Here is a 57,671-nt window from a genome sequence, read left to right on the forward strand (position 1 = left end):
AAATTCCCACTAGTTTTTCTGAAATAACAGCTTGTACTTCTTTTGGATCTTGAATGTTACGACGTTGTACTTCTTCTTTCAATTGATCAATTAATTCCATTACCGTCGCAACGCCAACGTCTGCACCAATTAAGATTTCTTCTAACTCTTCGAAGAAATCTTCGTCCACTTTACGGTAACGATACACTAAATCATTCACTTTATCCGCAAATGAATTTCTAGTTTTTTCTAATCCGTGTTTAAATTTCTCTGTAACTGTATCCGTTTGTTTTGAAATTTTTTCTTTTAGTTTTTTAAAAAAACTCATACTTTCCCATCCTTCCTATTCACTTGCAATAAGTTCTTCTCCAGCATCTAAACGAACCGAAACAAGTTTAGATACCCCTGATTCTTGCATTGTTACACCGTACAACACATCAGACTCTTCCATTGTACCTTTTCTATGTGTAATTACAATAAACTGCGTCTCATCACTAAATTTCTTTAAATACTGTGCAAAACGAGCTACATTCGCTTCATCAAGGGCGGCCTCTACCTCATCTAGTACACAGAACGGTACTGGGCGCACTTTTAAAATACCAAATAAAAGCGCAATTGCCGTTAAAGCACGCTCTCCACCTGAAAGTAAACCTAAGTTCTGCAATTTCTTCCCTGGCGGTTGTGCTACAATATCAATACCCGTATTTAGTAAATCCTCTGGATTAGTCATTACTAAATCCGCTCTACCGCCTCCAAATAATTCAGAGAATACCGATTGAAATTCCATTCTAATGCCTTCAAACGTAGTAGAAAAGCGTTTTTTCATTTCTTCATCCATTTCGGTAATAAGCTGGTGCAATGTCGTTTTCGCTTCTTCTAGATCGTCTCTCTGCTCTAGTAAGAATGTATGACGCTCCGCTACACGTTCATATTCATCAATTGCCCCTAGGTTCACTGTACCTAACTCTTCTATGGATAATTTGATTAATTTTACTTTCTTACGCGCATCTTCTGCAGGCATTGTCATTGTATATTTTAGTTTCGCCGCTTCAAATGAAATCGTATATGTTTCACGTAAATGTTGTAATCTATTTTCCAACTCTACATCAAGTCGGTTTATTCTCACTTCTTGATCTTTCAACATTTCAAGAATATATTTATGTTTACCTGTCGTTTCTTTCAAATTGCGTTCTAAATGTTCTACTCTCTCTTGCAACGATACACGTTGTTCACGACGAGAGCGAATTAATTCTGAAGTTTGATTACGATCATACGCTTTCTTCTCAATCATATTCGTAATTTGCTCTTCACCACTTGAATTAGATGTCATTTCTTGTTTTAAGAATGCTAAATCCTCTTTCGTTTTTACAAGTGTCGCATCCGTTTCTTCTTTTTCCTTCGTCAATCGTTCAATTTTTTCTTTTTGATTAGATAAGCGTTGTTGCTTTTCAGCTGCCAGCACTTTTAATTCAGTCATTTCTTTTTGAACTTTTTCTTTCGAAGAATGTTGCTCACTTTTTTGTTTTGTTAAAGCTACAATTTTACTATCTAACTCAGTGATATCAGCTTGAAGATTCGCTAAAATCCCTTCTAACTCCTCTTTACGCCCTTGCATTTTTACTCGATCTTGTAAAAACCCTTCAATCTCTAAATCATAAATAGACAAGCGGTCATTAATACGATGTTCTTCTAATTCTAAACGATTAATCTCTTCTCTTAATTTCTGCTCTTCTACACGATCCACTTCTACAGTTTTCCTTAGTTCGCGTATTTTCACTTCTTTTTCTTGAATCTCTTGTTTTACTGCTTTAACAAAGTTTTCTAACTTCGTTGTTTTTTCTTCCATATCAGTTAACTTGCGAGTCCACTCTTCCAGTTCACGTTGGCGTCCTAATAAAGAAGATTTCGCTTGTTTTACCGCCCCACCAGTCATAGAACCGCCAGGATTCACTACGTCACCTTCAATTGTTACAATGCGATAACGGTATTGCAGTTGTTTCGCCAACTCATTTGCTCCGCGTAAATCTTTCGCAACAATAACAGTACCTAATAAATTTGAAACTACATTTTCATATTTATTGTTGTACTGCACAAGTTCTGCCGCCACACCTACAAACGATGGGTGTTGATTTACAATGCGTAATTGCTCAAATGATAACGATCTGCTTTTAATAACAGCTTGCGGTAAAAACGTTGCACGTCCATGTTTATTTTGCTTTAAAAATGCAATCGCATTACGAGCATGCTCCTCTGTTTGTACAACAATATGCTGCATCGCTGCACCTAGAGCGATTTCCATTGCAACTTCGTATTCTTTCGGAACCGTTAACAGTTCCGCAACAGCACCCTCGATACCTTGCAACCTATTTTCTCTAGCTTTCAATACTTCACGTACACCTTGATAGAAGCCAGAATAGTCTTCTTGCATCTCTTCAAGCATTTCTTTTCGAGAACGTGCCTGTTGCACAAATTGGTATGCTTGGTATAGTTTTGTTTCATTTTCACTATACTGCGTCTTACATTTCCCAAGTGCCGCCTCTGTCTTCTGTATGTTTGAGAGAATGCCAGCTACTTTTTCTTTCGCTTGTTCGTAACTTTCTACAAGTTTCGTCTTTTTCGCTGTAATTTCCATACGCATTTCTACATATTTCGCATTCTCTTCATCTAGACGCTCGTTTTTAGACGTTTGCTGTTTAGATTGTTCTTCAATCATAGATAATTCATTGCGATGACTAGCTTGTTGATTTAAAAGTTCAATATAGTCACCTTTTAAATTCTCAATCTGTTCCTCTAAATTGTCAGCAAAAGTAGCAAGCAATTGCTCATTATCATGCAATTTTTGCTCCAACTCTTTTACTTCATTCACAAATTGCATTAAAGCTTCTGTACTTGACTCAATCTCACCATCGTAAATTTTAGCTTTCTCTGTTAATTCAACAATTAACTGCTCAAGTTGCGCACAATGCGTCGTAGCATTTTGCTTTCTCTCTTTTAACAACTCGCGTTGCCCTTCTAGTTTTTCTAGCTCTTTACTAGAAAGAAGAAGTACCTCTTGCAACGAGTCTACAGACTCATCTACCGCTTGTAATTGTCCTCGTAATTCCTCAAGTTCTTCTTCACTTTTTTGTAAATTCGTTGACATTTTAGCTTCTTCGTTTTTATTATGCCCAAACTGATTTCGAAGTGCTTCCCATTTCTCATGTAATTCTTCAATTTCATGGACAATAAGCGCAGCTTCTACTTTCTCTAATTCTTCTTTATTCTCAAGATAATCTTTCGCAATAGAAGCTTGTCTTTCTAAAGGTTCTACTTGACTACTTAATTCATGAATTATATCTTGTACACGATTTAAGTTTTCTTGTGTTTCTTCTAATTTTCCTTCAGCTTTCTTTTTGCGAAGTTTGTATTTTAGTACGCCTGCCGCTTCTTCAAATACACCTCGACGCTCTTCTGACTTACTACTTAAAATCTCTTCCACTTTCCCCTGGCTAATAATTGAAAAAGCTTCTCTTCCCATACCAGAGTCCATAAATAAATCAATAATATCTTTCAATCTACATGATTGTTTATTAATATAAAAATCACTTTCACCTGAACGAGATACACGACGTGTTACACACACCTCATTGTATTCAATTGGTAAACGTTGATCTTCATTATTTAAAGTTATTGTTACTTCAGCAACATTAACCGCTCTCCTCGTATCACTGCCTGCAAAAATAATATCCTCCATCTTTGCACCACGTAATGATTTTGCAGATTGTTCACCAAGTACCCAGCGAATTGCATCAGTAATATTACTTTTCCCGCTTCCATTAGGTCCTACTACAGAAGTTACACCCGGGACAAAATCAACAGATACACGCTCAGCAAAAGACTTAAACCCTGCTATTTCTAATCTTTTTAAAAACACGAAAGGCCTTCCTCCTATTCTCCGTCGTTATAAATGTTCTCTATACAAAAACAAGCTATTATACGGATTTACCTTCTTTTTATTTACAAACAAAAAGAAAGTTTCATTCTATGCACAAGGAATCCCCCTCATTCAAAGGGGGATTCCTTATAGTTGTTCTTTTAATTTTTTCAATGCTTCTGCAGCAGCTTGTTGCTCTGCTTCTTTTTTCGACTTACCACTACCAAGACCTAAAGCTACGTTATTTAACGTAACACGTGACACAAATTCTCGATTGTGAGCTGGTCCTTTTTCTTGCAAAATTTGATACTCAACATTGCCACTACCATCACGCTGAATCAATTCTTGTAACTGACTCTTATAATCCATCACATGAGAAAAAGCACCCTCATTAATTTTCGGATATACAATTTCTTTTAAGAATTCCCAAACTGTTTCTAACCCTTGATCAAGATAAAGGGCACCAATAAACGCTTCAAAGACATCCGCTAATAAAGCTGGTCGTTCACGTCCACCTGTCATTTCTTCACCTTTTCCTAATAAAACAAGGCTACCAAATGACAATTCGTTCGCAAAACGAACAAGAGATGGCTCACATACAATAGCTGCACGTAGTTTTGTTAACTCTCCTTCGCTCATTGTCGGATATTTTTGAAACAGATACTGCGATACAGTAAGTTCCAATACTGCATCTCCAAGAAATTCAAGACGCTCATTATCTTCATGCGGTTTTTTTCGATGCTCATTCACATACGATGAATGCGTAAATGCTTGAATCAATAATTTTTCATCTGTAAACGTAATACCTATCTTTTCTTGAAACACTTTAAATGCTTCACGATATTTTGTTTCGTATTTTTTTTCTCTATATTTTCGGTACGGCATAGGTCCCTCCAGATATAAGCCAGAAAGCCCCGCTAAAAAACGGGACTTCACTTAAGCATTATAGATGACTCTCTATGTAAGTCACAGCATCGCCAACAGTAGCAATCTTTTCAGCATCTTCATCAGAAATTTCCATTTCGAATTCATCTTCTAATTGCATTACAAGTTCTACTACATCTAGGGAGTCTGCTCCTAAATCTTCCTTGAAGCTTGCAGCTGGTACTACCTCAGTCTCTTCTACTCCTAAACGATCAACGATGATTTTTGTTACGCGTTCTAAAACATCTGCCATTCCATTCACCTCCCCTCAAATATTATATTAAATATTGACCAAAAAAACTAGGTGAAATCGATTCTTTTATTACATTACCATACCGCCATCAACATTTAACGTTTGACCTGTAACATATTTGCTTTGATCAGAAGCAAAAAACGTTACAGCATTCGCGATATCTTGCGCTTCACCAAATTGAGCAGCTGGAATAACTTTTAACATTTCGGCTTTAATATTCTCATCTAGTACATCAGTCATATCAGTCGCAATAAAGCCTGGCGCAATTGCATTCACAGTAATATTTCGACTTGCTAACTCTTTTGCAGATGTTTTTGTTAATCCAATAACACCCGCTTTAGCAGCAACATAATTAGCTTGCCCTGGGTTTCCTATAACACCCACAACAGAAGCGATATTTATAATTCTACCGTGACGTTGACGCATCATATAACGAGATACTGCTTTTGTACATAAGAATACACCTTTTAAGTTTGTATTAATAACTGTATCCCATTCTTCTTCTTTCATACGCATTAATAAATTATCTTTTGTTACACCAGCATTATTTACAAGAATATCAACTTGTCCAAATGTATCTACTGTTTGTTTCACCATATTTGTAACATCATCAGCATTTGCAACATCTGCTTTTACCGCAATCGCATCAGAACCTAATTTTTTAATTTCATCTACTACTTCATTTGCTTTTTGTTCATTACCAGCATAATTTACTACTACATTTGCCCCTTGTTTCGCTAAATCGATCGCAATCGCGCGACCAATTCCACGTGAAGCGCCAGTTACTAATGCTACCTTCCCTTTTAACATCAGTTTTCTCCTCTCAAATTTGAAATGGTATCTTTTAATGTCTCTTCATCGTATATCGCATATGCTTTTACTGATGAATCAATTGACTTCATAAGTCCAGCAAGTACTTTTCCAGGTCCAATTTCAATAAATGTATCTACTCCCTGGTTCACCATATATTCAATAGACGGGTACCATAATACAGGCGAATAAAGCTGTTCGATTAACTTTTCTTGAATATCTGCACCACGTGTAATAACTTCCGCCGTAACATTTGCAATAACAGGAATATTCGTGTCATGAATTGTAATTTCATTTAAAACACTTTGGAACTTCTCAGCTGCCGGCTTCATAAGTGAAGAATGGAATGGCCCACTTACTTTTAGTGGAATCGCTCTCTTTGCACCATTTTCTTTCGCTCTTTGAGAAGCATCCTCTACGCCTTGCTTCGTTCCAGAAATCACAATTTGCTTCGTACTATTCATATTAGCGATTTGCACTGCATATCCTTCACTTGTTACTTCTTCTGTAACTTGTTTCAGCATATGTGGATCAGCACCTAATATAGCTGCCATTGCGCCTTCCCCACCTGGAACAGCTTCTTCCATATATTCACCACGTTTCCTTACAGCATATACAGCATCTTCAAAAGTTAATGCACCAGCTGCTACAAGAGCGCTATATTCACCTAAACTATGACCAGCGACAAAGTCAGGTGTAATGTCATACTCTTTCAAAGCTGTCAAAATAGCAAAACTCGTTGTTAATAATGCAGGCTGCGCATTTGTTGTTAATGTAAGCTTTTCCTGCGGTCCTTCAAAAATCACTTCTGAAAGTGAATCTTCCAACACCTCATCTGCTTTTGCAAACACTTTTGCAACCTCTTTATTATTCTCTGCTAATTGTTTACCCATTCCAACTGCCTGTGAACCTTGGCCCGGAAAAAGAAATGCTATTTTTCCCATTTCAAATCCTCCTCTTATTGGAGTGACTCTTTCTCCATTACGCTTGAAATCGTAGGAATTACTTCTTTCGCTACCATTTCTCTCGTTTGACGAATCGCACTAAATATCGACTGGTCATTAGAAGAACCGTGAGCCTTAATGACAGGTGCTTTCAATCCAAATAATGCAGCTCCTCCATACTCCGAATAATCCATTTTATCTTTTAATACCATAAGTTTTGGCTTTAATACCGCCGCTGCTAATTTGCTCGTAAATGAACTCATTAATTGTTCTTTCAACATAGAGAATAGCGCAAGTGCTGTTCCCTCTAATGATTTCAACGCTACATTCCCTGTAAAACCATCACATACAACAACATCTGCTACACCTTGCAATAAATCTCTTGATTCAACGTTCCCAACGAAATTAATTGGCGCATCTTTAAGCATTGCAAATACTTGCTTTGAAAGCTCGTTTCCTTTTCCATCCTCTGTTCCAACGTTTAATAGTCCAACGCGAGGATTTTCAATTCCTCTTACCTTCTCAGCATAAACAGATCCCATTACTGCATATTGATATAAATGAATTGGTTTTGCATCAACATTTGCTCCAACATCTAACATAACAAAACCTTTTCCATCTACAGTTGGCATTGTAGGCGATAAAGCTGGTCGCTCAATTCCTTCCATACGACCGACTACAAATAATCCAGCTGCCATTAAAGCTCCTGTACTACCTGCGGATATACAAGCGTCTGCTTCTCCATCCTTTACTTGTTGTGCCGCAAGCACCATTGAAGCTTGTTTTTTTCGACGAACCGCTCTTACTGGTTCCTCCGTTGATTCTATTTTTTCGTCTGTATGAAGAATAGTAATTCGTTCATCACTCGTTAAGTATTGACGAATTTTCTCTTCTTTCCCTACTAACGTAATATGTAAATCAGAATATTCCTTAATAGCTTTCATTGCCCCTAATACTACAGCCTTTGGAGCGTGATCTCCGCCCATTGCATCTATTGCGATTTTCATAAGTTGTTACCTTCCTCACTATAATTACTAGATCGATACATTTCAAAAGTGCCTGTAAAAACAAGTTCTTCTCCAACGAAGCTACGCACTTTGACAACCGTCCGTCCCTTATCATTCTCTACATCTTCAACGCGCGCTTTTGCAACAACACGCTCTCCTAATTTTACAGGGCGAATGTATCGAATGGTAGACTTTGCAGTTAAAGCTAATTCTTCATCAATAACCGCAACAGCTAGTGAGTTTGCTTGCGCAAACAGATGATGCCCACGGGCAATTTGATTTCTTTTAAATACATGTTCTACCTTTACTTCAAAGATAGAGATTGCATGTCTATCTAATTCAATATCAATAATTTCTCCGACAACCTCTTCTAACGGTAAAGATTTCACATCTTCTTCATGTTGCTTTGTAGCTACATGTTTAATTCTCTCTCTTAATTCAGGAATAGACAATTCCATACGATCCAGTCGTACTGTTTGTATACTCACTTGAAATTTTTCCGCTAAATCTTCATCCGTAATAAAAGGATTTGATTCGATTGTTTGTTGTAATAATTCTTGTCTTTCTTTTTTACTTCTTCTTTTCTTCATACCGCACCATCCATTTTTATGACTAGGTACTAACAGTAGTATATAATCATTAAAAGTAGAATGCAACAAAAATTTTTGTTGACTCCCTTTAATCGAGCTTCTCTCCTTGGAACACACCTGTCCCATCAAGATACGTACGCAAGGCAGCGTACTGATCATTGTGCCAAAATGCTTCTGAATCTACTAGTATCGCCGCATCTTGCCTTGCTGTTTCTAACGCTCGATAATCGTGTACCATGTCAGCAACCTTAAATTCTGGTAAGCCACTTTGCTTACTCCCAAAGAAATCTCCAGGACCTCGTAATTCTAAATCTTTTTCTGACAATACAAATCCATCATTTGTTTCAGTCATTATGCGCATTCTTTCTTTTCCTGTTTCTGATTTAGGGTCTGCTATTAATAAACAATATGATTGTTCACTACCACGCCCGACACGCCCTCTAAGCTGATGAAGCTGCGATAAACCGAAACGTTCTGCATCATAAATAACCATCACAGTCGCATTCGGTACGTTCACACCCACCTCAACAACTGTTGTCGATACAAGAATTTGCACTTTATTTTCACTAAACTGGCCCATTATCTCTTCTTTTTCCTGAGACGATAATCTCCCATGCATCAATCCAACTTGGCATTTCCCTTGGTAATGATGCGTCAGCATACTATGTAAGTCGATAGCATTTTGCACATCAAGTTTCTCAGATTCTTCAATTAGAGGACAAATAACGTATGCCTGTCTTCCTTTTTTTATTTCCTTCTCAACAAAACCGAGGACGCGATCTAACATATCATGTTTTGCCCAGTATGTTTCAATCACCTTTCTACCTGCTGGCATCTCATCGATTATCGAAACATCCATCTCTCCAAATGCAGTAATTGCAAGCGTACGCGGAATTGGTGTCGCTGTCATAAATAATACATCTGGACTTTCACCTTTCTCCCGTAAAACTCGGCGCTGCGCTACACCAAATCGATGCTGTTCATCTGTAATAACGAGACCCAACCTATGAAATATAACTTCATCTTGAATTAAAGCGTGCGTTCCAACAAGAATATCTATTTCTCCTTGCTCTAACTTCGCTAAAATTTCTCGGCGTCTTGCACCTTTAACAGAACTTGTTAGCAGTTCCACCTTCATACCAAAATGCGAAAACGTTTCAGCAAGCGACTGATAATGTTGCTCAGCTAAAATTTCTGTAGGAACCATTAAAGCACCTTGATAATGAGCTAATTTCGATGCATAAAGGCCAATCGCAGCAACAACTGTTTTCCCAGAACCAACGTCACCTTGTAATAGTCGGTTCATCCGATAAGGAGATGTCATATCTTTTAAAATTTCATCTACAACTCGGCGCTGCGCACCAGTTAACGGGAACGGCAATGCATCGATAAATTCTTGTAATTCTACTGACGGAATCTCTTTCTTCGTCCCTTTTGAATTTTCCCTCTCCATTTTCCTCAGTGTTTGCATTTTCAGCTGAAATAAGAAAAATTCCTCATATACAAAACGGCGACGCGCTTGCTTTAAATCCTCCTGTCCTACCGGAAAATGCAAAGCCTTAAGTGCTTCATATCTTGGTAATAATTTATACCGGCCTAACAAACCATCCGGTAACACTTCGACTATAGAATCTCCATATTCCTTTAACGCTTGAGCAATAAAACGACGCATCTGTTTTACTGTAAGTTTCCCCTTTACTGAGTAAACAGGCTCCACTTCTTGTTGACGTACAACTGGCCCAAAATGAAGTTCTGATACAGCAATTGTTTGACGATGTTGATCCCATTTACCAGTAATCGTTACCGTTTCATCTAACGTTAATTTTTGCTTATAGTAAGGCCTATTAAAACATACCGCCGTAATTAAATAACGACCGACGAGAACACGAACTGTTAGACGCGATTTCTTCTTACCATAATATTGCAACAAAGGAGCACTATGAACCTTCCCTTCAACCGTTACACGTTCATCATGCTTTACTTCAGCAAGATCTTTCATCGCATAATCTTCATAACGGTACGGAAAATGTTCTAATAGATGAGAAACTGTATAAATCCCCATCTCATGTAGTAACTCAGATGTTTCTCCTCCGATCCCCTTTACATCCGTAACAGGAACTTGTACAACATCATTCAAGATTCTCACACCCCGTCACATTATTTTCTTTATTGCATTTTATTTGAGTACCAATTAGCATCTGTAATCGCTCTCTTTCACCTTATATATTCTATCATAGGCATTCTAAGAGAAACTACTCAAATCCCTTATATAAAACAAGTAAAAAAGAGCCTCACTATTAGCAGCAAGGCTCTTTTCTCTCTTCAATATGCTAGCCTTTTGAATAAAAACTAGTAATAAACTTCATATTACTACTTCTTATCCATTAGCAAGTAAGTAATCCATTTATTTTCAAAACGAATCTTATCTTATTCTACAGAGAAGATGAAAGAATACACTGGTTGGTTTCCAGCATGCACTTCTACTTCTGCATCTTCAAATTTCTCTTCTACAAATTCAACTAACTCCGCTACTTCTTCGTCAGTTGCATCTTCACCTTGTAGAATCGTTACGATTTCAGAATCTTCATCAATAAGCGCTTCTAGTAATTGCTTCGCAGCTCCTACTTTTTCAGCATTTGTAGATACAATTTTTCCATCTGCAATACACATGAAGTCATCTTTTTGAATTGCTACACCATCAATTTCCGTATCACGTACAGCATACGTAATTTGACCTGTTTTCACATGAGATAAAGCTTCTTGCATGTTTTCTTCATTCTCTTCTAACGTTCCAACTGGGTTAAATGCTAACATTGCTGCCATACCTTGAGGAACTGTTTTCGAACGAACAACAATAACTTCTTGATCTACAACTGATGCCGCTTGTTCTGCTGCCATTACAATATTTCCGTTATTCGGTAAAATAATGATTTTTTCAGCATTCGCTTCTTCAATTGCCTTCACGATATCCTCCGTACTTGGATTCATCGTTTGACCACCTTCGATAACTTTCGTTGCGCCGATGCTCTCAAATAAAGTTTTAATACCAGACCCCATTGCCACAGTTACGATACCATATGGTTGTTTTTCTTTCGATTGAGCTGGTTGTTCAGGAACCATAGCAGGTTCATCTAATAAAGCAGTATGCTGTTCACGCATATTTTCTACTTTAATCTTAATTAAACTACCGTATTTTTGCCCGTAGTTCATAGCGTCTCCAGGATGTTCTGCGTGGATATGAACTTTTACAATTTCATCATCAGACACAACTAGTAGAGAATCACCATATACACTAATATCTTCACGGAATTTTTGTTCAGAGAAATTATGCTCTTTCACCTTTTCAGCCTCTAATTTCACCATGAACTCCGTACAATATCCATACTTAATATCTTCTGTACTCAATTGGCTTTGTACACTACGGTGATGTTCTGCGCGTACCATCTCATTCATAGATGTTTGCGTCGGTGCATCAGAAGAAATCGTTTCTCCTTTTAAGTCAGCTAAAAATCCTTCGTATACCACTACAAGACCTTTACCACCGCTATCTACAACGCCAACTTGTTTTAATACAGGTAATAAATCTGGCGTACGATTTAACGATGCGTTTGCTTCTTTCACAACGTCTTCCATAAACAAAACAAAGTCGCGCTGTTTTTTCGCAACTGTTACTGCATATTTACCCGTTTCTCTTGCAACCGTTAAAATCGTTCCTTCAATCGGTTTCATAACCGCTTTATAAGCCGCCTCTACTCCAGCTTCTAGTGCTGCAGCAAAATCAACTGTTGTTAATTCTTCTTTTTGTTCAATGGATTTAGAGAAACCACGGAACAACTGAGATAGAATAACTCCAGAGTTACCACGAGCTCCCATTAATAATCCTTTGGCTAAACTTACGCCGACTTTACCAGCATGCTGTGAAGGATTTGCTTTCACTTCACGCGCACCTGAAGTCATAGATAAGTTCATGTTTGTACCGGTATCGCCATCTGGAACTGGAAATACGTTTAATGCATCAACAAGCTGAACATTATTTGTTAAATTATTCGCTCCTTGCATGATCATTTGTGATAAACGTTTTCCATCAATTTTTTGAATTGACACAGATTTTCCTCCTTAATGCACATTACAAGTTTATTACTTTAACTCCTTGTACGTAGATGTTTACAGAATCTACTGCTAGTCCTACAGTTTGATCTAATGTATATTTCACTTTCGTCTGCACATTATGTGCCACTTCTGAAATTTTCGTACCATAGCTCACAATAATATACATATCAATATGTACTTCATCTTCATCTTTACGAACAATAACACCTCTAGTGAAGTTTTCTTTTCGTAAAATGTCTGTTAATCCATCTTTTAACTGATTTTTTGATGCCATACCTACGATACCGTAGCAATCTACCGCGGCACCTCCAGCAATTGTTGCAATTACATCTGTACTAATATCAATTTGACCGTACTTCGTTTTAATTTCAATTGACATCTCGTTTCCCCCTTCATAAATGGTGAAAGTGAGCTAGACTACTTTAGTTACTATCATATAATCTTTTTAAAGAAAATTCCATCGTTCTTTCTTTTCACTCTCATATTTTATGTTTTAAATTACACTTTTTTATGATGAGCAAAATAGTCCATTGTTATTATACAACATGTACCACTATAATATGTCAAGCAATTTTTATGGATTTTAACTTTTCTTCATTGACATATAGTGTCAAGTAAATTTTCTTGATTTCTTTTTTCTACGGTGTTGCATTCTCTTTTTAGTTGTGTTAAATTATAGTAGTGTTTTTAGCATCGCATAAAAGACTAACATTGAAAAATTACGTATGGTAAGGTATCAAGGGAGGGAAATATAAATGGCTCGTGTTTGTGCTATTACTGGAAGAAAAGCTCGTTCTGGTAACTCTCGTTCTCACGCAATGAACGCTACAAAACGTAAGTGGGGCGCTAACCTTCAAAAAGTTCGCGTACGCATCGACGGAAAAGTTCAACGTGTTTACGTTTCTGCTAGAGCATTAAAATCTGGCAAAATTGAACGTGTTTAATAATAAAAAAAAGAGCCGATAGGCTCTTTTTTTACTATAACAATGGAAAAAGCACCGGTGATAGGTGCTTTTTTTAATCTTTTTTGAAGGTATTTAACATTGCACGAACAATTCCACCAAGAAATTTAGGTAACTTAATTGTATAAAATCTCATGGTTTCCCTCCTAATCCCCATTACTCCACTTGGTCACTATATGATGTAAGGAGCAAAATTGTTTCTTCAATCAGTGCTTCTTATCAACATTAATATGCCAGAAGTAAATGAAAAAGTACCTTTTTCCTCAACGAGTTCGTTACTAATACAAAGTGTTGATCCCCACTCTATTGTTTTATTAGTAAGAGGGTACTTAAAACCAAACAATGTAATCCCTTCCACTATTTCAGTAACTGGTACAAAAGATACATAAGGAAAATTTTTATTTTCTTCAATTATATGTGTACCCACTTTTTTAATTGTTATTTCATTTTTATTGTCCACAATACACATTTCTATCTCTACTTCTAACCCTTTTAAAAGCATTTGTATATTTGCCAAACCGTGATCAAGTCTTCCACCGGTAGCACCAAAAATACGAATTAGTGCCGGCTTCTGTCCTAATGCCCAGTTGATTGCAATTTCTAAATCCGTTTGATCTTTTTCCCGCGGAACAATATGAAATTCGTTCGTTTGCTGTCCCATCCATACTAATTCTTCTTCAGTAACTGAATCGTAATCTCCAAACGCAACAGCCGGGGTAATCCCTTTCTTTAATAGACGGTATACCCCCCTATCAACCGCAGCCCACACTACTTCCTCATTCTTATATCGAGCAAAATCTGCGCAATATTCCGAAGGTCCTCCTGCCAAAATATGAATAATCATTTTTTCTTCCCCTTCCATTGTAAAAAGGCAATCTGCCATTCGGTAGATTGCCTTTTTACATATTTTTACCCTATCCTATGAATACCTTACTAGGATAAAAGTTCATCACTACCCACGAATTACGCGAATTGCTTCACCGCGGTCTTTTTGATTGTATACTGCTGATCCAGCTACAAGTACATTTGCTCCTGCTTCCACACAAAGTCTTGCTGTTTCAGCATTTACACCACCATCAACTTCAATTTCTACTTCTAGATTGCGCTCTTTCACCATGTCTGCAACTTGTTTAATTTTCGGTAATACAGAATGGATAAACTTCTGTCCACCAAATCCAGGGTTTACTGTCATAAGTAATACCATATCTATATCTTCTAATACATGCTCAATCACCGAAACTGGCGTATGTGGATTTAATACAACGCCCGCTTTAATACCGTGAGATTTAATTAACTGAATTGTACGATGCAGATGTTGACACGCCTCTACGTGAACAGTAATAATATCCGCTCCCGCTTGTGTGAAAGTCGGGATATAGTTATCAGGATTTTCAATCATTAAATGTACATCTAATGGTAATGATGTAATTGGACGGATAGCTTCTACAATTAATGGTCCAATCGTAATATTTGGTACGAAGTGTCCATCCATTACGTCAACGTGAATATAATCCGCTCCGCCCTTTTCTACATCTTTAATCTCTTCCCCTAATTTTGAAAAATCTGCTGATAAAATCGATGGTGCAATTTTAATCATAACTAATACCTCGGCTTTCTCTCTCTAATTTCTTCTACGAATTGTTTATAGTTCTTATAGCGATATTCTGTAATCTTCCCTTCTTCAACCGCAGCTTTCACAGCACATTTCGGTTCAGAAAGATGTGTACACCCTCTAAATTTACAGTATTGGCTCGCTTCTTTCAACTCTGGAAAACAATATGTAAGATCTTCTACTTCTATATCAATGAAATCTAGTGAACTAAAACCCGGTGTATCTGCTACTAGTCCACTCCCAATTGCAATTAATTCTACGTGTCTTGTCGTATGCTTCCCGCGTCCTAAATGGGAGGAAATATCATTTGTTTTCAGCTCTAATTCTGGACGTAGCACATTAAGCATTGAAGATTTCCCAACACCAGATTGACCCGCAACGACAGAAACACAATTTTCTAAGTATGGTTTTAATATATCAATACTTTCTGACGTATTAATAGAAGTAAATAAAACATCATAACCCATCTCACGATAATCATTCGCATAAGCTTCAACAGTTGCTTTCATCTTTTCATCTACTAAATCCATCTTGCTAATACAAATAATCGGCTTAATGTTATGATATTCAATCAGCACTAAAAATCGATCTAACAGTCCAGGATTAAAATCTGGTTCTACTGCAGAGAACACAAGGATCGCTTGATCGACATTAGCAATAGGAGGTCTAACAAGTTCATTTTTTCGATCAAACACTTCAAGCACATAACCTTCAGTTGGATTATCTGCCTGAAAAACAACTTGGTCTCCTACAAGTGGTGTAATTTTATTTTTTCTAAATACACCTCGCCCACGACATTGCGTAACCCCTTCTTCATGCTGCACGTAATAAAACCCACTTAAAGCTTTTATAATTTTTCCTTCTGGCATAGAATTCTCCTTTTTTTGTATAAGGTGATGCTGAATTTAAAAATGAATGGATTTAAATTTTCCAAATAACGATTTCAAAGCCTACCATATATACTTTCGCTAATATACATTAAATTTCCCATTAAATGCAAAAAAATATTTACAGCTGCATCACTTTACTAGCTTTTTGAATCATATATTTTTGCCTGCTATACCGTCCACTTTGTAGACAGCATAACAGGCAATAATAATAATAATAATAAGTAGACTTTCACTATTATTGAGTTGGATATGGTACTTCTTTATCAATAATCGTTACTCCATCTCGTACAATTTTATAGTGTCCCTTTGAACCTTCTTGAATTACAAATTCTAAAGAAATAGTCGCTGATTCAGTAATTGTTCTCGTTTCAACCGGTCTATCCATTTTTTGCTGCATGTCTTCTTTATAAATTTCTATTGTTTGCGGCTTTTTTTCACCTGTTACAGCAGGCTCATATGGGATAGAGATATTGTCCACTTTTACCGTTTTAGTCACTTTAGGCTTTTGACCATCAGAGATAATAATAGTTACTTTATCTCCCTCTTTTAATGGTGTACCTGGTTTTGGAAATTGCGAAATTACAAGTCCTTTTTCGACTGAATCTGAATACTCTCGTTTTATATCTGACGTTAGTTTTCTCTCATTCAAATAACCAGTTACACTATTTTCAGTCCACCCCGAAAAGTCACCTGGTCTAATTTGATAAGGACCTTTACTTACCCAGATTTTCAGTTCTTGCTCCGCTTCTATAACCATTTGATCAGGCGTCGGAATTTGCTCTACAATTTCACCTTTCGGCTTATCATTTTCAATATAATTTACTGTAACTTGTTTATATTTTTCTTCTAACTCAGCTTTTACACTCTCAAAGTTTTGCCCTGTGAAATTCGCCATCTTACTTTTCTTTTTTCCACCTGATTGATAGATAGTAATTTTAGCGTTTTCTTTTACGACTCTTCCTGCTACAGGTTCCGTTTTTATTACATCCCCAACTTCAATATCATCTGTATATACAATATTAGGCTCCGTCACCTCAAAGCCCTTTTCTACTAACGTATTTACAGCTGTCGTGTATTTCATACCAGCCACATCAGGAACTTTCACATCTTTCGGAATAAATAATCCTGGAATAACCGTAAGCGCTAATGTTATTCCTATTGCTAAAAATAAAAATGTTGAAATTAAAACTTTAAGCCACTTGTTACTCCGTTTTTTCTTCTTATCTAACTCAGCTGCTTCTGCTCTTATCGGTTCTTCCACTTTACTCCCTTTTAAAACAATCGTTTCATCACTTACATTTTCAAATAATTGTTCTTGTTGAATAATCGGAATCGCTTTCGTCGCTTCCATATCTTCTGGTATGTAAAATGGTTGCTCATTTATCCTCTCTGGATATAGCGCAGTTTCAATATCTCGCTTCATAGCATTGGCAGATTGATATCGATGGAAAGGATCTTTTGCAGTTGCCTTTAATATAATATTTTCAACACTTTGCGGAATGTTTTCATTCCATCTTTTTGGTGATGGGATTTCACTTTGTAAATGTTTTAAAGCTATAGCAACAGCAGATTCGCCAGAAAACGGTTGTCTTCCTGTTAACAATTCAAACATAACTATTCCAAGAGAATAAATATCCGATTGTTTATTTGCTATCCCGCCACGTGCCTGTTCTGGTGATAAATAATGGACTGAACCCAGTACTGAATTTGTATGTGTAATTGTTGTTGCACTTGTAGCTGTCGCAATTCCAAAATCTGTTACTTTTATTATTCCATCAGCTCGAATTAAAATATTGTGCGGCTTTATATCACGATGCACAATTTCAAAATGATGGGCGTGTGCCATGGCGGATGTTAACTGCTCCATAATATCAAGAGCTTCTCCTATAGGTAACATACCTCGCTCAATTATGTATTGCTTCAATGTTTGCCCGGGTACATATTCCATGACAAGATAATATATACCATCTTCTTCTCCGACATCATACATATTCACAATATTTGGATGCGACAACGTTGTAACAGACTGCGCTTCTCGATGGAAACGTTTAATAAACTCTTCGTTATTTGAGTAGTCGAGTCTTAATATTTTTACCGCTACATCTCGGCCAAGTATATCATCATGAGCTAAATATACATTGGCCATTCCGCCACCACCAATCATTTTCAGCAGCTTATAACGGTCATTTAAGCGTTTTCCAATCAGCACGTTGCACTTCACCTACTTTCGTTTGTCGAACCCGCATAATCAATAAGAACAAGTGTGATATTATCTTCTCCACCGCGATCATTCGCCAATTGAATGAGACGCTGCCCTTTACCTTCAAGCTGTTCATTTAACTGTAAAATTTGTTGCATATCATCAATAGAAACTTTGTTTGATAACCCATCAGAGCAAAGAAGTAATTGATCATCTTCCTCAAGCACCAACGTTTTAACATCTAATCCAACTTTTTCTTCTGTTCCTAGCGCTCTTAATAACACATTCTTTTTCGGATGATACTCTGCATCTTCCTTTGAAATTTCACCATGTCTCACAAGCTCATTTACAAGCGAATGATCTTCCGTTACAAGCGTCATTTCTCCTTCTGATACCATATAGCAACGACTATCTCCTATATGCCCTATCGTCACAAAACTTGGTGTACAAACAGCTATTATAAGCGTTGTTCCCATACCATTACATTCTACATTTTGCTGAGCGTATTCATATATGCGCTCATTAATAATCCCAACACTAGTATGTAACCATTGTTCTACTTTTTTCGGTTCATTCATATTATGCGTTTGCTTCCAATAATCATGGAATAATTGAATGGCCATCGAGCTAGCTACATCACCAGCTCGATGACCTCCCATTCCATCTGCTACTACCGCTAAAACATTTCCATCTAAATTGTGAAAAACTCCTGCACTATCTTCATTATGTTGACGAACTTTTCCTTTATCCGATAGAAATACGGCTTTCATCTCGTCACCTCGTCTCTTCTTTGCGCTCCTTCGCACGCAACTGACCGCAGGCTGCGTCAATATCATGACCTTGTTCACGGCGAATCGTTACATTCACTCCACGATCTTTTAACGTTTTCTCGAACAAGAAAATTTGCTCACGTGGTGTACGTACATAATCACGTTCAGGTACGTAGTTTACCGGGATTAAGTTTACATGACATTTTACACCTTTTAAGAGCGCAGCAAGCTCTTCAGCGTGCTCAACTTGGTCATTTTCTCCTCCAAATAATCCATATTCAAAAGTAATACGGCGCCCTGTTCTATTTACATAGTATTTAATAGCTTCCATTAAATCCGGTAATTTATAAGCACGGTTAATCGGCATTAATTTTGAACGTAATTCTGAGTTTGGAGCATGCAATGAAATCGCAAAATTAATTTGTAGTTCTTCTTCAGCAAACTTATAAATTTTCGGGATAATTCCACTCGTCGAAACAGTCATATGTCTAGCACCAATATGAAGTCCTTTTTCATGGTTAGTGATGCGTAAGAATCCCATTAAATTATCGTAGTTATCAAATGGTTCTCCAATTCCCATAACAACAAGAGAACTTACACGTTCCTCTGTTTCATCAAGCGCACGCTGAACTTCTACTACTTGCGCTACGATTTCTCCAGCTTCTAGGTTTCGTTTTAGTCCACCAAGTGTCGAAGCACAGAACGTACATCCAATACGACAACCAACTTGCGTTGTTACACAAATGGAATTTCCATATTCATGTCGCATTAATACCGTTTCAATAGAATATCCGTCATATAATTGGAATAAGAATTTAATCGTTCCATCTGAAGACGTTTGTTTTACTAACGTGTTTAAAGTAGTAATATCAAAGGAATTCGACAATTTATCACGCAATCCTTTAGAAAGGTTTGACATATCCTCATAATTTTTTACACGTTTTTTATATAGCCAGTCAAAAATTTGTCCAGCGCGGAACTTCGGTTCTCCTTGTTCCTTTAACCAATCTTGCATTTCATGAAGTTGTAAAGAGTAAATTGATGGTTTCTTCGTTTCTACATTTTTCTTTTGTTTTCTTACAGTTGTTTCCATGATGCTACACCTTCTTCCTTAAACAAGCAATATAAAAGCCATCCGTTGCAAAATAATGCGGTAAAATTTGTACTTGACCTTCATTAATATACGGACTTAATTTTTCTGGCATACGTTCTTTTATCGTAGTATCCCATTCAAATTCAGGATGTTCTTTTAAAAATTTATCTATTACTTGTTCATTTTCTATTTTCTCAATTGTGCACGTACTATAAACAAGACGACCGCCTTGTTTTAATAATGGTGCTATTTTTTCTAGTATCGCAAGTTGAATCGTCGATAATCTTTCACTATCGCCTTTATCTTTTCCTAACTTAATATCAGGCTTACGTCTAATTACACCAAATCCAGAACACGGTGCATCTACCAATATTTTATCAAACGTTTCATTTGCAAAGTGCTCTTGCACTTTTCTAGCATCTAGCGCTTTTGTTTCGACATTTTCTAGACCAAGTCGCTCTGCTTGCTGTTTAATTAAACGTACTTTGTGTGCATGTAAATCAAGGGACATGACCTTACCAGTTCCCTTTAATCGTTCCGCGATATGCGTTGTTTTTCCGCCTGGAGCAGCACAACTATCAAGAACTGCATCTCCCGTATTCGGTTCTAAAGCGCGTGCTACAAGCATAGAACTTTCATCTTGAATAGAAAGAAATCCTTTTTTAAACGCTTCTGTATGCGCTACATTTCCTCTTTCAATCTGAATTGCATCATCTGACAAGTCACCACGTTTTGCTTCTATACCTTCACTTGCCAACAACTCAATCGCTTCTTCTACCGTTACCTTATCAACATTCACACGTGCTGTTGGTACAGGTGGTAACATGTTTACTTCGCACATTTTCTCTGCAGTTTCTAAGCCATATGCAGAAGTCCACTCTTGTACAAGCCAAACTGGATGACTCGTCGCAATTGCAAGACGTTCTACTGGATCCTTGATTTCATCTACAGAAGGTACACCTTCTCTCTGAATCGAACGTAATACACCGTTCACCATACCAGCAATTCCTTTATGCCCGCGACGCTTTGCAATCTCAACCGCTTCATGAATAGCCGCTCTTTCTGGCACTCGGTCTAAATAAATCATTTGATATAAAGATAAGCGAAGCAATACCCTTACCCACGCCTCAACCTTCTTTTTTAAAAAAGGCTGTAAATAATAATCTAATGTGTCACGACGTTGAATCGTTCCATATACAATTTCAGTTAATAAACCAATATCTTTTCTATCAATTGCACTTTTTTCAATTAGATTATTTAAAAGTAAGTTGCTATATGCACCACTTTTTTCCACTTGAATTAAACCATCAAGAGCTAATTCACGAACATTTTGTCTCATGCATTTTCTCCTAACTTCGTTCCAATTTCAGGTTTTGTTCCACGTAAAAATTGTGAACAACTCATACGCTTTTTACCAGAAGGTTGCAATTCAGTAATTTTAACACCTGTTTCATTACTAGTTGCTACAACAAAACCATCTTCTTCGATTGCAACAATCGTACCTGCTTCAGCCGGTTCAGTTACAGGCACTTTTTCTCCCCACCATACTTTAACAACTTGTCCTGCTAAAGTTGTATAAGCAACTGGCCATGGATTCAATCCGCGAATGTGATTGTATACTTCCTCACCTGTTTTTGTCCAATCAATTTTCTCTTGTTCACGTTTTATATTGTAAGCAAACGTTACTTCTTCTTCGTTTTGTTTAATCGGTTCTAACTTACCTTGAATTAATAAAGGTACTGTTTTAGATAGAAGGTGTGCTCCAGCTTCACTTAATTTATCAAATAATGAGCCTGTCGTTTCACGCTCTTCAATTTCCACTTCCACTTGCGTTAAGATATCACCAGCATCCAATTTTTCTACCATATACATAATTGTAATACCAGTTTTTTCTTTACCTTCCATAATTGCATAATGAATTGGTGCACCACCACGAAGTTCAGGAAGTAAAGAAGCGTGGACATTAATACATCCATACTTCGGTGCTTCTAAAATTTCATTTGGTACAATCTGACCAAATGCAGCTGTTACAATTAAATCTGGCTCTAATGCCAATACTTTTTCATATTCATCTTTTTCACGAATTTTTAACGGCTGTAACACAGGGATACCATGTTTTTCCGCTTCAACTTTAACAGGTGTAGGTGTTAATACTTTTTTTCTACCTACTGGACGATCAGGTTGCGTCACAACACCTACTACCTCATAGCCATCTTCAATAAGACGACGAAGCACCGGCACTGAAAAGTCCGGTGTTCCCATAAACACTACTTTTATCATTTAAAAACCGCTCCTTTTAACACCTATTCTAATTCGTTTTCTTCATAATATCTTGTCACTTTCGATGTAAATAAAACACCGTGTAAATGATCGATTTCATGTTGAATTGCACGCGCTAAAAATCCTTCCGCTTCTAATAAAAATACTTTCCCACGGCGATTTTGCGCTCTTACTTTAATATAATCGGCACGTTCTACTTCACCATAAAGTCCCGGGAAGCTTAAACAGCCTTCGGGACCTACTTGTTCACCACGTTTTTCTAATATTGATGGATTGATTAACTCGATTTTCCCAGTATCATCATCGACATCAACAACCGCTACTTGCAAGCTTACACCTACTTGAGGCGCAGCTAAACCGACTCCGTCCGCAATTAACATTGTTTCATGCATATCTTTCAACAATTTCACTAACTTTTTATCAAAGTTAATTACTCTTTCGCATGGTGTTTCTAACACTTCATTTGGATGCTTTATTATTTCTAAAACTGCCATATTTCCCTCCGCTACATTAACATTGTTGGATTAAAATCAATTGAGATTTGTAGCTCTTTTTGCATTTCTGCTTGATAATGTTCATTTACCATTTTGAGCACGTTCTTTAAGTTTGGTTCCCGTTTGTATTTTATCATGCATTGATAACGATATCTATCTTTTATCCTTGGAATTGCTGAAGCAACTGGTCCTAACACCATTGTTTGCTGTGAGCAATGCGTTCGTAAATACGAGGCAATTTTTTCCGTCACTTGCACCGCTTTTAATAATTCTGGATGAGATACGGTTATGAGTACAACATAGTAATATGGGGGATATTGTCTTGTTCGCCTCATTTGCATTTCTTGGTCAAAAAACACATCATATTGTTGGTTCTTCGCTAACTCTATACTGTAATGTTCTGGCGTATATGTTTGAATCACAACTTCCCCTGGCAATTCATGTCTACCCGCTCGTCCACTTACTTGCGTCAATAACTGATATGTCTTTTCACTTGCCCGAAAATCAGGTAAGTGAAGCATCGTATCTGCAGTTAAAACCCCAACAAGAGTTACTTTCGGAAAATCTAATCCTTTAGCAATCATTTGTGTTCCAAGTAGTATATCTGCTTTTTCTTCCCCAAACGCCTTTAATAATTTTTCATGCATTCCTTTTCGATTTGTCGTATCTACATCCATTCGAATGACTCGCGCCTCTGGAAATAGTTTTGTAATTTCTTCTTCTACCTTTTGTGTACCTGTACCAAAGAAACGAATGTATGTACTTTGACAAGCAGGACACTCAGTTGGCATATTTTCTTCATAACTACAATAATGACATTTTAAACGATGATTCATTTTATGATATGTCAATGAAATATCACAATGCGGACATTGTACAACATACCCACAATCACGGCACATAACAAATGTAGAATGACCTCTTCTATTTAAAAATAGTACCATCTGTTCTTTCTTTTCTAATCGATCTGCTATTTTTTCATGCAGCGCCTTAGAAAACATTGATCTATTCCCGTCACGAAGTTCTTCTCGCATGTCAACAATCTCTACCGTTGGTAAAGCTTGTTCATTCATACGTTTTTCCATTGTTAGTAGTTCATAAACACCTTTTTTCGCCCTTGCAAACGATTCAAGTGTTGGTGTCGCACTACCAAGAACGATAGGACATTTATGATATTGCCCTCTCCAGATAGCTACATCTCTTGCATGATACCTCGGATTATCTTCTTGTTTGTAACTTGATTCATGCTCTTCATCAATAATAATAATCCCTAAATTCTCAAAAGGCGCAAAAACGGCTGAACGCGCACCAACTACAACTTTCACTTCTTTTCTTAAAATCTTACGCCACTCGTCATACTTTTCTCCAACAGACAACGCACTATGAAGAACTGCAACTTGCGAGCCAAACCTACCTTTAAAACGATCCACCATTTGGGGCGTTAGTGCAATTTCAGGAACAAGAACGATAGCTTCTTTTCCTTTCTCGAGCACTGCTGCTATAGATTGTAAATATACTTCTGTCTTTCCACTTCCTGTAACACCATATAGTAAAAATGGATTATAAGTTTCATTTGTAATTGATGATAAAATCGGTGTAATAACTTGATTTTGTTCCTCCGTAAGTGGAAATGGTTTCGTTTGTTCAAAATCATCATCGTCATACGGATTTCGGTATACTTCCACATACTTTTCTGAAATGAAGCCCTTTTTAACAAGTGCTTTTATTGGAGCATCTGTTATTTGTAACTCTTCTGTAATTATTTTCAACGGTACACTTTTATAATTTTCCACAAAATAATAAAGTACATCTTGTTGTTTTTTACTTTTCAGTTCAAATGCCGCTAATTCCAATTTATCTTCTGGCAACTCCGGCTGAACAACTCTTTGCTTCTTCTTTTGTACTTTATCTTTCACTTGATAAACGACTTCAACCGTACCATTTTTAATTTCTTGTTGAATAGTCCGGTATAAATGTGGCTGCTGCTCGATTACTTCAAAATCAATTGCTTCTTTATCCTGAAATAAATATAGTATTTCAGATGCTATTTCTTCATGCTTACAAATTTGTAGACGTTTTTTATACGTTGCTTTTATCGCAGTTGGAAGCATCACTTGAAAAGCTGAAATCATGTAGCATAACGTTTCACTTGTAAGCCAATATCCAAGCTTTAATAATTCATCATTTAAAACCGGTGTTACATCTAATATTTCATGGATTGTCTTTAACTTCTTACTTTCTACATCCACCGAATCTTTAATCCCAATAATAAAACCTTGTAATTTCCTTGGCCCAAACGGAACTACTACACGCATTCCTGTCTGTACAATATCTTCCCATTTTTCAGGGATAATGTAATCAAATGGTCGATCTGTCTGACGGGCAGGTACATCAACAATTACACTTGCAAATTTCATAAACGATCATCTTCTAACATCATTTCAATTTGCTTTAATATTTCACGAGCTACCTCTTTTTTCAGTAAAAGTGGTAACTCAATAACTTTTCCATCTTTTCTATACATTGTTACAATATTCGTATCCGTGCCAAATCCAGCTCCTTGCGCTTTTACATCATTCGCGACAATCATATCTGCATTTTTCTCACGTAGTTTTTTCGTTGCATATTCCTCTACATTTGTCGTTTCAGCAGCAAAACCGATAAGTAACTGTTTATCCTTTTTCTGACCTAACGTTTTTAAAATATCCACCGTTCTTTCGAGTTCAATGACAGCATCACCATTTTGCTTTTTCATTTTATTATCATGAACATATTTCGGACGATAATCTGCAACTGCTGCTGTTTTAATGACAACGTCTACGTTTTGATAATGTTGAAGAACTGCTTCTAACATATCTTGTGCAGATTCCACTTGCACTGTCGTTACATGTAACGGTGGATTTAATGCTGTCGGTCCTGAAACGAGTATAACATCAGCGCCTAAATTCGCCGCCACTTCTGCAATCGCATACCCCATTTTTCCAGAAGAAAAATTCGTCATAAAACGAACTGGATCAATTTTTTCACGTGTTGGGCCAGCAGTTATTAATATTCTTTTTCCCTGCAATGGTTTGTGTTCTGAGAAAGCTTCCTCTAACCGTGCAATAATCGCTTCAGGTTCTTCTAGTCGTCCCTTCGCTACATATCCACATGCTAAAAAGCCTTCCCCAGGCTCAATAAATGTATATCCTAGCGTTTTCAATGTCATCATATTTTTTTGAACAATTTTATTTTCATACATATGCACATTCATAGCAGGCGCAATCCATACCGGGGCTGTAGTAGCTAACAGAGTAGTTGTAATCATATCATCCGCAATACCACCAGCTAACTTTCCAATACAATTGGCAGTAGCAGGTGCGACAAGTACAACATCCGCCCAATCTGCTAAATCAATATGAGCAATAACAGCCGAGTCTTTCTCATCAAACGTATCCGTATATACATCATGGCGAGAAAGCGCTTGGAATGTAAGAGGCGTAACAAACTTCATTGCCGACTCACTCATCATTACTTTTACAATCGCGCCAGATTGTGTCAATTTACTCGTTAACGCAGCTGCTTTAAAAACCGCAATGCCTCCTGTTACACATAGAAGTATCTTTTTCCCTTTTAGCATATGACTCGTCCTCTTTCTTTTTCAAACTTATAATACTGAAATAGAATTCCCAGCTCGTCAGTACCAATATTTCATTCCTTTCGTAAAAAAATAACAACCTACTTGTAAATAGGTTGTTACCGTTACATAGAAAATTATAAAGTCTATGTTTTATTTTGTCGAAGGCAAAGGCTTATTCAGCTACTTTATCTTCACTTGGTACGTAGCTTAATGCTTCTGCATCGATTTCTTCTAATGCTTTACCTACACATTTATGAGAAACAGGTTGCTCTACAACACAGTTATTAGCAAGTTGCATTTCACGTGCGCGTTTTGCAGCCACTGTTACTAATGTGTACTTAGAATCGATTTTTTGTAGTAATGAGTCAATTGATGGATTTAACATAATTATAGACCCTCCGTCATTTCTTTATAATATTTTGCTACCCTTTCGCGGCGGCAATGTTCGCCAACCACAATTGCTTTAATTCTATCACAAGCTAATTCAACTTGATCGTTTTCTACTACATAGTCGTAAGCGTCCATCATCTCGATTTCTTCTTTCGCTACAGTTAAACGATTTTCAATAACATCTTCAGTCTCTGTACCACGTCCGACAATACGGCTCTTTAGTTCAGATAAACTTGGAGGTGCTAAGAAAATAAATACACCTTCTGGGAAAGCTTTCTTAACTTGAATTGCTCCTTGCACTTCAATTTCTAAGAATACATCTTTTCCTTCTTGTAATGTTTTTTCAACATAGTCAATTGGTGTTCCGTAATAATTACCTACGAACTCAGCCCACTCAAGTAATCTTTCATTACGAATCATTTCCTCAAATTCTTCTCTTTCTTTAAAGAAATAATCCACACCATCTACTTCACCTTCACGCGGCTTACGTGTCGTTACTGAAATAGAGTACTGAAAACGTGTATCCTCATGGCTAAACAGCTCTTTACGAACCGTTCCTTTTCCAACCCCAGAAGGCCCTGAAAGAACGATGAGCAATCCTCTTCTACTTCTCATAAATATGTAAAACCTACCCTTCCTCACTTAAATCTTCTTTATTATTCAAACGATGTGCAATCGTCTCTGGTTGAATTGGACTTAATACAACATGCCCATCATCCATAACAATAACCGCCCTTGTTTTTCTCCCATACGTAGCATCAAGCAAAGCATTATGTTCGCGTGCTTCTTGTACTGTTCGTTTAATAGGAGCTGACTCCGGACTTACAATAGCAATAATTCGATGAGCAGATACAATATTTCCGTATCCAATATTTAAAAACCGCATGGCCATAGTTTGCGCCTCCTAGTAAGTCTATCCGATTTCTCCACCACGTATAACTTTATATATTTTTTGAAAGCTACTCAATATTTTGTACTTGTTCACGAATTTTTTCAAGGTTATTTTTCATTTCTACAACATATTTTGAAATTGTTAAGTCATTTGCCTTAGAACCAATCGTATTAATTTCTCTATGCATCTCTTGCACGATGAAATCCATTTTCCTTCCAACAGGCTCTTCAATCTGCAATGTTTCACGAAATTGCTCTAAATGACTTTGCAAACGGACTAACTCTTCATGAATATCACAACGCTCTGCAAAGATTGCGACTTCTGTTAGCAATCTTTGTTCATCTAACTCTTGATTATGTAATTCTTTTAAGCGATTTTCTAATCGTTCACGATATTTTTGTGTAACAATTGGTGCATGTGGAATAATTGCATTTACACAATTGCTAATCTCTTGTAAACGATACGCTATATCTTTATGTAATCGTTCTCCTTCGTCATCTCTCATCGTTTTCAACATATGAGCAGCTTGACGAACAGCCTCATATAAACTGTTCTCAAAATGTTCATTTACATTTTCTATTTCTTCAATTGCTGTTACTTCTGGCATTGCCATTAATTGCTCGAGTGTAATAGAATCTTGTAATTGAAACTTTCCTTTTATATCTTCCATCATCGATTGGTACTGCTCAAGAAGTGACCAATTCACACTTAATTTTCTTTCAACAAGTCCTTCACCTGCTATACTAATAGACACTTCAATGCGTCCACGTCGAACTTGCTGTGCAATTATTTTACGAATTTTGTCCTCAAATACCATCATTTGCTTAGGAAGTCGAATACTCATCTCTAAAAAACGGTGGTTCACCGATTTCATTTCTACTGTAATTTGAAAAGTATCACTTTCTACTTTCGATCTTCCAAACCCTGTCATACTAGAAATCATTTTTATCACATCCAAGCCATAAAATAACTCAATGAAAAAGGTAATAGAGACAAGGCTCTACTACCTTCTGTAAATTATATCACATTTTCATAACATTGACTATTTCAAGTTTAATCCCTTCTTATATAACATTGGCTTTTTCTTTTTCGCCTTTTTCCCTTTTAATAAAGAACCTACTAGTAAGAAAGTCGGAATTGATGACAAACCTCCAATTAATAACCAATCTCTTGCTTGTATCGGCATTGTGCTAAAAATCGGTTGTAACGGTGGATAATATATCACCACTAGCATGAGTAGTAATGAAATGATAACCGCCCCTACTAAATACACGTTCCCAAATGGATTACGATGAAAGACAGAATGCTCACTACGACAATCAAATACATGAATAAGCTGAGCAAGTACCAACGTCGCGAACGCTACAGTTTGTGCATATTTCAGTTCATTTGGATGTTGGTTATACGCAATAATAAACGCTACTAACGTCACTGCCCCAATTAAAAAACCTCGACTTATTATTTTCCACGCAAGCCCTCTAGCGAATACCCCTTCTTTCGGGTGGCGCGGCGTTCTCTTCATCACATCTCCTTCAGCCTTATCCAAACCTAATGCCATCGCTGGTAAACCATCAGTAACTAAGTTCACCCATAAAATTTGAATAGGAACCATCGGCAGGGGTAATGCAAGTAACATCGCAAATAACATAACTAAAATTTCTCCAACATTTGATGCTAATAAATATCGGATGAACTTACGTATGTTCTCGTATATATTTCTTCCTTCTTTAATCGCTGACTTAATTGTAGCAAAATTATCGTCTAGTAAAACAAGTGAAGAGGCTTCTTTTGCAACATCTGTCCCTGTAATCCCCATCGCTATCCCAATATCCGCTGTTTTTATAGCTGGAGCATCGTTCACTCCATCACCTGTCATCGCTACTATATGCCCTTGATTTTGCAGTGCCTTAACAATTTTTAATTTATGTTCAGGTGATACACGAGCGAATACATACGTATCTTCTACAACATTTTCTAATTCCTCCACATCCATATTCGCGAGTTCTACTCCTTCAACAACGCGTCCATCTGGTGGCAAAACTCCTAATTGTTCAGCAATCGCCATTGCTGTCACTTTATGATCACCTGTAATCATTACTGTTCGAATACCAGCTTCTTTACACTCTTTTACCGCCTGCGCCACTTCTGGTCTTGGTGGGTCAATCATACCTTGTATCCCAACCAACATAAAATCTTTTTCAACGTCTCTTTCATGTTCAATAGAATCCGTTATTTTTAAAGGTTTAAACGCAACTGCAATTGTTCGAAGCGCTTGACTACCTAAGCTATGAATAGCCGCCTGTACTTCTTTTCTATATAGCTCACTTAACGGCTGTTGCTTATCCCCCCATAAAATCGTTTGACTCATTTGTAAAAGAACATCCGGTGCTCCCTTCGTAACAATAAACTTTTTCCCCTCTCGATCTCGTACAATAACACTCATCATTTTTCGAGTTGAATCAAATGGAAATTCACGAATAACTTCAAATTTCCCTTTCAATGCCTCACGTGTTATCCCAGCTTTCATTGCTGCAGCTACAAGCGCTCCCTCTGTTGGATCTCCATCTAATACGTACGCCTTTTTCTTTTGAATAATATTTGCATTGTTACATAGTGAACCAAATGTAAGTAGCTGATAAAGTGCTTTTGTCTTAGCTGGATTCACTTCTTTTTCACCTTTCATAAAAGAGCCATTAGGTTCATATCCTTGCCCTGTCACTTTCCACAATTCTCCGCCTGACCACATATGTGTTACCATCATTTTGTTTTGCGTCATTGTTCCCGTTTTATCAGAACATATAACAGAAGCACAACCTAACGTTTCTACGGCTGGTAACTTTCGTACAATTGCTCTCTTTTTTATCATACGCTGTACACCAAGTGATAAAGCTACTGTAACAATTGCTGGCAACCCTTCTGGAATAGCCGCAACAGCCAGAGACACACCAGCTAAAAACATATGATATACTTCATTCCCTTGATACACACCAGCTAATACAACGAGTGCTGTCAAAATAAGAGCCACAATAATTAATATTTTTCCGAGCTGTTCTAACCTTCTTTGCAGTGGTGTTTCCATTTGCTCTGCATTTTGTAACATATTTGCAATTTGCCCCATCGCTGTATTCATACCAGTTGCTACAACGACTCCTGTACCAGATCCTCGCGTAATCATTGTCCCCATAAAAGCCATATTTTTTTGATCACCAATTGCAACATCTTGCCCTTGCAATGCTTCTACCTTCTTTTGTACAGGTACGGACTCCCCTGTCAAAGCAGACTCTTCAATATATAAACTTGATGCTTCAACAAGACGCACATCAGCCCCAATACGATCACCACTGGAAAACTTAATAATATCACCTAAAACAAGTGCTTTAGATGGTGCTTTTACCCACTTTCCATTCCGCATTACAGTAACTTGTGGAGCGGCTAGTTCCTTTAAAGCTTCCAATGATTTTTCAGCTTTTCTTTCTTGAAAAAATCCGAGAATACCATTGATAATAACAATGGCAACAATAGCAATAGAATCAATGTATTCACCTAAAAACGCAGAAACAATTGTTGCTCCAAACAAAACGAGTACCATGAAATCTTTAAACTGTGCTAAAAATACCATTAGTGCAGAAGGCCTTTTTGCTTCTTCTAATTCATTAGTACCAAATTTCTTTACGCGCCCTTCTGCTTCTTTCTCTGTAAGTCCAACCTTTACATTCGTATTCGTTCTTTCTTCCACTTCATGTGCCCGCATTCCATACCAGTTCATCCTGCCATCGACCTCCTGATTCCAGACATACTCTATTGAAAGCTTATTCAGCCTCGTCCAAAAAAATGCTATAATTAACTTTTAGTTAGAAAGGAGTGTTCATTTATGGCATTCGATGGATTATTTACAAGAGCAATTACACATGAAATTGGAAATTCTCTTTACACAGGAAGAATTTCCAAAATATATCAACCTTCAAAGTATGAGATTTTATTACATATTCGAGCAAACGGAAAGAACCAAAAACTAATTCTTTCGTCTCACCCTACATATGCGCGTCTGCACTTAACGAATCAAAACTACGATTCACCAGCAATACCGCCAATGTTTTGTATGCTTCTTCGTAAACATTTAGAAGGTGGGTTTATTGAAAAAATTGAACAAATTGACTTAGAACGTATTATTCAAATTACAGTTCGCAGTCGGAATGAAATTGGAGACGAATCATTAAAAACATTAGTAATCGAAATAATGGGCCGACATAGTAACATTATCTTAGTAGATACGAAAACAAACGTTATTTTAGATAGCTTAAAACACATATCTTTAGCGGTAAACCGCCATCGTACTGTATACGCTGGAGCTGAATATATTGCACCACCAGCACAACATAAAATTAACCCACTTCAGATTGAAACAAATGATGAATTTATTAGACCACTAGACTTTCTATCTGGAAACATGGATAAACAGCTTGTCGGCACCTTTACGGGAATATCCCCGTTATTCGCAAAAGAAGTAGTGAAAAAAGCTGGTATGGTAAATGAAAAAGCATTAGCGGATGCATTTTTCTCCATACAAAAACCATTATTAACTCATACATATTCACCAGCCATGACTACTTCAAATGGGAAAGAATTCTTTTATCTTTTCCCTCTTGCACACTTGCAAGGAGAAGATAAGACGTTCTCATCTGTTAGTGAATTGCTTGATCGTTTCTTTTTCGGAAAAGCAGAGCGCGATCGTGTAAAACAACAAGCTCATGATTTAGAACGTTTTATGCAAAATGAAAAAAATAAAAACGAGAAAAAACTCATTAAACTCGAAAAAACACTGCAAGATGCTGGAAAAGCAGATAAATATCAACTATTTGGAGAGCTACTTACAGCTAATATGTACGCTTTGAAAAAAGGCGATAAAGATATTGAGGTCGTTAATTATTACGATGAAAATGGCGGAACTGTAAAAATCACATTAGATCCTTTAAAAACACCATCTGAAAATGCACAACGCTATTTCCAAAAGTATCAAAAAGCAAAAAATTCAGTTGTTGTTGTAGAAGAACAAATTGAAAAAACCAATGAAGAAATTCTTTATTTTGATAGCTTACTTCAACAAATGGAAGCTGCTTCTTCAAAAGATATTGAAGAAATTCGTGAGGAATTAGCTGAAGAAGGTTATGTGCGCAATCGCAAAACGAAAAACGCAAAGAAAAAGCCTACTAAGCCAGTATTAGATAAATATTTAGCAAGTGATGGCACAGAGATTTTCGTTGGTAAAAACAATAAACAAAATGATTATTTAACAACGAAGTTTGCCCGCCGTGATGAGATTTGGTTACATACGAAAGACATACCTGGCTCTCACGTTGTCATTCGTTCTTTAGAGCCTGCTGAAGAAACTTTACTAGAAGCTGCCAAAATTGCCGCTTATTACAGTAAAGCGAAAGAGTCTAGCTCTGTACCTGTTGATTTCACTAAAATACGCCATGTGAAAAAACCGAGTGGTGCAAAACTTGGTTTTGTTACGTACGACAATCAGCAAACCGTATATGTAACACCAGATGCTGATATTGTAATGAAATTAAAAGCGTAAATACAAAAATGCGTTGCTTATAAGCAACGCATTTTTTATATTCGTTCACACTAGTTCATATACCCATTTACTAATTCATAACATCTTGCTTTTGTCATCTTATATTTCTCTTCCGAAGCTTCTATACGCCTCATCGTTCCGTTATTTGTATCAGTACCAATTGCTTTAACTTTACTTTCTTTTTCTTTAACCCACGCAATTTGTTTCGTTTTTAACGACTGAAACGCATCAGGTGACATCGTACTTTTTAATGTACTGTAAATTTCATTTAGTTTATTATCCCACAGTTCATAATTTCCTTCTATTTCATTTACTATATCATTGGTTGACATAGCATTCGTATGTTTTTCTTGTTTATCTATAGCAGCTAATTCACTTAAAACATTTGCTCTATCTATCTTTGAAGAAGATTCTTTTTGCGATTGTTTCTCTTCTTTTGAGCCTGTATACGCACTCGAATCCTTTCTCTGTACTTGTTCTGTTTCTTGAATATTTCTTTCTTTCGTTACCTTTTCATACCTATTTTTATCTACATTGTATGAAATAAGAGATGTTTTCGCATTTACAGTAATTAATCCGTTACTATCTTTGAATATGTATTTCTTATCGCCACTATTTTCTTCACTTACAAATGACACATTCTTATCGTCTGGCATTTTTAAAATTCTATTTGCTTCTTCTTTTGTAAGTTTTAAATCTTCAGGAAAAACGAATGACCATTTATCCATTAACCATTCCCCTTCTTTATACACCAAATGAAATTCCCAATCTTGGGCCGCATGACCTATTTCATCTTCTAAACTTAATGTATGTACCGTTAAATTTTCTTTATCTTGTGAAGAAGAAAATCTTATTTCAGTTTGAAAATAATTTGGGAATGGTAACATATCAGTCTCTCTCGATCTATTAAAGTTAGCAAGCAATTCAGGAAGCTGATTCTCTACAAACTTTTCTGAAACCAATCCTTTAACTCCTTTTTTAGCTGTCTCTAAATCCCCAGGATTATTTCGGCTCCATCCATTTTCTTTTTCCATCTCACTAAACGCATTTGCTATTCCATCTACACTCTTTCTTACAATCTTTTTCGCTTCTTTTTCTGTCACTTCTGGCGCTTCATCAAGCTGTTCAATCGTTTCATTTACTTGAACTTTGTGTTCGCTTGTTTCACACCCCGTTATAACAAGCATACTAGCGGTCAAACAAAATGACATTACTTTACTTAATTTCTTCATACACTCACATTCCTTAACCCAGTTTTTTTCGTTACATCTCTTTACCTATAAAAAACGTAACAATCCCTTATTATACCAATTAACTTAATTTATTTATACAAAAAATATAATATTTAAATTAAAAAGATTTTCGTTTGCGAGTTTATATTATTGTTCAGTCACATAAAAACTTACTGTAAAAATTTTATATATATTTATTTTACATTCGTCTAGTTTTTTTGACACACAGCTACCCTCTTCTCTTTTATTCTAAATAAATATACTGGCACAATTCTTGCTTTATTAATGTAAAAAGGAGGAATTAAAATGAATGTAAGAATAACTAACATCCAAAAACAACTACATAATTACGGAATCGACGGGTTACTTATTACAAAAAAAGAAAACCGTCAATACGCAACAAACTTTACAGGTAGCGCAGGCGTTGTCTTAATCGCTGCGCATAAAGCTATTTTCATTACTGATTTCCGTTACGTAGATCAAGCAAAAACGGAAATAAAAGCAGCAGAAATTATTATGCATAAAGGAAATTTAGAAGAAGAAGTTGCAAATCAAGTATCAAAATTAAACATTCAAAAACTTGGTATAGAAGACAATAATATGACTTTGCAACAATTTAAGAAACTACAAAAATATATACATACAGAAATGGTTCCAGTGTGTGAGATCATTGAAGATATTCGACTTATTAAAGACACATCTGAAATAGAAACAATGAAAATCGCAGCTACAATCGCTGACGAAGCATTTCACCATATTGTTACATTTCTAAAGCCTGGAATAAGCGAGACTGACGTTCGAGATGAGTTAGAATTTTTCATGCGAAAAAAAGGGGCTACATCTTCTTCATTCCAAATCATTGTAGCCTCAGGCGTTCGTTCTTCACTTCCCCATGGAGTTGCATCAAATAAAATAATCGAACGAGGCGATATCGTTACATTAGACTTCGGTGCACTTTACGACGGATATTGTTCCGATATAACACGTACCGTAGCAATCGGGGAACCATCGGAAGAATTCCAAAAAATATACAATGTTGTACGAGAAGCGTTAAAGCGTGGGACTGAAGCAATTAAGCCTGGAGAAACTGCGAAAAGTATCGATGATATAACGAGGAATTACATTACAGAACATGGATACGGTCAATACTTTGGCCACTCTACCGGGCACGGTCTTGGGTTAGAAATACATGAACCACTTCGCCTCTCCCAAGAAAGCAAGGCAACTTTACAAGAAGGTATGGTTGTTACAGTTGAGCCGGGCATTTACATACCGAACTGGGGCGGTTGTAGAATCGAAGATGATATTGTCATCACCAAAGATGGTTATGACGTTATTACAAAATCAAATAGAGAACTAATTATAATCCCTTGTTAATATTATGAAGGTTTAAACAAAACTTTTTTTGCACATAGAATTCCTTCTCTGGAGTATTCATTTAAAGAGGGGGAATTTTAATTGAATTTTGTAATTGATAAATTGGAGGGTTTACATGTAGAATTTTCAAAGCTTGTTTCCATGATGAATTACGCTCGCTATACAACAATGCAAGCAGTGGAAAGTTTAACAATTGAAGAACTTGATTATTTATATGATAAGGAAGCAAATTCAATTGGCATGTTATTGTATCATATGGCTGCTATTGAATTTTACTACCAGATTCATACTTTTGAAGACCGTGAACCAACGGAGGCTGAATTAGAACGCTGGTTACCTGGCATTGAATTAGGCGATCTTGGGCGTGAGAAAATAAAAGGAAACGCTATAGAATTTTACATAAATACATTACAAGAAGTACGTTCCAAAACAATCGAGACTTTTCAATCGTTACCTGATGAATGGTTATTTAAAACGACAGACTTTTGGTATGACAAACCAGCAAATAACTATTTTAAGTGGTTTCACGTTTTTGAAGATGAAATTAATCATCGTGGACAAATTCGTTTAATTAAAAAGATGCAAAAAACTCATGCAGTAAAATGAGGAAATGCCGCCGAATAAGGTGGCATTTTCTTTTATTCATTAACGAATAGCTTTTCGTTTACTATTTTAGTGACTACCACTACCAACATTAAAATGCATATTAAATATAGCATTTTCGCAATAAACAACCACCCTTGAAACATTACAATTCCATCTATTATCTCATTTCCTTTCCATAACAAAAACGGAATTGTGCTGATTATAATGACAAATTCGATGCTGAAAACCATTTTCTTTTTTCGACTATATGCTTTCCATTCATTCCAGCGATACATAGGAGCAAAAATCAATACTCCTATACATAATATAACTGGTACCCATTCACTGTTAAGAAATTGTCCTGAAATAATTGATAATAGTAAACAAACTAGCACACCATAATATCCTATTTTTTCTCTCATTCGTACTCCCCCATTCTACTTCTCCTTTAATATGTAACTTGCTATACTTATAACAATTCTTAGAAAAATAACAACTATAATTACAAGATAAAGACCGTTTGCAGAAGACATCCATTCTTGAAAAATAGACATTTTCTCCATTTGTTTCTGACCCTCTATTAAAATAACCCCTGCGAACAATGAGCAAACAACGATGATACCTATCATAATTCCGATACTTTTTACTGTATTGTTTCATACCATCCCAGTTATATAAAAGTATAAATACAAACCCGAAAACAGGTATAATACTTATCCATTCATTGTTTGTAAATAGCTTTAAAATGATTAATAGACTACAAGATATGATAAATCCCAAAAATCCAATTTTTTTGTGCATAAGCCCTCCTCGAATTCCATTTTTAGGATTAATTGTATTGTAACATCCATTTTTTATCCTTACCATTTCAGTACATGAAATTTTACCTTTTTTTCTGTTTCTTATACTCACATACTTTCCCTACTTTCATACAATAAACTACACGATTGCCTAAGGATGTGAATGTTATGGGCGTTGAATTAACGCTATTACACGCTCTCTATGTTATTTGTTTACTCACTATTATTACCTTTTTTATTCTCCGGAAAGATACTACAATTATTTGTATCGTTTTTATCTTTTTATTAGCATTAACTGCTACAAGTTCTATCCCTCTTGCCGTTAGCGGCATTTTTCAAAGTTTTATTTACGCCATTACTGAGCTATTACCAACTATATTAATCATTTCTATTATTGTATCCATGAGCAATTTACTCGTTCATACCGGTATAAATGATACAATGATTTCACCATTTACAAAGATGATCCGTACCCCTACCCTCGCCTACTGGATTATTGGCCTTTTGATGATGACAATTTCTTTCTTCTTTTGGCCTTCTCCCGCTGTCGCCTTAATGGGAGCTATTTTATTACCGGTTGCTGTACGCGTCGGTCTCCCCCCAATTGGAGTAGCAATTGCTATGAACTTATTCGGTCATGGGATTGCTTTATCCGGCGACTTCGTTATACAAGGCGCACCAAAATTAACCGCAGACGCTGCTGGTCTCCCTGTTTCCAGCGTCGTATCTGCAAGTGTTCCACTCGTTATCGTTATGGGCGTTGTGACAACTTCCGTCGCTTTTTTCTTCTTACGAAAAGAGTTTCATACAGGCTTAGCTATACAAGAATCTATTCTATCAACTGAGTCTTCTAAAACGCTCACTTCATTATCTCCTCGCACAAAGAAATGGCTCGCTATTGGTATCCCTATCGTATATATCATTGATATCCTTTGCATGATTCAATTTCAACTACAAGGAAGCGACGCAACTGCACTTATCGGCGGAACAACTGTTATTATGATTATCATCATTTCTCTCATCGCCTACAAAGGTAATGGACTGAATAAAACGACCGATTATTTCATAGAAGGGCTCCAATTTGGCTTTAAAATTTTCGGACCAGTTATTCCTATCGCTGCACTCTTTTATTTAGGAGATAGTGGCTTTGTGAAAATTATCGGAGACTATTTACCGAAAGGTTCACACGGAATCATTAACGACTTAGGCATCGCTTTATCTCAAACTGTTCCTTTAAATCAATATGTATCGGCAGGGACATTAACCATCGTGGGTGTCATTACCGGCTTAGATGGATCAGGTTTTTCAGGTATATCACTTGCTGGTTCCATTGCCAATCTTTTTGGAACAGCACTTGGCCATGGCACAGCTACATTAACAGCACTCGGGCAAATTGCAGCTATATGGACCGGGGGCGGGACGTTAATTCCTTGGGCACTTATTCCTGCTGCTGCGATTTGTAAAGTCGATCCATTTGAACTTGCACGCCGAAACTTTTTACCGGTTGTTATCGGTTTAATTGTCACCACAATCGTTGCGATGTTTATCCTATAACGTAAGCAAGTGTTCTCTTGCTTACGTTTTTTGCTTGTAAAATTCATCATGAATTGTCAGTTTTCAAGAGGGATTCGTTATTACTTAGCGAAATTATATTAGGAGAGTAATTATTTCAAAACGTTTACGAGAAACAGATTACTGCAATTAGAAAAGGGGACATACCTATGAATGAATTGATTTTCGTCTTATTAATTTGTCCATTATTTATCTTTATCGTATCTGTTATTGGAACACGCAAAACGAAAACGTATTACGTAATGCCGATTGTAACGTTTGCTAGTTTTTTAATAATAGGTGTTATCGCCTTTACTCCAAAATTTTTCTTTTGGGTTGGCATGTACAGCATCTTCTCGTTTATCGTTTCTTATATGACGCTATTGTTTGTGAAAGGATATGAGGTTGCTGAAAACGCTAAATAGTTGTTAACAAGGAGACAGCAATATGATTTTCTTTGATATTGATGGAACTTTACTTGATTATGAGGCTGCTGAAAGAAATGGTATTATAGATTTTTTTCAAATATATAATACTATTTTTTCAGGCAATGAATTAGAGGCAACGAAAGTCTGGCATGAATTATCAGAAGAATATTTCAAAAAATTTTTATCCAGGGAATTATCTTTTCAAGAACAACAAGTAATGCGAATGTATCATTTATTTAAAACATATGGAGTAAACCTATCACCCAAAGAATCTCAGCATAGATTCAATCAATATATAGAACTATATAAGAACAACTGGACCGCGTTTGAAGATGTACACTATACATTACAGAACTTGCAGCAAGGCGGTCACTCATTAGGTATCATTAGTAATGGTGACTATGAACAACAAGTCGAAAAATTAACTGCCCTAAACATTTTAAAACATTTCAAATATATATTTACTTCTAGTGAACTTGGTATATCGAAACCAGATCCTGAAATTTTTCACAGAACCGTATTACAATCGAACCTTGAAATGAAAGATTGCTATTATATTGGCGATCGATTAGAGACTGATGCGATTAGTAGTACAGCAGCTGGGATGCAAGGGATATGGTTAAATCGAGATAACTCACAACTCAAGTACGATATTCCTACTATCTGTTCTTTACATGAAGTTTTAACAATAATATAAAAAACGACCGCGTTCCCCCGCGGTCGTTTTTTTCATGTTACGCTGTGATCCAAGCTTCGTTAGCTGGATTTTTACGCCACTCTTGTAATTTTTTCGTTTCAGCTTGTCCGATCATACCTTTTTCTGCTGCAACTTCAGTTAATGCACTGTAATCACTTAAAGAATATGATGCTACGTTAGCTGCTTCTAGCTTTTCTTTTCCTGCTTCTAGCTCGTATGTGAAGATTGATACGATTCCTAATACTTCACAGCCAGCTTCGCGAAGTGCTTCTACACATGTAATTGCACTTCCGCCAGTTGAAATTAAGTCTTCTACTACTACAACTTTTTGACCTTTTTCAGCTTTTCCTTCAATTTGATTCCCTTTACCGTGGCCTTTTGCTTTACTACGTACGTAGCACATTGGTAAATCCATACGATCGCTTACCCATGCAGCGTGCGCAATACCAGCAGTTGCTGTTCCTGCAATAACTTCTACAGTTGGGAAGTGCTCTTTAATTAACTCTTCTAATCCAGCTGCAATCGCTTGACGTACTTTTGGATAAGATAAAGTTAAACGGTTATCACAATAAATTGGTGATTTCATACCTGAAGACCATGTGAATGGATCATTCGGTTGTAAAAATACTGCTCCAATTTCTAATAAATGCGATGCGATTTCTTTTTTCATACTGTTACACCTTCCCACTGTTGTTTTACTGTTTTATACGCTTCAAGCGGATTTTCTGCTTTTGTAATACTACGTCCAACTACGATGTAGCTTGAGCCAAGTTCCCTCGCACGTTTCGGTGTTGCTACGCGCACCTGGTCATTTACATCATCGCTTGCAAGACGAATCCCCGGTGTTACTGTTACAAATTCATTTCCGCATACTTCACGTAATTTTGGAACTTCAAGCGTTGAGCAAACAACGCCATCAAGTCCACTTTCTTTCGTTAGTTTTGCATAATGAGCAACCGCTTCTTCTAACGTCTTCTCAATGCCGATCTCTTTTTTCATCATAGCTTCCGAAGTGCTTGTTAGTTGTGTAACTGCAATGCAAATCGGTCTCTCTTTTCCTTCTTGCTTACCTTCCTCTAATCCCTCAATCGCAGCTTTCATCATGCTGCTTCCCCCAGCAGCATGAACATTTACCATATCAACATCTAGACTAGCTAGGCTACGCATAGCGCTTTTTACTGTATTCGGAATATCATGAAGTTTTAAATCTAGAAAAATCTTATGTCCTTTTTCTTTTAAGTACGTAATAATTGCAGGGCCTTCTTTGTAAAATAACTCCATACCAACTTTGACAAATAACTCTTCCCCTTCAAAGTGGCGCAAGAATTGTTCTACATCTTGTTTCCCTGGAAAATCTAGTGCAACGATTAACGACTGTGACATGTTTGCTTCCAGCTCCTTCCTTGACATTCCGAAATGTGATCAAATCCTAATTCATCTAGTAATGCTGGTAACTCTTCAATAATTGTCGGACATACGAACGGATCGATAAAGTTCGCTGTACCTACTGCAACTGCGCTTGCGCCAGCGTAGAAGAATTCAATTACATCTTCCGCTGTTTCAATACCACCCATTCCGATAATTGGAATGTTAACCGCTTGGCTTACTTCATGTACCATACGAATTGCTACTGGCTTAATCGCAGGACCTGATAATCCGCCTGTACGGTTTGCTAAAATTGGTTTAGCTGTTTTTAAATCTAAACGCATACCAAGCAATGTATTAATCATCGTTAAACCATCTGCACCTGCATTTTCAATCGCTTTTGCAATTTCCACTATGTTTGCCACGTTCGGTGACAACTTCACGTATACAGGTACTTCAGAAACCTCTTTTACTCGCTTCGTTAAATCAGCAGCAATTTCAGGATTTGTACCAAAGGCGATACCACCTGTTTTTACGTTCGGACAAGAAATATTTAATTCTAGTGCATGGACATTAGGCGCTTTAGAAATTTCCTTTGCAACCGCTACGTAATCCTCAGCTTGTGAGCCTGCAACGTTCGCAATGATTGGAAGGTCAAATTGTTCTAACCATGGTAATTCAGAATTCATTACTTTTTCTAACCCTGGGTTTTGAAGTCCGATCGCATTTAACATGCCGCCCGGTGTTTCAGCAACACGAGGTGTTGGATTTCCATAGCGTGGTTGTTCTGTCGTCGCTTTAATCATGATTGATCCTAGTACACTTAAATCGTAAAACTGTGCATATTCACGACCAAATCCAAAGCATCCAGATGCCGGTATAATTGGATTTTTTAATGATAATCCTGGTAATTCAACTTGCAATCTGTTCATAGTACAACCTCCCCGATTGGAAATACTGGTCCGTCGCTACACACCTTCTTGTAAGAATGTCCACTTGGATCTTCTTGTAAGTGGCATACACATGCGAAACAAGCTCCAATACCGCAGCCCATACGTTCTTCTAATGAAATATAGGCTTTTTTCTCTTTGTAACGTCCTTCTAATGCACGAAGCATCGCTAACGGACCACATGAATAAAGAATATCAAAGTCAATTCCGTAATTATCAATTACATCTGTGACAAATCCTTTTGTACCGTGTGTACCATCTACTGTCGCAACGTACGTATCACCAAGTTCTGCAAATTTTTCTTCATAGAAAACTACATCTTTCGTTTGAAAACCTAAGATGTGAATTACACGTACACCTTTTGCAACGAGGCGCTGTGATAGTTCATAAAGTGGTGGTACACCAATCCCCCCGCCTACTAGTAAAGCTGTTTGACCAGCTTCTGCTTCTTCTACAGGAAAACCGTGTCCTAGTGGTCCTAGTACGTCTACCATTTCACCTTGTTTTCTAGTTGCTAATGTTTTTGTCCCTTGTCCTTCCGCACGATATAGCATTGTAAATTCGTTCTTCTCTTGATCTACATTACAAATACTAATCGGGCGGCGCAGAAGGGGCGCAATGCCCTCTGCTACCTTAATGTGTACAAACTGCCCTGGTTCGTTCATTTGCTGTACTAAAGTTCCTTGAAGCACTAACTCGTAAATGTTTTTTGCGATTTCTTTTTGATTAACGACGATCATATTTTGCTTTTGCATCATGCATGTACCACCTCGTGACGCTTTGTTTGCGTAATTTCTTTCATTGAATGAGCTGAGAATGTCATAGATTCTAATACTCGTAAGATTGCTCTTGTTGTATCAAGTGATGTTAAGCAAGCCACACCATTTTCTACTGATTCACGGCGAATGCGGAAACCATCACGCGCTGGTTGTTTACCCTTTGTTAATGTGTTAATTACAAACTGTGCTTTTCCTTGACGGATAATATCTAGTAAGTTGTAGTCTTCAGAATCAATTTTGTTTACAACTTGTACTGGGATATTTTGCTCTTCTAATGATTGTGCTGTTCCAGCTGTTGCTAATAAGTTATAGCCGATTTCGTGGAAACGTTTTGCAATTTCCATCGCCTCTTCTTTATCTTTATCCGCTACAGTAATGATTACTGATCCGTGCGTTGGGATGTTAATTCCTGAAGCAACTAATCCTTTATATAATGCTTTTTCAAGCGTTAAGTCTTTACCCATTACTTCCCCTGTTGATTTCATTTCAGGTCCTAATGTTGTATCAACTGAACGTAGTTTCGCGAATGAGAATACCGGAGCTTTTACATATACTTCTTTCTCTTCTGGGTGATAGCCCGTTCCGTATCCTTGCTCTACTAGGTCTTGCCCTAAAATAACTTTCGTTGCAACATTCGCCATCGGTACGCCTGTAATTTTACTTAAGAACGGTACTGTACGGCTTGCACGTGGGTTTACTTCAATTACGTACACTTGATCTTTGAATACTACAAACTGGATATTTAGTAATCCAACAATGTTTAATCCTTTTCCAAGTGCAATTGTATGTTCAATGATTTGTTCTTTTAGTTTTTCAGATAAACTTTGTGGTGGATATACTCCAATTGAGTCACCAGAGTGAACTCCAGCGCGTTCAATATGTTCCATAATACCTGGAATGAATACATTCTCACCATCTGAAATTGCATCTACTTCAATTTCTTTACCAACCATGTAACGGTCGATTAATACTGGGTGATCTGCATGAACTTTAACTGCATTTTTCATGTAGTGCAGCAGTTCTTCTTGACGATATACGATTTCCATCGCACGTCCACCTAGTACGTAAGATGGTCTTACTAATACTGGATAACCAATTTCTTCTGCGATTGCTACCGCTTGTTCTACAGTCGTTGCTGTTTTACCAACTGGTTGCGGGATACCAAGTTTTGTTAAAGCAGCTTCAAATTTATCACGATCTTCTGCACGGTCTAAGTCTTCAAGTGATGTTCCTAAGATTTTCACACCGTGAGCCTCTAATTTCGCCGCTAAGTTAATTGCCGTTTGTCCACCGAACTGAACAATAACGCCTTCTGGTTTTTCTAAATCAATGATGTGCATTACATCTTCGATTGTTAATGGTTCAAAGTATAATTTGTCAGAAATACTGAAGTCTGTTGAAACTGTTTCTGGATTGTTATTAACAATGATTGCCTCATATCCAGCTTCTTTAATTGCCCATACAGAGTGAACTGTTGCATAGTCAAACTCAACCCCTTGACCGATACGGATTGGACCAGACCCTAGTACAACAACACTCTTACGATCTGTTATCACCGATTCATTCTCATCACCATATGTGCTGTAGTAGTATGGTGTTGCAGATTCAAACTCTGCCGCACAAGTATCTACCATTTTATAAACAGGAGTTATATTGCTTTCTTTACGCATATCGTAAATTTCACGCTCCGTTTTGTTCCAAGCAGCTGCAATGTAGTGATCACTGAAGCCCATTTCTTTCGCAGCTTGTAGTACTTCCATATTTCCTACATTCGCTTTTACTTCGCGTTCCATATTTACGATGTTTTCAATTTTTTGTAAGAAGAAGAAGTCCATTTCACACCATTCGTTGATTTCTTCTTTCGTTACACCTTGACGAATTGCTTCTGCTACAATAAACAGTCGCTCATCGTCTGCTTTAATAATGCGTTTTTTCATTGTTTCTTTATCAAGTTCTTTTAAGTGGTCTAATTCTAAGTGATAAATGCCAAGCTCTAAAGAACGAACCGCTTTTAATAATGATTGCTCTAAGTTACGTCCGATTGACATAACTTCACCAGTTGCCTTCATTTGTGTACCAAGTGTTCTGTTTGCTGATTCAAACTTATCAAATGGCCAGCGTGGAATTTTTGAAACAACATAGTCTAATGCTGGCTCGAAGCAAGCGTAAGTTTTTTGTGTTACTGGGTTTATGATTTCATCTAATGTTAAGCCGACTGCAATTTTCGCTGCTAATTTTGCAATTGGATATCCAGTCGCTTTAGATGCTAGTGCAGATGAACGACTTACACGTGGGTTTACTTCGATTACATAGTATTGGAAGCTATGTGGATCTAGTGCAAGCTGAACGTTACATCCACCTTCAATTCCTAATGCACGAATAATTCGTAATGAAGTGTTTCGTAACATTTGATATTCACGGTCGCTTAATGTTTGGCTTGGTGCTACTACGATAGAATCACCTGTGTGAACCCCAACTGGATCGATGTTTTCCATGTTACATACTACAATCGCGTTATCATTCGAATCACGCATTACTTCATATTCAATTTCCTTACAACCAGCAATGCTCTTTTCTAATAAACATTGTGTTACTGGACTATGTTTTAATCCACCGGATACGATTTCAATTAGTTCTTCTTCATTACTACAAATTCCGCCACCTGTTCCTCCCATTGTAAATGCTGGGCGAACAATAACTGGATAACCAATTTCTTTTACAAATTCATGTGCTTCTTCCAGCGTATGAATGATCGTACTAGATGGAATTGGTTCATTTAAATCCTGCATTAATGTACGGAATAAATCGCGATCCTCCGCTTGCTCGATAGCTGATAATTTCGTTCCTAAAATTTCAACTCCGCATTCTTCAAGTATGCCTGATTTCGCAAGTTCAACAGCCATATTTAACCCTGTTTGACCACCTAATGTTGGTAAGATTGCATCTGGACGTTCTTTACGAATAATACGGCTTACGAATTCTAATGTTAATGGTTCGATATATACTTTATCTGCTGTTGCAGTATCTGTCATAATTGTTGCTGGGTTAGAGTTAACAAGGATTACTTTGTAACCTTCTTCTCTTAGAGATTGACAAGCTTGTGTACCAGAGTAGTCAAACTCCGCTGCTTGCCCAATTACAATTGGTCCTGATCCGATTACTAAAATTGTGTTAATGTCTAGGCGTTTTGGCATAACTCTTCCCCTTCTTTCTTGAAGTTTTCAATCATTGCTAAGAAATCTTCGAATAAATCATTTGCATCTTCAGGTCCTGCTGAAGCTTCTGGATGGTATTGTACTGTAAATGCTGGGAACTTCTTATGACGAAGACCTTCTACTGTTCCATCATTTAAAGCAACATGTGTAATTTCAAGCTCTGTATTTTCAACTGATTCTTCTTCTACTGCGTAACCATGGTTTTGAGATGTAATTGCTACTTTTCCAGTTGCAAGATTTTTTACTGGATGGTTTAAACCACGGTGACCGAATTTCAACTTACTTGTATTTGCACCAGATGCTAGAGCGAACAATTGATGTCCTAGGCAAATTCCGAATAAAGGAACTTTACCGATAATGTCTTTTAACATTTCAATTGCTTCTGGTACATCTTTTGGATCCCCAGGTCCGTTACTTAACATAATTCCATCTGGGCTAAGGCGTAAAATTTCTTCTGCTGTTGTGTTGTAAGGAACTACAATTACATCACAGTCACGCTTATTTAATTCTCGTAAAATACCATGTTTCATTCCGAAGTCTACAAGTACAACTCGGTGTCCGCGTCCTGGACTTGGGTATGGATCTTTCGTTGATACGCGTTTCACGTGATCTGTAAATACTGTCGCTTTTAATTGGCTCACGATGTATTCTACATCTGCATCCATGTTACAAAGGCGTCCGCGTAATGTACCGTATTGACGAATTTTTCTCGTTAATTTTCTCGTATCAATTCCTGCTAATCCCGGGATGTTTCTTTCTTTTAAGTAATCATTTAACGAAATTTCATTACGGAAGTTTGATGGATGATCACAAATTTCGTTTACGATTAAACCATTTACAGATGGGTGAATCGATTCGAAATCGTCACGGTTAATGCCGTAGTTTCCGATTAATGGGTACGTGAATGTTACGATTTGACCGCAATATGATGGATCAGATAATGTTTCTTGATATCCAGTCATTCCTGTTGTAAATACAACCTCACCTGACTTTTCGATTTCTCCTCCGAAACCTTTTCCAATTAATACTGTTCCATCTTCTAAGATAAGTTGTCTTTTCATACTAATGCACTCTCCTTTTGCCATGCGATCTTACCACCAACGATTGTCATTACCGGCCATCCTTGGCATTTCCAACCTGCGAATGGTGTATTTTTTCCTTTTGATAAGAATGTTGTTGGATCAATCTCTTCTTCTTGTTCTAAATCAATGATTGTAATATCAGCTGTTCTACCTTCTTTCAGGCGACCTGCTTCTAAGCCGAATGTATCAGCTGGCTTTTCTGTTAAATATTGAATTAATTGTTCTAGCGTAATAACTCCTTTTTTCACAAGGTTTGTGTATAGAAGCGGGAATGCTGTTTCAAAACCAGTAATTCCGAATGGTGCTCTTTCAATTCCTTGTGCTTTCTCTTCCGCTGTATGCGGTGCATGGTCAGTTGCGATCATATCGATCGTTCCATCTAATAAACCTTCAATTAATGCTGCATGGTCTTCTTTTCCACGAAGCGGTGGGTTCATTTTAAAATTAGGATCAGCTGATGGGATATCATCTTCACATAACACTAGGTGATGTGGTGTTACTTCTGCTGTTACTTTAATTCCAGCGCGTTTCGCATCACGGATTACACGTACTGAACCTTTCGTACTTACGTGACATACGTGATAGTGACAATCTGCTGCTTCCGCAAGCAATATATCCCTTGCAATATGTACAGATTCACATACTGATGGGATACCGTTTAATCCGTGTTTCTCAGAAAACTTCCCTTCATGTACACAACCTTTATTAATAAGCGTATTCTCTTCACAGTGCGCAACTACTGCCATATCTAATTTTGCTGCACGTTTCATAGCCGCTAACATCATGCTCGCATCTTGTACGCCTACGCCGTCATCTGTGAAAGCAAATGCTCCAAGTTCTTTTAATGTTTCGAAATCTGTCATTTCAGAACCAGCTTGACGTACTGTAATTGCTCCGTATGGTAGTACGTTGACATGTGCTTTTTCTTTAATACGATTTTGCAAGTCTTCCATATGTTCTCTGCAATCTGGTACTGGACGTGTATTTGGCATTGCACAAATTGTAGTGAATCCACCTTTTGCCGCTGCTAGTGTACCTGTTTCAATTGTTTCTTTATGTTCACCACCTGGTTCACGAAGATGTACGTGTACATCTACTAATCCAGGTGCGATTAACTTTCCGTTCACATCGATTACTTCAGCATTATCTGCCGTAATATTTTCTGCTACCTTAGCGATTTTACCGTCTTGTACGAGAAGATCTGTTGCTACAATTTTTCCTTCTTCATTCATATAACGACCATTTTTAAACAAGTAATTCATGTTTCATTCCTCCTAATACATTTGGTAAGGCGCGTTTTAGTACAGCCATTCTTACGTAAACTCCATTTTCCATTTGTTTAAATATGCGTGAACGCTCACACTCAACAAGTTCACTTGCAATTTCAACATCACGGTTTACGGGAGCTGGATGCATAATAATGCTTCCTTCTTTCATACGCTTTTCTCTTTCTACTGTTAATCCGTGTTTCTCATGATATTCTTTCATAATGTCTGTTTCATAATGATCATGACGCTCATGTTGTACACGGAGTAACATCATTACATCCACTTCTGGAACAAGTTCATCTAATGGTTTGTATGTTCCAAATGTGTTGTCTTCACCTTTCCACTCTTCTGGACTTGCAAAGTAAATTGTTGCACCAAGCTTCGTTAATGCTTCTGCATTAGAACGTGCTACTCGGCTATGACGAACATCTCCTACTATTGCAATCTTCAAACCTTCAAATCTTCCAAACTCTTGTTTAATTGTAAGAAGGTCGAGTAGGCACTGCGTTGGGTGGTTTCCACATCCATCTCCAGCGTTTAAGATCGGGATATTCACCTGATCTTTTAGTTCATCGAAGTAGCGATCTTGCTCATGGCGGATGACCACTGCTTTTGTTCCGATTGATTCTAGTGTTCTTATCGTATCGTATAAAGTTTCTCCTTTTTGTACGCTAGATGCATCAGCTGAAAAGTTTAAAACATCTAGTCCTAATCTCTTCTCAGCAACTTCAAAGCTAAATCTCGTTCTCGTACTATTCTCAAAGAACAAGTTTGCAACAAAAGTTTGCTCTGTCGTTTTGCTCTCTTTTCCATTCGCAAAATCTTCTGCGTCTTTTAGGATTTCTGAAATTTCTACTTCCGATAATTCACTCATCGTTAACAAATGGCTCATCGTCATCCCTCATCTTTCTGATTTTTATGTTACCACTTTTGTATTTTTATAACAACCTTAGCATAAAAATACCCTAGTCGTGTAAGACTAGGGTGCAAGGAAGAAGCCACCCTTTTCCGTCTCACAGGACTGAATTAAAAGGTTATTTTTATGAAGCAATCTGCTTAGATTGTTTTGTATGTTTTTCTTGTTTTGATTCTGGTAGTAGTAGATTTAACAGTACACCTACAATTGCTGCAAGCGCCATTCCTTCGACTTGGAATGAATCCCCTACGTGAAGTACCGCTCCACCAATACCGATTACTAGTATTACTGATGCAATCATTAAGTTTCGTTTGTCACTTAAATCTGTTTTATCATCTACCATCATGCGTAATCCGCTTGATGCGATTACACCGAATAGTAAGATTGATACCCCGCCCATAACTGGTGTTGGGATCGAATGAATCAGTGCAGAAATCTTACCGATAAATCCGAACATGATTGCGAATACTGCTGAACCGATGAATAAGTATACACTGTATGCTCTCGTAATTGCTAGCACACCGATGTTTTCACCATACGTTGTATTCGGTGGCCCACCGATTAGTGATGCAATTAATGTTGCTACTCCGTCACCGAAGATCGAACGGTGTAAACCTGGTTTTTCAATTAAATCTCTTTTAATAACATTTCCAAGTACAATTTGATGTCCGATATGTTCTGATATTGTTACTAGTGCAACTGGTACCATCAAGAGTACAATCTTCCATGAAAACTCTGGTGTGTATGTTACAAATGGTACTGTGAAATCTGGTACAACAAACCATTTTGCCTCAGCTACCGGCTTTAAGTCTACTAGCCCTTGGAAGTAAGCGAAGATATATCCGCCGATAATGCCAAGTAACACTGGTATGATACTGAAAAATCCTCTTCCGAATATCGAGCAAATGATTGTAATTGCTAATGTTACTAATGCTACTGAAAAATGTGTAAAGCTGTATTTGCCATCCGCACCGTTCATCGCCATGTTAACTGCTGTATGTGCTAAAGCTAGACCGATTACCATTACTACTGGACCAACTACGATTGGTGGTAGTAGTTTCATAATCCACTCTGATCCTGATTTCTTAATTCCGAGTGAGATTAAGATGTACACAAGCCCTGCTAGCAAACCACCAAGCATTGCTGCTCCCGGCCCACCTGCCGTTTTCGCTGTTATAATCGGTGCGATAAAGGCGAATGATGATCCTAAATATGCTGGTACTTGACCTTTCGTTATAAGAAGAAACGCTAGCGTTCCTAATCCACTTGATATTAATGCTACTGATGGATTCAATCCTGTTAAAAACGGAACAAGCACTGTTGATCCAAACATCGCGAACAAATGTTGTATACTTAAAAATAACCATTTTCCCGGTTTCGGTACTTCATTAACGTCTAACACTGGCTTTTGTTCCATTGTTACATCCTCCTTCAGTTTAAATCTTTGCAATAAAAAAACTCTTTGTGCCTGTGCACAAAGAGTCCTATACTTTCGTATGCCAAATTTGACATATGAAAGCCAAGACCCTTTGGCAGCCTCACAGGACTACATTTAAAAGGGCTTTACTTATCGTATATGCTTACTCGATCTTGTTGATCTGTCTCTTGCAAATCAACTTCGATACGCTCTTCACTTGATGTTGGAATGTTCTTTCCTACATAATCAGCGCGAATTGGTAATTCACGATGACCTCTATCAACAAGAACCGCCAATTGAATTTGAGATGGTCTACCTAAATCCATAAGAGCATCCATTGCTGCTCGAACTGTTCTTCCTGTATATAATACGTCATCAACGAGGATAACTTTTTTCTTCGTAATATCTACAGGGATATCAGAACCTTTTACAAGTGGTTCTTTATTTTTGGATTGTAGTGTTAAATCATCACGATATAACGTAATGTCTAACTCTCCAACTTCCATTTCTTTTCCTTCAATTTGACCAATTCGTTCTGCCAAACGTTGTGCAATAAAAATTCCACGAGTTTTAATTCCGACAAGAACACAATTATCGACACCTTTATTTCGTTCCACGATTTCATGACTAATTCGTGTTAAAGCGCGGCGAATCATTTGGTCATCTAAAACGACAGCTTTCTCTTGCATGCTCTACACCTCCAAGCTTTTTTTCTTGCGTGAGAGTAATGGTATAAAAAAAGTCCTCTCAGCGTGTGCGAGAGGACTTTTGAAAAAAGGGTACAACATACCCTAAGTATTTCAAACCGTTACCTTCTCAACCTCACGGGGCTGTGTTAAAGGATCATTATTTAACTGTTGTCAGTATCTCAGTTTTCTTATGATTTGTCAATACTATTTTCGTAAAATATTTAATGCGTCTTCAAACACTTCTGGAATCGGTGCCTCAAACTGAATATATTCACCAGTACGAGGATGATCAAAGCCTAAAATACCCGCATGAAGTGCTTGTCCATTCATATCTAATGTTTTCTTCGGACCATACTTCGGATCTCCTGCAAGTGGATAGCCAATATATTTCATATGAACACGAATTTGGTGCGTACGTCCCGTTTCTAAGCGACATTCTACAAGTGTAAAGTCTTTAAAACGTTCTAACACTTGGAAGTGCGTAACAGCGTTCTTACCATTTTCATCAACTGTCATACTTTGACGCTCTTTCTTATCACGACCAATTGGTGCATCGATAGTTCCCTTATCATGCGGAATCACACCGTGTACAATCGCTTTGTAACGTCTCGTTACTGTTTTGGCTACAAGCTGATTTACAAGCGATTCATGTGCCATATCATTTTTAGCAACCATTAATAGTCCAGATGTATCTTTATCAATACGATGCACGATACCTGGACGCATTACACCGTTAATGCCTGATAAGTCTGTACAATGGTGCATAAGGCCGTTTACAAGTGTACCACTTGTATGCCCTGGTGCTGGATGTACAACCATGCCACGTGGCTTATTTACAACAAGCACATCTGCATCTTCATAATAAATTTCTAAATTTAAATCCTCTGGTTGAATATCTAGCGCTTCTGGCTCAGGAATCGTTACTGTAATTTCATCTTCTTCTTTTACTTTATAATTCACTTTTACTGCTTTCCCGTTCACTGTCACAACATCATCTTTAATCCATTGCTGTACTTGTGAACGTGACCATTCGTTATTTATCCCTGTAACGAATTTATCAATTCGCTCGTTTTTTTGCTCTGCTGCAACTGTTACTTGTACTACTTCACTCATTCAATTACTCCTTCGCTTTCTTGCCTTCTAATAATGTTTGAATAATAATTAATACAACACCAATACATAATGCTGAATCAGCTATATTGAATACTGGATAGTTGTACGAGAAAATATACACGTGAATGAAATCCACTACTTCTTGTCTAAATACACGATCAATAAAGTTACCAATTGCCCCGCCCAAAATTAGACCTAACGAAATACCTAGAAGCTTGTCTGTTTTCGCATACTTTTTCATATAAAATACGATAAACACTACAAAAACAACTGTAATAATGTAGAAGAACCACATTTTATTTTCTAAAATACCCCAAGCAGCGCCTCTATTTCGATGTGATGTTATGTATAATACATTGTCGATAATCGGAATACTCGTACCCAATTCCATGTTCTTTACAATTAACCACTTCGATATTTGATCGATAGCAATGACAAATAACGCTATTACATAATATATCATTTTCATTTCCCCCACAAAGACAGTGTACCTCAAAATTTTAGCATAGCTGCTACCTTTTCACAATGAACCTTTATAGAAGAATAAAATAAATTAAAAAAAGGTAATATAATATCGTTGTGCGTATTCATACATTTACCTTTTCATAGAAGAATTCATGAATCGTACGAGCAGTCGGCATTGTCTTCATTTGCTTTGTCGAAATTAATCTCCCCGTCTCTTCACAAATACCGTACATGTCTATTTCCATTTTAAATAATGCGCGTTCTACATCCTTTAAATCCTCTTTTATATCATGTAATAGCAATTTTTTCTTTATCTCTTCCTTAATTTCATATCCAAGCTCTTGGCTGAACTCGACATCATATTTGTGCATTACTTCTTTAGCTAGTCTCTCTTGCAACTCTTTTCTCATCAATTGCAATTCTTCTTTTATTTCCATGTAAATTTCATTCACGTGTACATTCCTCCTAGCTGTAATGTACAGTTAGTGTGTCCGAAATTTATTTGCTTACCTCACACACATTTTTCCTTCACAGGAAAGAGTCTGAAAAGTTTTTTTGATATGCCATCAACAAAAAAACTGACTGCATGAATAGCAGTCAGTTTTTTATTATTTTACATAGTTTTCTTTAACAACTGTTGCACAACGCTCACATAATGTTTCATGTTCAGCATCTTTACCAATTGTTTCTGAAACTACCCAACAACGTTCACATGTTTCACCAGTTGCTTGAGCAACAACAACCGCTGTATGTTCATACTTCGGTGCATCTGCTGGCGCTTCATCCATCATACCACCAAGTTTATACTCAGAAACGATGAATAATTGCTTTAAGTCTTCGCTAATAGACTCTAACATAGCTTTCATTTCTGCAGTTGGATATAGCGTAATGCTTGCATTTAATGACTTACCGATTACTTTTTCATTACGAGCTACTTCTAGTGCTTTTAACACGTCATCACGTAATGTCATAAATGCATCCCATTTTGTTTTTAACGCTTCCGCGTCATCTAATTGTACAGCTTCTGGCATATCAGTTAATTGTACACTTTCTTCTGTTACGCCTGGAATGTATGGCCATACTTCATCAGCTGTATGCGGTAAGATTGGTGTTACAAGTTTTGTTAACGCAACAAGAACATCATATAATACAGTTTGAATTGCACGACGATCTTCGTGATTTGCACCTTCAATGTATAAAATGTCTTTTGCAAAGTCTAAGTAGAATGAACTTAAATCAATTGTACAGAAGTTATGAATTGCATGATACACAGCAGCGAAGTCGTATGTCTCATATGCTTCTTTAACTTTTGTAATTAAGTCATTTAATTTCACTAACATGTAACGATCTACTTCACGAAGTTCAGCTACAGCTACTGCATTTTCACTTGGCTTAAAGTCGTCTAAGTTTCCTAATAAGAAACGGAATGTGTTACGGATTTTACGATACACTTCTGCTACTTGTTTTAAAATATCATCTGAAATACGTACGTCAGATTGATAGTCAACAGAAGATACCCATAAGCGTAAAATGTCTCCGCCTAATTGATCCATAATTTTCTTCGGTACGACGATGTTTCCAATCGACTTACTCATTTTACGTCCTTCACCATCTAATACGAAACCGTGACTTAATACGCCTTTATATGGAGCTTTACCTGTTACAGCAACTGCTGTTGATAATGAAGAGTTAAACCAACCACGATACTGGTCAGATCCTTCTAAATATAAATCAGCTGGACGCTGTAAATCTTCGCGCTCTTCTAATACCGCTTGGTGAGAAGAACCTGAATCGAACCATACATCCATGATGTCTGTTTCTTTACGGAATTCGCCATTTGGGCTACCCGGATGTGTAAATCCTTCTGGTAATAGATCTTTCGCTTCACGCTCGAACCATACGTTAGAACCGTGTTCACGGAATAAATCTGCTACATGGTTAATTGTTTCATCCGTAATAATTGGATCACCATTCTCAGCATAGAATACCGGAATTGGCACACCCCATGCACGCTGACGAGAAATACACCAGTCACCACGGTCACGAACCATATTATGAAGACGAGTTTCTCCCCATGCTGGTACCCATTTCGTTTCCGCTACAGCTTCTATTAATTCTTTACGGAATGCTTCAATAGATGCAAACCACTGTGCTGTCGCACGGAAAATAATTGGTTTTTTCGTTCTCCAATCATGTGGGTATGAATGTGTAATGAATGTTAGTTTCAGTAACGCGCCTACTTCTTCTAATTTTTCTGTAATTGGCTTGTTAGCTTTATCATAGAATAAGCCTTCAAATCCAGGTGCTTCATTTGTTAATACACCTTTATCATCGACTGGGCAAAGTACTTCTAATCCATACTTTTTACCAACAACGAAGTCATCTTCCCCGTGTCCTGGTGCTGTATGAACACAACCTGTACCTGCATCTGTTGTTACGTGATCTCCTAGCATAACTAATGAATCACGATCGTAGAATGGATGTTTTGCAACTGTGTACTCAAGTTCGCTACCTTTTACTGTTTTCACAACTTCAGCATTTTCCCACTCTAACGTTTTTGCAACTGTCTCAAACAGCTCAGAAGCAATGATATATTTCTCATCATTTACTTTTACAATACTATATTCAAGCTCTGGGTGAACAGAAATACCTAAGTTTGCAGGTAATGTCCAAGGTGTTGTTGTCCAAATGATGTACTTTTCATCACCTTCTAATACATTCTTTCCATCTTTTACAGGGAATGCTACGTAAATAGATGCTGATTTTTTATCTTGATATTCAATTTCAGCTTCTGCTAAAGCAGATTCACTCGTTGGAGACCAGTAAACTGGTTTTTGACCTTTATAGATATAACCTTTTTTCGCCATGTCACCAAACACTTTAATTTGTTGTGCTTCATAAGCTGGCTCTAAAGTAATATATGGATTATCCCAATCTGCACGTACACCTAAACGCTTAAATTGTTCACGTTGACGTTCTACTTGTTCATATGCATACTCTGCACATAACTTACGGAACTCAGCAACTGTCATTTCTTTACGTTTTACGCCTTTATTTGTTAAAGCTTGTTCAATTGGTAAACCGTGCGTATCCCATCCTGGAACATATGGCGCACTAAAACCAGTCATTGATTTATAACGAACAATAAAGTCTTTTAATACTTTATTTAATGCATGTCCCATATGAATGTCACCATTCGCATATGGAGGTCCATCATGCAATACAAATAAAGGACGACCTTTTGTATGTTCTTGTACTTTTTCGTAAATATTCATTTCAGCCCATTTTTCTTGCATTGCAGGCTCACGTTTTGGTAAGTTCCCACGCATTGGGAACTCTGTTTTCGGCATCAGTAATGTATTTTTGTACTCCATGCTCAATTCCTCCTTACATGTATAAAAGAAATACTTAAAAAACGGAATAAAAAAGAGACTTTCTCATCCCAAAAAGGGACGAGAAAGTCTCCCGCGGTACCACCCTAGTAGATCATATACATATGTATAGAATCCTCTTTATATTCTTAACGCGAATACACGCCTACGCTTACTCTATTTGTTCAGCGCGGAACTCCAGGGTGATATTCCCACTATCTCCTTATCCTGAGCTTACACCATCCTCAGTTCGCTATATAAGGTTTGAAAAGGTACTTATCCCTATCTTCGTTTTTCTTAATAAATATGTTGTTTAAAATTATATGTAATAATGAGAAAAACGTCAAGCTTACACTGTTTCTTCTTTTTTCAACAGTTCATCTACTTCGTCTTCTAACTCAATTAGTTTATCCCAATCATCGTTGTTTAACATTTCAAGCTGTGTTTCTAATAACATACGGAAACGAGTTCGGAATACTTTCGCTTGTTTCTTTAGCTCTTCAATATCAAAAGCAACTTTTCTTGATTTTACTAATGCTTCGTTAATAATACGATCAGCATTCTTTTCAGCTTCACGCACAATTAATTTCGCTTCTTTTTGCGCATTACGTTTTACTTCTTCCGCTGCTTCTTGCGCAACAACGATAGATTTGTTTAACGTATCTTCAATATTAGAGAAATGATCTAACTTCCCTTCTAACTGCGCAACTTTTTCTTCTAAAGCTTTTTTCTCACGAATGACCAATTCATAATCTTTGATAATTTGATCAAGAAACTCATTTACTTGATCTTCATCATAGCCACGGAATCCGCGACCAAATTCTTTGTTATGAATATCTAATGGTGTTAACGGCACAACGCCACCTCCAAGTAGTTATCTAAATTTCCTCTTTCAATTATATCTTTTCTTCGACAAAATAGGAGGATTTCCTTCTAAAAAACCAATCATTTTAGTATACCATACAAAATTCTCCATTTGTCGCGTTTTGTTCTACCTTCTACAGAAAATAATTTACTTCGGCCATATCCTCTAACAGAAAAAACGTCTCCTGGATAAC

At 37.1% G+C, this 57,671-nt stretch carries 53 protein-coding genes, 1 pseudogene and 1 other annotated feature (2 of these 55 running past the window's edge); of the genes and pseudogenes, 7 read left to right on the top strand and 47 right to left on the bottom strand.

The window, feature by feature from the left end; translation table 11 throughout:
* The 11 genes from ftsY to CQ064_RS20275 form a co-directional block, all read right to left on the bottom strand.
* A protein-coding gene (gene ftsY / locus CQ064_RS20225; protein WP_000007642.1) for a signal recognition particle-docking protein FtsY crosses the window boundary here: on the bottom strand, window positions 1-307 show its beginning. The gene continues 683 nt to the left of window position 1, outside the view; the window shows 307 of its 990 coding nt (coding positions 1-307); it begins with the start codon at window positions 305-307; its stop codon lies beyond the left edge, outside the window.
* Between the two features lie 15 nt (window positions 308-322).
* Window positions 323-3,892 carry a chromosome segregation protein SMC gene (gene smc / locus CQ064_RS20230; protein ID WP_000478997.1) on the bottom strand — a complete coding sequence of 1,190 codons (3,570 nt, stop codon included), beginning with the start codon at window positions 3,890-3,892 and terminating at the stop codon, window positions 323-325.
* A gap of 147 nt (window positions 3,893-4,039) precedes the next feature.
* Window positions 4,040-4,777, bottom strand: a complete 738-nt coding sequence (gene rncS / locus CQ064_RS20235) for a ribonuclease III (RefSeq protein ID WP_001146875.1) — start codon at window positions 4,775-4,777, stop codon at window positions 4,040-4,042.
* A 58-nt stretch (window positions 4,778-4,835) separates the two neighbouring features.
* Window positions 4,836-5,069, bottom strand: a complete 234-nt coding sequence (gene acpP / locus CQ064_RS20240) for an acyl carrier protein (protein WP_000786062.1) — start codon at window positions 5,067-5,069, stop codon at window positions 4,836-4,838.
* A 69-nt stretch (window positions 5,070-5,138) separates the two neighbouring features.
* Window positions 5,139-5,879 carry a 3-oxoacyl-[acyl-carrier-protein] reductase gene (gene fabG, locus CQ064_RS20245; RefSeq protein WP_000911769.1) on the bottom strand — a complete coding sequence of 247 codons (741 nt, stop codon included), beginning with the start codon at window positions 5,877-5,879 and terminating at the stop codon, window positions 5,139-5,141.
* Complete coding sequence (fabD, locus tag CQ064_RS20250) at window positions 5,879-6,823, bottom strand: ACP S-malonyltransferase (RefSeq protein ID WP_000515898.1); 945 nt, start codon at window positions 6,821-6,823, stop codon at window positions 5,879-5,881. The genes fabG and fabD overlap by 1 nt, the downstream gene beginning before the upstream one ends.
* A 14-nt stretch (window positions 6,824-6,837) precedes the next feature.
* Window positions 6,838-7,830, bottom strand: a complete 993-nt coding sequence (gene plsX, locus CQ064_RS20255) for a phosphate acyltransferase PlsX (protein WP_000684113.1) — start codon at window positions 7,828-7,830, stop codon at window positions 6,838-6,840.
* Complete coding sequence (gene fapR / locus CQ064_RS20260) at window positions 7,827-8,420, bottom strand: transcription factor FapR (RefSeq protein WP_000747349.1); 594 nt, start codon at window positions 8,418-8,420, stop codon at window positions 7,827-7,829. The genes plsX and fapR overlap by 4 nt, the downstream gene beginning before the upstream one ends.
* An 88-nt stretch (window positions 8,421-8,508) precedes the next feature.
* The gene (gene recG, locus CQ064_RS20265; protein ID WP_001000823.1) at window positions 8,509-10,557 is read right to left on the bottom strand and encodes an ATP-dependent DNA helicase RecG; all 2,049 of its coding nucleotides are present in this window, start codon (window positions 10,555-10,557) and stop codon (window positions 8,509-8,511) included.
* A 290-nt stretch (window positions 10,558-10,847) separates the two neighbouring features.
* Window positions 10,848-12,524: a DAK2 domain-containing protein gene (locus tag CQ064_RS20270; RefSeq protein ID WP_000027131.1), complete on the bottom strand. Its 1,677-nt coding sequence runs from the start codon at window positions 12,522-12,524 to the stop codon at window positions 10,848-10,850.
* Between the two features lie 22 nt (window positions 12,525-12,546).
* Complete coding sequence (locus CQ064_RS20275; RefSeq protein ID WP_000021109.1) at window positions 12,547-12,909, bottom strand: Asp23/Gls24 family envelope stress response protein; 363 nt, start codon at window positions 12,907-12,909, stop codon at window positions 12,547-12,549.
* A 376-nt stretch (window positions 12,910-13,285) separates the two neighbouring features.
* On the opposite strand from CQ064_RS20275, the gene rpmB reads away from it, so the two are divergent.
* Window positions 13,286-13,474, top strand: coding sequence for a 50S ribosomal protein L28 (gene rpmB / locus CQ064_RS20280; protein ID WP_000124776.1), 189 nt, complete (start codon window positions 13,286-13,288; stop codon window positions 13,472-13,474).
* A 73-nt stretch (window positions 13,475-13,547) separates the two neighbouring features.
* Here rpmB and spoVM read toward each other — a convergent pair whose 3' ends face one another.
* The 17 genes from spoVM to CQ064_RS20365 all read right to left on the bottom strand — a co-directional run bounded on the left by spoVM (window position 13,548) and on the right by CQ064_RS20365 (window position 31,498).
* Window positions 13,548-13,628 (bottom strand): stage V sporulation protein SpoVM, encoded by an 81-nt coding sequence (spoVM, locus tag CQ064_RS20285; RefSeq protein WP_001213599.1) that lies wholly within the window; start codon window positions 13,626-13,628, stop codon window positions 13,548-13,550.
* A 66-nt stretch (window positions 13,629-13,694) separates the two neighbouring features.
* Window positions 13,695-14,375, bottom strand: a complete 681-nt coding sequence (locus CQ064_RS20290; RefSeq protein WP_000752666.1) for a thiamine diphosphokinase — start codon at window positions 14,373-14,375, stop codon at window positions 13,695-13,697.
* Window positions 14,376-14,444: 69 nt separating this feature from the next.
* The gene (gene rpe / locus CQ064_RS20295; RefSeq protein ID WP_000589975.1) at window positions 14,445-15,089 is read right to left on the bottom strand and encodes a ribulose-phosphate 3-epimerase; all 645 of its coding nucleotides are present in this window, start codon (window positions 15,087-15,089) and stop codon (window positions 14,445-14,447) included.
* A 2-nt stretch (window positions 15,090-15,091) separates the two neighbouring features.
* Entirely contained in the window at window positions 15,092-15,973 is an 882-nt protein-coding gene (gene rsgA / locus CQ064_RS20300; RefSeq protein WP_001113932.1) for a ribosome small subunit-dependent GTPase A, read from the bottom strand.
* Window positions 15,974-16,229: 256 nt separating this feature from the next.
* Entirely contained in the window at window positions 16,230-18,203 is a 1,974-nt protein-coding gene (pknB, locus tag CQ064_RS20305) for a Stk1 family PASTA domain-containing Ser/Thr kinase (RefSeq protein WP_000904746.1), read from the bottom strand.
* An 8-nt stretch (window positions 18,204-18,211) separates the two neighbouring features.
* Window positions 18,212-18,964 carry a Stp1/IreP family PP2C-type Ser/Thr phosphatase gene (locus CQ064_RS20310; RefSeq protein ID WP_000648708.1) on the bottom strand — a complete coding sequence of 251 codons (753 nt, stop codon included), beginning with the start codon at window positions 18,962-18,964 and terminating at the stop codon, window positions 18,212-18,214.
* Window positions 18,965-18,968: 4 nt separating this feature from the next.
* Window positions 18,969-20,057, bottom strand: coding sequence for a dual-specificity RNA methyltransferase RlmN (gene rlmN / locus CQ064_RS20315; RefSeq protein ID WP_000450550.1), 1,089 nt, complete (start codon window positions 20,055-20,057; stop codon window positions 18,969-18,971).
* A gap of 4 nt (window positions 20,058-20,061) precedes the next feature.
* Entirely contained in the window at window positions 20,062-21,396 is a 1,335-nt protein-coding gene (gene rsmB, locus CQ064_RS20320) for a 16S rRNA (cytosine(967)-C(5))-methyltransferase RsmB (RefSeq protein WP_001249664.1), read from the bottom strand.
* Window positions 21,393-22,337 (bottom strand): methionyl-tRNA formyltransferase, encoded by a 945-nt coding sequence (fmt, locus tag CQ064_RS20325; RefSeq protein ID WP_000598805.1) that lies wholly within the window; start codon window positions 22,335-22,337, stop codon window positions 21,393-21,395. Before fmt ends, rsmB begins: the two co-directional genes overlap by 4 nt.
* A 23-nt stretch (window positions 22,338-22,360) precedes the next feature.
* Window positions 22,361-22,831, bottom strand: coding sequence for a peptide deformylase (def, locus tag CQ064_RS20330; RefSeq protein WP_000279455.1), 471 nt, complete (start codon window positions 22,829-22,831; stop codon window positions 22,361-22,363).
* 11 nt (window positions 22,832-22,842) lie between these two features.
* Complete coding sequence (gene priA / locus CQ064_RS20335; RefSeq protein ID WP_000666696.1) at window positions 22,843-25,248, bottom strand: primosomal protein N'; 2,406 nt, start codon at window positions 25,246-25,248, stop codon at window positions 22,843-22,845.
* Window positions 25,245-26,450, bottom strand: coding sequence for a bifunctional phosphopantothenoylcysteine decarboxylase/phosphopantothenate--cysteine ligase CoaBC (coaBC, locus tag CQ064_RS20340; protein WP_000911745.1), 1,206 nt, complete (start codon window positions 26,448-26,450; stop codon window positions 25,245-25,247). Before coaBC ends, priA begins: the two co-directional genes overlap by 4 nt.
* Before the next feature lie 172 nt (window positions 26,451-26,622).
* Complete coding sequence (rpoZ, locus tag CQ064_RS20345) at window positions 26,623-26,835, bottom strand: DNA-directed RNA polymerase subunit omega (RefSeq protein WP_000933961.1); 213 nt, start codon at window positions 26,833-26,835, stop codon at window positions 26,623-26,625.
* Between the two features lie 2 nt (window positions 26,836-26,837).
* A complete protein-coding gene (gene gmk, locus CQ064_RS20350) occupies window positions 26,838-27,455 on the bottom strand; it encodes a guanylate kinase (protein WP_001257742.1) in 618 nt (205 codons plus the stop codon).
* A 13-nt stretch (window positions 27,456-27,468) separates the two neighbouring features.
* Window positions 27,469-27,732, bottom strand: a complete 264-nt coding sequence (gene remA / locus CQ064_RS20355) for an extracellular matrix/biofilm regulator RemA (protein WP_001251456.1) — start codon at window positions 27,730-27,732, stop codon at window positions 27,469-27,471.
* A 67-nt stretch (window positions 27,733-27,799) separates the two neighbouring features.
* On the bottom strand, window positions 27,800-28,675 hold the full coding sequence (locus CQ064_RS20360; protein WP_000625865.1) for a YicC/YloC family endoribonuclease: 876 nt from the start codon (window positions 28,673-28,675) through the stop codon (window positions 27,800-27,802).
* A gap of 99 nt (window positions 28,676-28,774) precedes the next feature.
* Window positions 28,775-31,498, bottom strand: a complete 2,724-nt coding sequence (locus CQ064_RS20365; RefSeq protein WP_001104773.1) for a calcium-translocating P-type ATPase, SERCA-type — start codon at window positions 31,496-31,498, stop codon at window positions 28,775-28,777.
* Window positions 31,499-31,603: 105 nt separating this feature from the next.
* Between CQ064_RS20365 and CQ064_RS20370 the strand changes: the two genes are divergently transcribed.
* Window positions 31,604-33,313, top strand: coding sequence for an Rqc2 family fibronectin-binding protein (locus tag CQ064_RS20370; RefSeq protein WP_000863292.1), 1,710 nt, complete (start codon window positions 31,604-31,606; stop codon window positions 33,311-33,313).
* 50 nt (window positions 33,314-33,363) lie between these two features.
* Here the strand turns inward: CQ064_RS20370 and CQ064_RS20375 are convergent, their stop codons facing one another.
* Window positions 33,364-34,545: a lysozyme inhibitor LprI family protein gene (locus tag CQ064_RS20375; protein ID WP_000736531.1), complete on the bottom strand. Its 1,182-nt coding sequence runs from the start codon at window positions 34,543-34,545 to the stop codon at window positions 33,364-33,366.
* A 306-nt stretch (window positions 34,546-34,851) separates the two neighbouring features.
* Between CQ064_RS20375 and CQ064_RS20380 the strand changes: the two genes are divergently transcribed.
* Window positions 34,852-35,922 carry a M24 family metallopeptidase gene (locus CQ064_RS20380; RefSeq protein ID WP_001102865.1) on the top strand — a complete coding sequence of 357 codons (1,071 nt, stop codon included), beginning with the start codon at window positions 34,852-34,854 and terminating at the stop codon, window positions 35,920-35,922.
* An 81-nt stretch (window positions 35,923-36,003) separates the two neighbouring features.
* Complete coding sequence (locus tag CQ064_RS20385; RefSeq protein WP_001012058.1) at window positions 36,004-36,528, top strand: DinB family protein; 525 nt, start codon at window positions 36,004-36,006, stop codon at window positions 36,526-36,528.
* A gap of 32 nt (window positions 36,529-36,560) precedes the next feature.
* On the opposite strand, the gene CQ064_RS20390 is transcribed toward CQ064_RS20385, so the two are convergent.
* Together CQ064_RS20390 and CQ064_RS20395 are read right to left on the bottom strand one after the other, a co-directional pair.
* Window positions 36,561-36,929, bottom strand: a complete 369-nt coding sequence (locus CQ064_RS20390) for a YoqO family protein (protein ID WP_001208250.1) — start codon at window positions 36,927-36,929, stop codon at window positions 36,561-36,563.
* A gap of 15 nt (window positions 36,930-36,944) precedes the next feature.
* Window positions 36,945-37,308, bottom strand: a pseudogene (locus CQ064_RS20395) (YoqO family protein).
* A 167-nt stretch (window positions 37,309-37,475) separates the two neighbouring features.
* On the opposite strand from CQ064_RS20395, the gene CQ064_RS20400 reads away from it, so the two are divergent.
* The 3 genes from CQ064_RS20400 (at window position 37,476) to CQ064_RS20410 (ending at window position 39,983) form a co-directional block, all read left to right on the top strand.
* Entirely contained in the window at window positions 37,476-38,861 is a 1,386-nt protein-coding gene (locus tag CQ064_RS20400; protein ID WP_000537907.1) for a hypothetical protein, read from the top strand.
* A 167-nt stretch (window positions 38,862-39,028) separates the two neighbouring features.
* Window positions 39,029-39,283, top strand: coding sequence for a YbeF family protein (locus tag CQ064_RS20405; RefSeq protein ID WP_001003915.1), 255 nt, complete (start codon window positions 39,029-39,031; stop codon window positions 39,281-39,283).
* 22 nt (window positions 39,284-39,305) lie between these two features.
* A complete protein-coding gene (locus tag CQ064_RS20410; RefSeq protein ID WP_000575793.1) occupies window positions 39,306-39,983 on the top strand; it encodes an HAD family hydrolase in 678 nt (225 codons plus the stop codon).
* 37 nt (window positions 39,984-40,020) lie between these two features.
* On the opposite strand, the gene pyrE is transcribed toward CQ064_RS20410, so the two are convergent.
* The 16 genes from pyrE to CQ064_RS20490 all read right to left on the bottom strand — a co-directional run.
* The gene (gene pyrE / locus CQ064_RS20415; protein ID WP_000711449.1) at window positions 40,021-40,653 is read right to left on the bottom strand and encodes an orotate phosphoribosyltransferase; all 633 of its coding nucleotides are present in this window, start codon (window positions 40,651-40,653) and stop codon (window positions 40,021-40,023) included.
* Window positions 40,650-41,366: an orotidine-5'-phosphate decarboxylase gene (gene pyrF, locus CQ064_RS20420; RefSeq protein WP_000083496.1), complete on the bottom strand. Its 717-nt coding sequence runs from the start codon at window positions 41,364-41,366 to the stop codon at window positions 40,650-40,652. The genes pyrE and pyrF overlap by 4 nt, the downstream gene beginning before the upstream one ends.
* Window positions 41,351-42,280: a dihydroorotate oxidase B catalytic subunit gene (gene pyrD / locus CQ064_RS20425; protein WP_001081057.1), complete on the bottom strand. Its 930-nt coding sequence runs from the start codon at window positions 42,278-42,280 to the stop codon at window positions 41,351-41,353. The genes pyrF and pyrD overlap by 16 nt, the downstream gene beginning before the upstream one ends.
* The gene (pyrK, locus tag CQ064_RS20430) at window positions 42,277-43,056 is read right to left on the bottom strand and encodes a dihydroorotate oxidase B electron transfer subunit (RefSeq protein ID WP_000983359.1); all 780 of its coding nucleotides are present in this window, start codon (window positions 43,054-43,056) and stop codon (window positions 42,277-42,279) included. The genes pyrD and pyrK overlap by 4 nt, the downstream gene beginning before the upstream one ends.
* Window positions 43,053-46,271: a carbamoyl-phosphate synthase large subunit gene (gene carB / locus CQ064_RS20435; protein WP_001126128.1), complete on the bottom strand. Its 3,219-nt coding sequence runs from the start codon at window positions 46,269-46,271 to the stop codon at window positions 43,053-43,055. The genes pyrK and carB overlap by 4 nt, the downstream gene beginning before the upstream one ends.
* Window positions 46,256-47,353 (bottom strand): carbamoyl phosphate synthase small subunit, encoded by a 1,098-nt coding sequence (locus CQ064_RS20440; protein ID WP_000828670.1) that lies wholly within the window; start codon window positions 47,351-47,353, stop codon window positions 46,256-46,258. Before CQ064_RS20440 ends, carB begins: the two co-directional genes overlap by 16 nt.
* Window positions 47,350-48,636 carry a dihydroorotase gene (gene pyrC, locus CQ064_RS20445; RefSeq protein ID WP_001108371.1) on the bottom strand — a complete coding sequence of 429 codons (1,287 nt, stop codon included), beginning with the start codon at window positions 48,634-48,636 and terminating at the stop codon, window positions 47,350-47,352. Before pyrC ends, CQ064_RS20440 begins: the two co-directional genes overlap by 4 nt.
* Window positions 48,620-49,534 carry an aspartate carbamoyltransferase gene (gene pyrB, locus CQ064_RS20450; protein ID WP_000018860.1) on the bottom strand — a complete coding sequence of 305 codons (915 nt, stop codon included), beginning with the start codon at window positions 49,532-49,534 and terminating at the stop codon, window positions 48,620-48,622. Before pyrB ends, pyrC begins: the two co-directional genes overlap by 17 nt.
* A 148-nt stretch (window positions 49,535-49,682) precedes the next feature.
* On the bottom strand, window positions 49,683-50,975 hold the full coding sequence (uraA, locus tag CQ064_RS20455) for a uracil permease (RefSeq protein ID WP_000435927.1): 1,293 nt from the start codon (window positions 50,973-50,975) through the stop codon (window positions 49,683-49,685).
* A 146-nt stretch (window positions 50,976-51,121) separates the two neighbouring features.
* Complete coding sequence (gene pyrR, locus CQ064_RS20460; protein ID WP_001156491.1) at window positions 51,122-51,664, bottom strand: bifunctional pyrimidine operon transcriptional regulator/uracil phosphoribosyltransferase; 543 nt, start codon at window positions 51,662-51,664, stop codon at window positions 51,122-51,124.
* Window positions 51,665-51,868: 204 nt separating this feature from the next.
* A complete protein-coding gene (locus CQ064_RS20465; protein WP_000005832.1) occupies window positions 51,869-52,777 on the bottom strand; it encodes an RluA family pseudouridine synthase in 909 nt (302 codons plus the stop codon).
* Window positions 52,778-52,781: 4 nt separating this feature from the next.
* Complete coding sequence (lspA, locus tag CQ064_RS20470; protein ID WP_000642180.1) at window positions 52,782-53,240, bottom strand: lipoprotein signal peptidase LspA; 459 nt, start codon at window positions 53,238-53,240, stop codon at window positions 52,782-52,784.
* A 124-nt stretch (window positions 53,241-53,364) separates the two neighbouring features.
* Entirely contained in the window at window positions 53,365-53,694 is a 330-nt protein-coding gene (locus CQ064_RS20475; RefSeq protein ID WP_001002956.1) for a TraR/DksA C4-type zinc finger protein, read from the bottom strand.
* A gap of 156 nt (window positions 53,695-53,850) precedes the next feature.
* A complete protein-coding gene (gene ileS2, locus CQ064_RS20480; protein WP_000455951.1) occupies window positions 53,851-56,616 on the bottom strand; it encodes an isoleucine--tRNA ligase in 2,766 nt (921 codons plus the stop codon).
* Window positions 56,617-56,687: 71 nt separating this feature from the next.
* Window positions 56,688-56,911, bottom strand: a binding site (T-box leader).
* 51 nt (window positions 56,912-56,962) lie between these two features.
* Window positions 56,963-57,469: a septum site-determining protein DivIVA gene (divIVA, locus tag CQ064_RS20485; RefSeq protein WP_001131611.1), complete on the bottom strand. Its 507-nt coding sequence runs from the start codon at window positions 57,467-57,469 to the stop codon at window positions 56,963-56,965.
* A gap of 89 nt (window positions 57,470-57,558) precedes the next feature.
* Window positions 57,559-57,671: the final stretch of a YlmH family RNA-binding protein gene (locus tag CQ064_RS20490; RefSeq protein ID WP_000029702.1), read on the bottom strand. 655 nt of this gene lie beyond the right edge of the window; the window shows 113 of its 768 coding nt (coding positions 656-768); its start codon lies beyond the right edge, outside the window — the gene reads right to left on this strand; it ends in the stop codon at window positions 57,559-57,561.

The organism is Bacillus sp. MYb78, from assembly GCF_002975115.1.
GTDB classification, from domain to species: Bacteria; Bacillota; Bacilli; order Bacillales; family Bacillaceae_G; genus Bacillus_A; species Bacillus_A cereus.

Coding starts and splice junctions, on each gene's coding strand:
- CQ064_RS20380 (WP_001102865.1), top strand. CDS start 34,852: ATGAATGTAAGAATAACTAACATCCAAAAACAACTACATAATTACGGA.
- uraA (WP_000435927.1), bottom strand. CDS start 50,975: ATGGAACAAAAGCCAGTGTTAGACGTTAATGAAGTACCGAAACCGGGA.
- lspA (WP_000642180.1), bottom strand. CDS start 53,240: ATGATATATTATGTAATAGCGTTATTTGTCATTGCTATCGATCAAATA.
- pyrB (WP_000018860.1), bottom strand. CDS start 49,534: ATGAGCCATTTGTTAACGATGAGTGAATTATCGGAAGTAGAAATTTCA.
- rsmB (WP_001249664.1), bottom strand. CDS start 21,396: ATGAGACAAAATGTTCGTGAATTAGCTCTTGATGGTTTAATTCAAGTG.
- fapR (WP_000747349.1), bottom strand. CDS start 8,420: ATGAAGAAAAGAAGAAGTAAAAAAGAAAGACAAGAATTATTACAACAA.
- pyrD (WP_001081057.1), bottom strand. CDS start 42,280: ATGAACAGATTGCAAGTTGAATTACCAGGATTATCATTAAAAAATCCA.
- rlmN (WP_000450550.1), bottom strand. CDS start 20,057: ATGGAAACAACTGTAAGAAAACAAAAGAAAAATGTAGAAACGAAGAAA.
- CQ064_RS20370 (WP_000863292.1), top strand. CDS start 31,604: ATGGCATTCGATGGATTATTTACAAGAGCAATTACACATGAAATTGGA.
- CQ064_RS20400 (WP_000537907.1), top strand. CDS start 37,476: ATGGGCGTTGAATTAACGCTATTACACGCTCTCTATGTTATTTGTTTA.
- rpe (WP_000589975.1), bottom strand. CDS start 15,089: ATGATTAAAATTGCACCATCGATTTTATCAGCAGATTTTTCAAAATTA.
- rncS (WP_001146875.1), bottom strand. CDS start 4,777: ATGCCGTACCGAAAATATAGAGAAAAAAAATACGAAACAAAATATCGT.
- CQ064_RS20440 (WP_000828670.1), bottom strand. CDS start 47,353: ATGAAAAGACAACTTATCTTAGAAGATGGAACAGTATTAATTGGAAAA.
- CQ064_RS20360 (WP_000625865.1), bottom strand. CDS start 28,675: ATGATTTCTAGTATGACAGGGTTTGGAAGATCGAAAGTAGAAAGTGAT.
- def (WP_000279455.1), bottom strand. CDS start 22,831: ATGGCAGTTTTAGAAATAATAAAGCATCCAAATGAAGTGTTAGAAACA.
- CQ064_RS20275 (WP_000021109.1), bottom strand. CDS start 12,909: ATGTCAATTGAAATTAAAACGAAGTACGGTCAAATTGATATTAGTACA.
- fabD (WP_000515898.1), bottom strand. CDS start 6,823: ATGGGAAAAATAGCATTTCTTTTTCCGGGCCAAGGTTCACAGGCAGTT.
- acpP (WP_000786062.1), bottom strand. CDS start 5,069: ATGGCAGATGTTTTAGAACGCGTAACAAAAATCATCGTTGATCGTTTA.
- CQ064_RS20405 (WP_001003915.1), top strand. CDS start 39,029: ATGAATGAATTGATTTTCGTCTTATTAATTTGTCCATTATTTATCTTT.
- gmk (WP_001257742.1), bottom strand. CDS start 27,455: ATGAGAAGTAGAAGAGGATTGCTCATCGTTCTTTCAGGGCCTTCTGGG.
- CQ064_RS20410 (WP_000575793.1), top strand. CDS start 39,306: ATGATTTTCTTTGATATTGATGGAACTTTACTTGATTATGAGGCTGCT.
- CQ064_RS20375 (WP_000736531.1), bottom strand. CDS start 34,545: ATGAAGAAATTAAGTAAAGTAATGTCATTTTGTTTGACCGCTAGTATG.
- pyrK (WP_000983359.1), bottom strand. CDS start 43,056: ATGATGCAAAAGCAAAATATGATCGTCGTTAATCAAAAAGAAATCGCA.
- rpmB (WP_000124776.1), top strand. CDS start 13,286: ATGGCTCGTGTTTGTGCTATTACTGGAAGAAAAGCTCGTTCTGGTAAC.
- carB (WP_001126128.1), bottom strand. CDS start 46,271: ATGCCAAAACGCCTAGACATTAACACAATTTTAGTAATCGGATCAGGA.
- CQ064_RS20465 (WP_000005832.1), bottom strand. CDS start 52,777: ATGAGTGAAGTAGTACAAGTAACAGTTGCAGCAGAGCAAAAAAACGAG.
- ileS2 (WP_000455951.1), bottom strand. CDS start 56,616: ATGGAGTACAAAAATACATTACTGATGCCGAAAACAGAGTTCCCAATG.
- coaBC (WP_000911745.1), bottom strand. CDS start 26,450: ATGCTAAAAGGGAAAAAGATACTTCTATGTGTAACAGGAGGCATTGCG.
- fabG (WP_000911769.1), bottom strand. CDS start 5,879: ATGTTAAAAGGGAAGGTAGCATTAGTAACTGGCGCTTCACGTGGAATT.
- fmt (WP_000598805.1), bottom strand. CDS start 22,337: ATGATAAAAGTAGTGTTTATGGGAACACCGGACTTTTCAGTGCCGGTG.
- CQ064_RS20290 (WP_000752666.1), bottom strand. CDS start 14,375: ATGGCAGATTGCCTTTTTACAATGGAAGGGGAAGAAAAAATGATTATT.
- spoVM (WP_001213599.1), bottom strand. CDS start 13,628: ATGAGATTTTATACAATTAAGTTACCTAAATTTCTTGGTGGAATTGTT.
- rpoZ (WP_000933961.1), bottom strand. CDS start 26,835: ATGTTAAATCCATCAATTGACTCATTACTACAAAAAATCGATTCTAAG.
- pyrE (WP_000711449.1), bottom strand. CDS start 40,653: ATGAAAAAAGAAATCGCATCGCATTTATTAGAAATTGGAGCAGTATTT.
- remA (WP_001251456.1), bottom strand. CDS start 27,732: ATGGCCATGCGGTTTTTAAATATTGGATACGGAAATATTGTATCTGCT.
- CQ064_RS20390 (WP_001208250.1), bottom strand. CDS start 36,929: ATGAGAGAAAAAATAGGATATTATGGTGTGCTAGTTTGTTTACTATTA.
- pyrC (WP_001108371.1), bottom strand. CDS start 48,636: ATGAATTACTTGTTTAAAAATGGTCGTTATATGAATGAAGAAGGAAAA.
- plsX (WP_000684113.1), bottom strand. CDS start 7,830: ATGAAAATCGCAATAGATGCAATGGGCGGAGATCACGCTCCAAAGGCT.
- CQ064_RS20310 (WP_000648708.1), bottom strand. CDS start 18,964: ATGAAAGCCGTATTTCTATCGGATAAAGGAAAAGTTCGTCAACATAAT.
- pyrF (WP_000083496.1), bottom strand. CDS start 41,366: ATGTCACAGTCGTTAATCGTTGCACTAGATTTTCCAGGGAAACAAGAT.
- priA (WP_000666696.1), bottom strand. CDS start 25,248: ATGAAATTTGCAAGTGTAATTGTTGATGTACCTGCCCGTCAGACAGAT.
- CQ064_RS20365 (WP_001104773.1), bottom strand. CDS start 31,498: ATGAACTGGTATGGAATGCGGGCACATGAAGTGGAAGAAAGAACGAAT.
- rsgA (WP_001113932.1), bottom strand. CDS start 15,973: ATGCCAGAAGGAAAAATTATAAAAGCTTTAAGTGGGTTTTATTACGTG.
- pyrR (WP_001156491.1), bottom strand. CDS start 51,664: ATGCAAGAGAAAGCTGTCGTTTTAGATGACCAAATGATTCGCCGCGCT.